This window comes from Enterovibrio qingdaonensis, assembly GCF_028683135.1.
GTDB classification, from domain to species: domain Bacteria; phylum Pseudomonadota; class Gammaproteobacteria; order Enterobacterales; family Vibrionaceae; genus Enterovibrio; species Enterovibrio qingdaonensis.
This window is the reverse complement of record NZ_JAJUBB010000003.1, coordinates 1-57671: the sequence shown is the minus strand read 5'-3', so window position 1 is coordinate 57671 and position 57671 is coordinate 1. Positions and strand designations below refer to the sequence as shown.

49 protein-coding genes and 1 pseudogene (1 of these 50 running past the window's edge) are annotated in these 57671 nt (G+C 46.9%); 28 read left to right on the top strand and 22 right to left on the bottom strand.

Annotated features, from left to right (window positions below; all coding sequences use genetic code 11):
* The 5 genes from LRP49_RS05175 to LRP49_RS05155 form a co-directional block, all read left to right on the top strand.
* On the top strand, window positions 1–689 hold the 3' portion of the coding sequence (locus LRP49_RS05175) for an NAD(P)H-dependent oxidoreductase (RefSeq protein ID WP_274140694.1). It extends 649 nt beyond the left edge of the window; the window shows 689 of its 1338 coding nt (coding positions 650–1338); its start codon lies off the left edge, out of view; it ends in the stop codon at window positions 687–689.
* Window positions 690–1537: 848 nt separating this feature from the next.
* Window positions 1538–3244: an ABC transporter ATP-binding protein gene (locus LRP49_RS05170; protein ID WP_274140693.1), complete on the top strand. Its 1707-nt coding sequence runs from the start codon at window positions 1538–1540 to the stop codon at window positions 3242–3244.
* 124 nt (window positions 3245–3368) lie between these two features.
* Complete coding sequence (locus tag LRP49_RS05165) at window positions 3369–4487, top strand: efflux RND transporter periplasmic adaptor subunit (RefSeq protein WP_274140691.1); 1119 nt, start codon at window positions 3369–3371, stop codon at window positions 4485–4487.
* A complete protein-coding gene (locus tag LRP49_RS05160; protein ID WP_274140689.1) occupies window positions 4474–5136 on the top strand; it encodes an ABC transporter ATP-binding protein in 663 nt (220 codons plus the stop codon). The genes LRP49_RS05165 and LRP49_RS05160 overlap by 14 nt, the downstream gene beginning before the upstream one ends.
* A complete protein-coding gene (locus LRP49_RS05155) occupies window positions 5133–6377 on the top strand; it encodes an ABC transporter permease (protein ID WP_274140688.1) in 1245 nt (414 codons plus the stop codon). The genes LRP49_RS05160 and LRP49_RS05155 overlap by 4 nt, the downstream gene beginning before the upstream one ends.
* 10 nt (window positions 6378–6387) lie before the next feature.
* On the opposite strand, the gene LRP49_RS05150 is transcribed toward LRP49_RS05155, so the two are convergent.
* From LRP49_RS05150 to LRP49_RS05125, 6 genes are read right to left on the bottom strand one after another with little or no spacing between them, the layout of a single operon-like run.
* A complete protein-coding gene (locus LRP49_RS05150; protein ID WP_274140686.1) occupies window positions 6388–6993 on the bottom strand; it encodes a CPBP family intramembrane glutamic endopeptidase in 606 nt (201 codons plus the stop codon).
* A complete protein-coding gene (locus tag LRP49_RS05145; protein ID WP_274140685.1) occupies window positions 6993–7598 on the bottom strand; it encodes a GNAT family N-acetyltransferase in 606 nt (201 codons plus the stop codon). Before LRP49_RS05145 ends, LRP49_RS05150 begins: the two co-directional genes overlap by 1 nt.
* The gene (locus LRP49_RS05140; protein WP_274140684.1) at window positions 7591–8040 is read right to left on the bottom strand and encodes a GNAT family N-acetyltransferase; all 450 of its coding nucleotides are present in this window, start codon (window positions 8038–8040) and stop codon (window positions 7591–7593) included. The genes LRP49_RS05145 and LRP49_RS05140 overlap by 8 nt, the downstream gene beginning before the upstream one ends.
* Window positions 8041–8550 (bottom strand): 3-hydroxyacyl-ACP dehydratase FabZ family protein, encoded by a 510-nt coding sequence (locus LRP49_RS05135; protein WP_274140682.1) that lies wholly within the window; start codon window positions 8548–8550, stop codon window positions 8041–8043. It abuts the gene before it with no gap.
* A gap of 26 nt (window positions 8551–8576) precedes the next feature.
* Window positions 8577–9830, bottom strand: coding sequence for a beta-ketoacyl-[acyl-carrier-protein] synthase family protein (locus LRP49_RS05130; protein WP_274140680.1), 1254 nt, complete (start codon window positions 9828–9830; stop codon window positions 8577–8579).
* Window positions 9823–10110 carry an acyl carrier protein gene (locus tag LRP49_RS05125; protein WP_274140679.1) on the bottom strand — a complete coding sequence of 96 codons (288 nt, stop codon included), beginning with the start codon at window positions 10108–10110 and terminating at the stop codon, window positions 9823–9825. Before LRP49_RS05125 ends, LRP49_RS05130 begins: the two co-directional genes overlap by 8 nt.
* Window positions 10111–10943: 833 nt before the next feature.
* Between LRP49_RS05125 and LRP49_RS05120 the strand changes: the two genes are divergently transcribed.
* On the top strand, window positions 10944–11510 hold the full coding sequence (locus LRP49_RS05120) for a hypothetical protein (RefSeq protein ID WP_274140678.1): 567 nt from the start codon (window positions 10944–10946) through the stop codon (window positions 11508–11510).
* Between the two features lie 174 nt (window positions 11511–11684).
* Here LRP49_RS05120 and LRP49_RS05115 read toward each other — a convergent pair whose 3' ends face one another.
* Window positions 11685–12092, bottom strand: coding sequence for a GNAT family N-acetyltransferase (locus tag LRP49_RS05115; RefSeq protein ID WP_274140676.1), 408 nt, complete (start codon window positions 12090–12092; stop codon window positions 11685–11687).
* Window positions 12093–12377: 285 nt separating this feature from the next.
* On the opposite strand from LRP49_RS05115, the gene LRP49_RS05110 reads away from it, so the two are divergent.
* Window positions 12378–13502 (top strand): M14 family metallopeptidase, encoded by a 1125-nt coding sequence (locus LRP49_RS05110; protein WP_274140675.1) that lies wholly within the window; start codon window positions 12378–12380, stop codon window positions 13500–13502.
* A 106-nt stretch (window positions 13503–13608) separates the two neighbouring features.
* On the opposite strand, the gene LRP49_RS05105 is transcribed toward LRP49_RS05110, so the two are convergent.
* The 3 genes from LRP49_RS05105 to LRP49_RS05095 all read right to left on the bottom strand — a co-directional run bounded on the left by LRP49_RS05105 (window position 13609) and on the right by LRP49_RS05095 (window position 17293).
* Window positions 13609–14625, bottom strand: a complete 1017-nt coding sequence (locus LRP49_RS05105; RefSeq protein ID WP_274140673.1) for a hemolysin family protein — start codon at window positions 14623–14625, stop codon at window positions 13609–13611.
* Entirely contained in the window at window positions 14625–15998 is a 1374-nt protein-coding gene (locus LRP49_RS05100) for a hemolysin family protein (protein WP_274140671.1), read from the bottom strand. Before LRP49_RS05100 ends, LRP49_RS05105 begins: the two co-directional genes overlap by 1 nt.
* Window positions 15999–16360: 362 nt before the next feature.
* A complete protein-coding gene (locus tag LRP49_RS05095) occupies window positions 16361–17293 on the bottom strand; it encodes a hypothetical protein (protein ID WP_274140669.1) in 933 nt (310 codons plus the stop codon).
* 293 nt (window positions 17294–17586) lie between these two features.
* Between LRP49_RS05095 and LRP49_RS05090 the strand changes: the two genes are divergently transcribed.
* Window positions 17587–19554, top strand: a complete 1968-nt coding sequence (locus LRP49_RS05090; protein ID WP_274140667.1) for an LTA synthase family protein — start codon at window positions 17587–17589, stop codon at window positions 19552–19554.
* A gap of 43 nt (window positions 19555–19597) precedes the next feature.
* Here the strand turns inward: LRP49_RS05090 and LRP49_RS05085 are convergent, their stop codons facing one another.
* On the bottom strand, window positions 19598–20521 hold the full coding sequence (locus LRP49_RS05085; RefSeq protein ID WP_274140665.1) for a LysR family transcriptional regulator: 924 nt from the start codon (window positions 20519–20521) through the stop codon (window positions 19598–19600).
* Window positions 20522–20821: 300 nt separating this feature from the next.
* Between LRP49_RS05085 and torT the strand changes: the two genes are divergently transcribed.
* The 13 genes from torT to gnd all read left to right on the top strand — a co-directional run bounded on the left by torT (window position 20822) and on the right by gnd (window position 35776).
* Window positions 20822–21910, top strand: a complete 1089-nt coding sequence (gene torT, locus LRP49_RS05080) for a TMAO reductase system periplasmic protein TorT (RefSeq protein WP_274140664.1) — start codon at window positions 20822–20824, stop codon at window positions 21908–21910.
* Window positions 21907–23427, top strand: a complete 1521-nt coding sequence (locus tag LRP49_RS05075; protein ID WP_274140662.1) for a sugar ABC transporter ATP-binding protein — start codon at window positions 21907–21909, stop codon at window positions 23425–23427. Before torT ends, LRP49_RS05075 begins: the two co-directional genes overlap by 4 nt.
* Window positions 23417–24475 carry an ABC transporter permease gene (locus LRP49_RS05070; RefSeq protein WP_274140661.1) on the top strand — a complete coding sequence of 353 codons (1059 nt, stop codon included), beginning with the start codon at window positions 23417–23419 and terminating at the stop codon, window positions 24473–24475. The genes LRP49_RS05075 and LRP49_RS05070 overlap by 11 nt, the downstream gene beginning before the upstream one ends.
* A gap of 53 nt (window positions 24476–24528) precedes the next feature.
* The gene (gene pxpA / locus LRP49_RS05065) at window positions 24529–25284 is read left to right on the top strand and encodes a 5-oxoprolinase subunit PxpA (RefSeq protein WP_274140660.1); all 756 of its coding nucleotides are present in this window, start codon (window positions 24529–24531) and stop codon (window positions 25282–25284) included.
* A 19-nt stretch (window positions 25285–25303) separates the two neighbouring features.
* Window positions 25304–25543 carry an acetyl-CoA carboxylase gene (locus LRP49_RS05060; protein ID WP_274140658.1) on the top strand — a complete coding sequence of 80 codons (240 nt, stop codon included), beginning with the start codon at window positions 25304–25306 and terminating at the stop codon, window positions 25541–25543.
* Window positions 25544–25571: 28 nt separating this feature from the next.
* Window positions 25572–26981, top strand: a complete 1410-nt coding sequence (locus tag LRP49_RS05055) for an acetyl-CoA carboxylase biotin carboxylase subunit (protein ID WP_274140657.1) — start codon at window positions 25572–25574, stop codon at window positions 26979–26981.
* A 9-nt stretch (window positions 26982–26990) separates the two neighbouring features.
* Window positions 26991–27866 (top strand): 5-oxoprolinase subunit B family protein, encoded by an 876-nt coding sequence (locus LRP49_RS05050; RefSeq protein WP_274140655.1) that lies wholly within the window; start codon window positions 26991–26993, stop codon window positions 27864–27866.
* Window positions 27856–28839: a 5-oxoprolinase subunit C family protein gene (locus tag LRP49_RS05045; RefSeq protein WP_274140654.1), complete on the top strand. Its 984-nt coding sequence runs from the start codon at window positions 27856–27858 to the stop codon at window positions 28837–28839. Before LRP49_RS05050 ends, LRP49_RS05045 begins: the two co-directional genes overlap by 11 nt.
* Window positions 28836–30278 carry an NAD-dependent succinate-semialdehyde dehydrogenase gene (locus LRP49_RS05040; RefSeq protein ID WP_274140653.1) on the top strand — a complete coding sequence of 481 codons (1443 nt, stop codon included), beginning with the start codon at window positions 28836–28838 and terminating at the stop codon, window positions 30276–30278. The genes LRP49_RS05045 and LRP49_RS05040 overlap by 4 nt, the downstream gene beginning before the upstream one ends.
* Before the next feature lie 38 nt (window positions 30279–30316).
* The gene (gene gabT / locus LRP49_RS05035) at window positions 30317–31585 is read left to right on the top strand and encodes a 4-aminobutyrate--2-oxoglutarate transaminase (RefSeq protein ID WP_274140652.1); all 1269 of its coding nucleotides are present in this window, start codon (window positions 30317–30319) and stop codon (window positions 31583–31585) included.
* Between the two features lie 421 nt (window positions 31586–32006).
* The gene (gene zwf, locus LRP49_RS05030; RefSeq protein WP_274140651.1) at window positions 32007–33503 is read left to right on the top strand and encodes a glucose-6-phosphate dehydrogenase; all 1497 of its coding nucleotides are present in this window, start codon (window positions 32007–32009) and stop codon (window positions 33501–33503) included.
* Between the two features lies 1 nt (window position 33504).
* A complete protein-coding gene (gene pgl, locus LRP49_RS05025) occupies window positions 33505–34224 on the top strand; it encodes a 6-phosphogluconolactonase (protein ID WP_274140650.1) in 720 nt (239 codons plus the stop codon).
* A gap of 103 nt (window positions 34225–34327) precedes the next feature.
* Window positions 34328–35776 (top strand): decarboxylating NADP(+)-dependent phosphogluconate dehydrogenase, encoded by a 1449-nt coding sequence (gene gnd / locus LRP49_RS05020; RefSeq protein ID WP_274140648.1) that lies wholly within the window; start codon window positions 34328–34330, stop codon window positions 35774–35776.
* An 84-nt stretch (window positions 35777–35860) separates the two neighbouring features.
* Here gnd and LRP49_RS05015 read toward each other — a convergent pair whose 3' ends face one another.
* From LRP49_RS05015 to LRP49_RS05005, 3 genes are all read right to left on the bottom strand, one after another.
* Window positions 35861–36382 carry a DUF2058 domain-containing protein gene (locus LRP49_RS05015; RefSeq protein WP_274140647.1) on the bottom strand — a complete coding sequence of 174 codons (522 nt, stop codon included), beginning with the start codon at window positions 36380–36382 and terminating at the stop codon, window positions 35861–35863.
* A gap of 214 nt (window positions 36383–36596) precedes the next feature.
* Window positions 36597–37910, bottom strand: coding sequence for an anaerobic C4-dicarboxylate transporter (locus LRP49_RS05010; RefSeq protein ID WP_274140645.1), 1314 nt, complete (start codon window positions 37908–37910; stop codon window positions 36597–36599).
* A gap of 218 nt (window positions 37911–38128) precedes the next feature.
* Window positions 38129–40084, bottom strand: coding sequence for a RecQ family ATP-dependent DNA helicase (locus LRP49_RS05005; protein ID WP_274140644.1), 1956 nt, complete (start codon window positions 40082–40084; stop codon window positions 38129–38131).
* Window positions 40085–40288: 204 nt separating this feature from the next.
* Here LRP49_RS05005 and LRP49_RS05000 point away from each other — a divergent pair, with 204 nt between their 5' ends.
* Window positions 40289–41329, top strand: coding sequence for a cytochrome-c peroxidase (locus tag LRP49_RS05000; protein WP_274140642.1), 1041 nt, complete (start codon window positions 40289–40291; stop codon window positions 41327–41329).
* Window positions 41322–43643, top strand: coding sequence for an ATP-binding protein (locus tag LRP49_RS04995; RefSeq protein ID WP_274140641.1), 2322 nt, complete (start codon window positions 41322–41324; stop codon window positions 43641–43643). The genes LRP49_RS05000 and LRP49_RS04995 overlap by 8 nt, the downstream gene beginning before the upstream one ends.
* Window positions 43644–43752: 109 nt before the next feature.
* Here LRP49_RS04995 and LRP49_RS04990 read toward each other — a convergent pair whose 3' ends face one another.
* The 5 genes from LRP49_RS04990 to LRP49_RS04970 all read right to left on the bottom strand — a co-directional run bounded on the left by LRP49_RS04990 (window position 43753) and on the right by LRP49_RS04970 (window position 48628).
* Window positions 43753–45006: a phosphopentomutase gene (locus LRP49_RS04990; protein WP_274140640.1), complete on the bottom strand. Its 1254-nt coding sequence runs from the start codon at window positions 45004–45006 to the stop codon at window positions 43753–43755.
* Between the two features lie 4 nt (window positions 45007–45010).
* The gene (locus LRP49_RS04985; RefSeq protein ID WP_274140639.1) at window positions 45011–46180 is read right to left on the bottom strand and encodes a YhfX family PLP-dependent enzyme; all 1170 of its coding nucleotides are present in this window, start codon (window positions 46178–46180) and stop codon (window positions 45011–45013) included.
* Between the two features lie 95 nt (window positions 46181–46275).
* Window positions 46276–47577 (bottom strand): YhfT family protein, encoded by a 1302-nt coding sequence (locus tag LRP49_RS04980; protein ID WP_274140638.1) that lies wholly within the window; start codon window positions 47575–47577, stop codon window positions 46276–46278.
* A 13-nt stretch (window positions 47578–47590) separates the two neighbouring features.
* Entirely contained in the window at window positions 47591–47950 is a 360-nt protein-coding gene (locus tag LRP49_RS25285; protein ID WP_337992938.1) for a DUF2620 domain-containing protein, read from the bottom strand.
* Between the two features lie 462 nt (window positions 47951–48412).
* Window positions 48413–48628, bottom strand: a complete 216-nt coding sequence (locus LRP49_RS04970) for a hypothetical protein (RefSeq protein WP_274140635.1) — start codon at window positions 48626–48628, stop codon at window positions 48413–48415.
* Window positions 48629–48878: 250 nt separating this feature from the next.
* Here LRP49_RS04970 and LRP49_RS04965 point away from each other — a divergent pair, with 250 nt between their 5' ends.
* From LRP49_RS04965 to LRP49_RS04950, 4 genes are all read left to right on the top strand, one after another.
* Complete coding sequence (locus tag LRP49_RS04965) at window positions 48879–49487, top strand: hypothetical protein (RefSeq protein ID WP_274140634.1); 609 nt, start codon at window positions 48879–48881, stop codon at window positions 49485–49487.
* An 830-nt stretch (window positions 49488–50317) separates the two neighbouring features.
* Complete coding sequence (locus LRP49_RS04960) at window positions 50318–52489, top strand: lipoxygenase family protein (RefSeq protein ID WP_274140633.1); 2172 nt, start codon at window positions 50318–50320, stop codon at window positions 52487–52489.
* A 14-nt stretch (window positions 52490–52503) separates the two neighbouring features.
* Window positions 52504–52881: a hypothetical protein gene (locus LRP49_RS04955; protein ID WP_274140631.1), complete on the top strand. Its 378-nt coding sequence runs from the start codon at window positions 52504–52506 to the stop codon at window positions 52879–52881.
* A 220-nt stretch (window positions 52882–53101) separates the two neighbouring features.
* Window positions 53102–54370: an outer membrane protein transport protein gene (locus tag LRP49_RS04950; RefSeq protein WP_274140629.1), complete on the top strand. Its 1269-nt coding sequence runs from the start codon at window positions 53102–53104 to the stop codon at window positions 54368–54370.
* Window positions 54371–54529: 159 nt separating this feature from the next.
* On the opposite strand, the gene LRP49_RS04945 is transcribed toward LRP49_RS04950, so the two are convergent.
* Complete coding sequence (locus LRP49_RS04945) at window positions 54530–55294, bottom strand: FRG domain-containing protein (protein WP_274140628.1); 765 nt, start codon at window positions 55292–55294, stop codon at window positions 54530–54532.
* A 91-nt stretch (window positions 55295–55385) separates the two neighbouring features.
* Window positions 55386–56183: a hypothetical protein gene (locus LRP49_RS04940; protein WP_274140627.1), complete on the bottom strand. Its 798-nt coding sequence runs from the start codon at window positions 56181–56183 to the stop codon at window positions 55386–55388.
* Between the two features lie 96 nt (window positions 56184–56279).
* Here LRP49_RS04940 and LRP49_RS04935 point away from each other — a divergent pair.
* Window positions 56280–56459, top strand: a pseudogene (locus tag LRP49_RS04935) (IS110 family transposase); the annotation flags it as partial.
* Window positions 56460–56771: 312 nt separating this feature from the next.
* Here the strand turns inward: LRP49_RS04935 and LRP49_RS04930 are convergent.
* Window positions 56772–57569, bottom strand: coding sequence for a hypothetical protein (locus LRP49_RS04930; RefSeq protein WP_274140625.1), 798 nt, complete (start codon window positions 57567–57569; stop codon window positions 56772–56774).
* Window positions 57570–57671 lie beyond the last annotated feature (102 nt).

The window sequence follows — 57671 nt, the reverse complement described above, 5'->3', positions numbered from 1 at the left end:
TTAATGCATTTCTGGATGGCTCAAAGCCCGCGATTGAATCTGCAGCCATTGCCAATGGCACAGGCCTGGATGTCCCAACAAATGGATTACTCTTCCCTCCAGGCTCAGTGGATGACATTCCTACCCTCATGCGCCCTAAAGAACTCGGCGGCGTTCTCGAACGCGCAGGAATGGTGGAAGTCGTGTCTTGTCTAACCTTGGACGGCCAACAAATCCCCAATGACATTCGAAAGGGTGTTTGGGTATGTATCGAGGCAGACACGGATTACCACAAAAACTGTTTTGAAGAATATAAAGTGGTCACCGACCCTTCCGGCAGATTCATGGTTAACCACAAACGCTGGCATTTAATCGGGCTGGAGTTAGCAATTTCTGTCGCCTCGGTAGGGTTGCGTGAAGAAGCAACTGGGTTCGCCACATCGTTCAGAGCAGACGTCGTCGCAATCGCAAAGCGCAACCTCGCGGCAGGCGAAATGCTCGATGGTGAAGGCGGTTACACCGTGTCAGGCGGATTACGCCCCGCGTCGATCTCCGTTGAAAATCGATATTTACCGCTAGGTCTAGCACATAATGTTGTCCTAAAGAATGCCGTTCAGGAAGGCCAAGCCGTGAAATGGGATGATGTGGATATCGATACAACGACTGCCGCGTATAAACTTCGCAAAGAAATTGAACCCAAATATGTGTAATCAAGCCGATGCTGCTTGTTTTGATTAAGATCCTTTTAAGCAAAAATACAGGATTAATCCGACCGCGGGCCGCAAATAGGCCTGCGGACGCGTAGAAAACGTTGATAACACCTAGCACGGCAATTTCAGGCCTGTTAAAACGCGTAATTTCCGCTCAAGCTTAAGGCCAAGCATTGGCATGCAACCTTTTATATCAATCAGTTACACCTCACGCTCAATTAAAAACACTCACTTACTCAGGTATTATTTAAGCTAAATTTCATAATAACCGATGAGAGGATAATTAAATCTTATTAGAAATCAATTGTAAATCATTGCGGAATCGATGGTAAATTAATGAGAAAAAGAGAGTTAGTGACTTATAAACAAAGAAAAATCTCATCATCAAAACGATATAAATACAAACAGAAACCTTGTTATTTTTGGTGAATTTGACTTTCGAATAAAGCTTTACAACAATAGAGTGGCATTTATTTATACAATTAAACTAAGTGCATATATTGACTACGTTAATCATTAATTTAGTTAACACAAGGAAAGGATAATGAAGAAAATAAAGTTCGCCGCGAAAAAAGGTCCTGTTTTGGCTACTAAGAAAAAGCCACCTAACCCTGGCCCTACTCCTCCAGGCCCTTGCTGTACGCCTTAACATTTTACAGTAAGATTAGTGTCTCTAAACGTGTCTATAAAATACCTTCAAATAAACGCATTACTGTTGGTATTGTGACACTTAAATATGGGGATGCTTATTCATCCCCTCTTTAAAAGTTGAGTTGTGAGATTCATAGTTACACTGGGTCTATTTGATTTTATAGTCAAATCGTTATTCTCTACATTCAGATTAGGTTGTGATTCGAATTTCTTATTTATATAAAATTATCTATAAAACAAGAAAATCTCATTCTTTGGCTTTTTTGCTATTGGCTTTGTTGTTAACAGCATTTCAAGCCCCACTGCCCTACTTGTCTGGCCATCTCATCGACCAAGTTCTGCCCAGTTCAGACTCAAACTTGCTACTGAAGACCGTTCTTCTGCTCGCGACACTTTACGGCGGTTACTTGATAACAAGTTACGTTAACGCATGGTTTCGCCTGAAGGTACGCAGAGAAATCATGATTGATTTTAACCAGAATGTGGTTAAGAGCATTCTGGGGTTGAATTATAATCAGCGACTCAAAATCAACAATGGCGATCTATTGTCTAGGGTGACGAGGGATATAGAGCAGTTTGAAGTCATTATGCCCTACGGGTTATCAAGTGTCGTCCACCACTTGATATTATCTGTCGCCTTATTAATCATTGTTTTTTTCATGAATTGGCAATTGAGTGCCATACTTCTTACACTTTTACCCGCTGCCGTCATTGTTTATATGCGATTCGACAGTGCGTTATGGTCATCATCCAAAGATGAAACAGATGCCTCAGCAAAAAAGATCACTGTCATACAAGAAACCATTGAAGCGGATGCGGAAATAAAAACCTATGGTGCTGAAACTTTCTTTTTAGGTCATAGCCGAAAAGCCGTCGAAAACTTGGAATATAAACGTTGTACCCGAGAGTTATACGACGCCAAAGTCAGCATGATTATTATGGGCATTCCCATGCTGGCCATGGTCATCATTTGGTATCTTGGTGGTGCCATGGTCATTGAGGAACAGCTCACTATAGGTTTAATCATCACCTATACCGCGACATTAAACTTGATGGTTCCCTCACTGATTAGAATTATTGAGTTCGCTTCAAGCATCCCCAATGAATTAACTGCGTTGATGCGTGTAAAGGAATTATGTGATTTAGCGCAAGCACAATCTGAACAATATTCCGCAGCTAACGCTTTTCCACAAACTGAGCCATCAAGCGCATTTGACGCGATGACGTTAGATAATATGAGCTTTTCCTATCATCATGATTCCCCTTTATTCACCCATCTGAATTTGGTGTTCGACAAAGGCCGAGCGCATTTGATTAATGGCGGCAACGGTGCGGGCAAATCAACACTACTGACAATCCTTAGCGGACAGCTTCAGCCTCAATCAGGGCAAATTAGACTCGATTCCGTTGATCTAAACGGCTTATCACATCGCTCTCAGTCGATTTCGATGGTTCCGCAGAAAATCCACATTATTTCTGACTCCATTCGCAACAACGTGACGTTTGGGATGGACGTTGAGCAAGATAAAATTCAAGCAGCCTTGAAACAAGTCGGTCTGGGGCAGTGGATTGCCCGCCTAGAGAAAGGGATTGACCACGTGATTAAAGATGCTCGGTCAGAACTGTCGGGTGGTCAAATTCAAAAACTAGGATTGGCACGAGCCTTACTGCGGGATACGCCTGTTTTACTGATGGACGAACCAACCAACAACTTAGACAGTGAGGCCGTAAAACTGCTTATTGATATTATCAAGACTCATAAGCAGTCCAAGATAGTGGTGATCGTAAGCCATGATGATCGCCTTTTTGATGCGGTCGATCGCGTCGTTTATCTCGAAGTCGACAGCTTACGGAACGCGACTCGCGTGACGGAAAATTCAACAATGAAGCTCGGTAGGGACTAAAGCTTCAAGAAAATACTCGAAGGGATGCACCACCTCACTTCCATCTCTTCGATATGAACAATCTGAACGGCTAACGTCCTCATCGTTTCAGAATTATTAGGGATAGAGATTGAGAGCACCTCTTATGAAGTCGAAGCAGTATGGTAAGCATTACATGAGGGGCTATTTCAAGAGTACGTTCGCTATCCTTGTTCTGATTTGTGCCGGAGCAGCAGGCTACTTTTTTTATCAAAAGCCCCCGCTTGATGTTTCCGGTGTGCAAGTGCAACGGAATGATATGGCCTACATTATTCGCGTAACCGGTGAGGTCATCAATGATCGCACCGTTTCGCTGACTGCGTTGGTGAATGGTCGCGTCGAGGAGGTTTACGTTGCGCGTGGTGATCTGATCAAGAAAGATGACACTTTAGCATCCATGGATAACCGCGCATCTATCGCCCGACTCCAACGCGCTCAAGCCGTCGTTCAGCAACAGACCGTTCGCCTGAAAGAGCAACAACAACGCCACAGCCGATTGTCAGAGTTATCCGACAAAAAACTGGTCGCTGTTGAGGCTCTGGATCAAGCTCAGTATGAATTGGAAGCGGCACAAGCTGCCGTTGCAATTGCAAAGGCTGACGCCCAAATGAGCGCACTTGAGCAAGATTGGCAAAAGCTTAATGCCCCCTTTGATGCTGTCATCATTGAAAAGTGGACGGAGTCGGGACAATGGGTTGAAGCTGGCACTGAGCTTTTCCAGCTCGTTGCGATTGAAGGATGGGAAATCGAAGCCAATCTGGATGCTGTTGATAGTGGAAGAATTCACGTTGGCCAAAGGGTTAACGTCTCCTCTGATGCCTTTCCCAACCAAGTTTGGCAAACCCAAATCCATTGGATTGGTCCAGCCATCGAACGGACTTCAGAACGATATCTCAATACGTTTCCCGTTCGTATGGGGTTAGGAGAAGAAGCCCCCCAACTGCTTTTGGGACAGCAACTGGATATTGAAATCGTCATAGAAGAACGTGGAAGTGTTCTCAGCCTGCCTTACAGCGCGTTGCGAGAACGCAAGCACGGCGTCTTTGAAATCGCACTGGTTGAACAAGGCACTATTCGCTTGCAGCCTGTTGAATCAGGTTTAGAAACGGACACGCATGTGGAAATTCTCAGTGGTGTTCAGGAAGGGCAATGGGTTGCTCTGTTTGATAGCGAGTATCTTGAAAATGGACGTGCAGTAAGGTTGATCGAAGATGATCAAAATTGAAGCATTGCATAAATCCTATTTCAGGGGAGACAACGCATTACCTGTGATACAGGGCGTTGATCTGAAAATAGAACGAGGAGAGTTTGTAGCGATAATGGGCACCTCCGGTTCAGGAAAAAGCACCCTGCTCAACATCATTGGCTGCTTAGATAATGCCGATAAGGGCACTTATCACTTAGACGGTACGGCTGTTCATCAAACAAACGATGACGGGCTTGCGACGCTCCGTTCTTCTTTGATTGGCACAATATTCCAATCATTCAATTTACTTTCGCGGCGCGATGCGTTAGCGAATGTCATGCTGCCATTGGTATATCAACGTACTCCCCCTTCCCAGCGACAGGCACTTGCGTTAGCCGCGCTTGAACGTGTAGGTCTGGCCGACCGTGCCACACATTTACCCAACCAACTTTCCGGTGGCCAGCAACAACGTGTCGCCATTGCACGCGCACTGGTCAACAAGCCCAAGTTACTGATTGCGGATGAGCCAACAGGCGCATTAGACAGCAGCACCGGGCAACAAGTAATGGATTTATTTAAGGAGTTGCATGCTGAGGGGCATACCATTGTCATGGTCACTCATGATGCGCATTTAGCTGAGACCGCTGACAGAATCGTGCACATGCGAGACGGCAGGATTGTGTTATGAAAGGATTGCGAGTTCTGCTCGATCTGTTCAGAGAGGCGCGTCTAGCCATGCTTGAGAACTGGGGAAGGTCGATGCTGAGTATGATCGGCATTGCTGTGGGTATCGCTGCCGTCATGACCGTTGATACGGTCAGTATCGGAGGTAAAGCCTTTGTCATGAAGGAACTTGAGACATTTGGCCTCAAATCCGTTTGGGTATATCGCACCTACGGAAGTAACGACCCGCATAAACGCACACGCACGGGCACAGGCATCAATAATAATGATTTAATCGCATTTCAAGCAGACTGCTGCCCTTCCGTCAGGCTTATCAGTCCAATCGTCACACCCAATGGCCAGCCGCCTGTCGTTCAAGCTGGCAATCGTTACAGCAATGCGCAAGTTACTGGTGTAAATACGGATTTTTTAACCATCAACAATGACCAGTTACGCATTGGAAGAGGCTTTCGGGACGTCGAAGTCAGAAACCGCAGACCTGTCGCCATTATTGGCGAAACAGTGTTATCCAATTTATTCCCTGGTATTTCCAACCCCCTCGGGCGTTCATTTCGAATATCTGGTCGCGAGTATTTAGTGATTGGCGTTCTCCGCTCAAAAAGTCGCGATTTACTCTCCAGCATCGGCTCTGCAGGCGGCGATGTGAATAACCGAGTCTTGGTCGGCTATCCCCTCGTACAGGCTCTCAATGGGAATGACGACATTAGCTATATTCAGGCAGAAGCCGTATCGGTAGAAACAGCGGAAGCCGCAATTGAGCAGATAAAAGGTGTGCTATCAAGGCGGTATCACGGCGTTTTCGACTACGAAAGCAGCACCCTCGCCTCATACATCGACACCACTGATAACATACTTGATGGTGTCACCATCATCGGTATTATTGCAGCATCCAGTGCTTTGATCGTCGGAGCCATAGGTGTTGCTGGCATTATGAGTACAGCTGTCGCTGAACGAACGCGGGAAATCGGCATTCGCGCCGCAATCGGTGCACATCGGACCCATATCATGATTCAGTTTATCGCCGAGTCTGTATTCATCTGCCTGATTGGCGGTTTAATGGGTTTAGTCGTGGGTGTACTCATAGGTTTTGTATTGAACATCTTTACTGGCTTTCCACTGTTTCCCGGGATCGGGGGCGTCAGCATTGCACTTTGTGTGTCAATTTTGGTTGGTTTGATTGCAGGCTATGTACCCGCCAGAAGAGCAGCTCAGATGAAGCCAGTAGATGCACTTAGGGATTCATAACGCCAGACTGTCAGCCAACTCCCACTTCGTGTTGCTCATAATAGGAGGCTGATAGGATAAGTGCATTTCTGGTTAGATGAACTATCCAGACAAATAGCACCGAATGAGTCAGTGCATAGGCAACACCAAGCAGTATTGCGAAAAGGAAAAATTCCAGCGAATGCCAACCGAGCGGCCTATTCTCCTCGTGAACTGTCCAGAACAGTACCGACGAGACACAAATGGCCCCCCAATCAGGAAGCACCAATAACAGCGTGCTAATTAAAAACACTCGCCAAATGCACTCTTCGTAAAGTGTTATTCCCATCTGAAAGAGGAGATAGCATCGGTTGCGTTTTAGGTACTTTAACCCAGAGAAGCTATTGATAATAAACTGTCGTGGCTGAGGTGAACTCATTGGTAATCCCGCGGCCAGCAACCCTACACCAACGCAGATACCACCTAAGATAATCGCGATAAGTTGAAGCGAAAACGCAAACTGCCAATCAACATAGAAATACGCCGAGTAGGCGATAACTGGCAGCATTAATAGGAAGCCAAAGCTATCACCAATGACTTTCGGGTATAACAAAGACAAAGCGACAACCGAGCTAAATAAAAATGCCAGCAATAACACTACTGGAAAATTCCGGCTCTAAAATGACGGCGTAGAACCCCGTCTTTGTGTTCTTGCAACAGCGCCTGGAAATCATCTGAGAACATGGCATAGAGATGGTAGTCGTTCCATCCGTCCTCAACAGGCACGTAATTTTTCAACACACCCTCTTTGATGCCGCCAAACTCAGCAAGACGGATTGAATCCTCATTGCCTGATAAAACATAGCCATAGACTTTATGTAAATTCATCACGTGAAAAGCCATTTGAAGACTTAACAGTGCAATCTCGGGTCCAAATACACTGGTACGGTATTCCGCTTCTCCCACTAAATAGCGAAGATCGGCTGTGCGGCTTTTCCAGTCAATATTGTTAAACCAGACCATCCCTATTGGCTTCCCACTCTTGACCGAGCACACCAATCCCAAAAGGTTATCGCCACCATAAACAGCCGCATTTTGTTCCAGCCAAGTCATCGCTTGGTCTTGGGCTCCATTGGTAAAGTTCGAGCCATCAAAGACGGTCGAATTCAGGTAAGGGTCTTCTAGCCAGCCCGCGATGGTATCAAGATCTTCGAGGTTAGGACGGCGCAACGCGCAATAGATTCCACGAACACTGTCAAACACGTTTATCCTCACTTCCCATCATTAATAAATCGCAATACGCCCCCTCAACAAACAACTGTTTTTTCAATCGCGCTTCCTCAGCAAAGCCTAAACGTGTTAAGCACTCTATTTCTCGTTGCTCATTGGGGAGTAGTTGGATGTAATACTTACCTACATCATAATGCGCCGCTAACCAGTTCATTACTGCCCGAATGTCATCATCAGCAACGTCACACAACAAATGGAGGTCAAGATAGGCGATGCGAGAAAACAGGGCTTTTACTCTGACAAATCCGACTTTCGCTGTATCACTAAACACAACAAAATCACCATCACCCAATGCCGAATCGAGTTCTGACTTTGAACAACCAAGCGGGTAAGCAAGGTTTTTATAACTCGAACACTTAAAACTTGATGACTCTATATCTATAAAATCATCGACAGCGGCTAACCTAAACGACACTCAGCTCTCCCTATATTTAGAAACATGTTCAATGAGATTTTTTCTTTTGACAAAGGTGAGATCAAAAGTGGCAGATAAGACTTCTCGCCCATTTACGTAGGAATTTCCGGTTAACCTGGCTCCCAGACGATTAATGGCCTTAATGGTGACATGTGCTTCTAGGGTATCTCCAGGTAACGCGGGGGTTTTAAATCGCATTTGACTGACAGTGCTGGCGACAACATCCGTCGGTTCCTCAAACTCACTCCGGTAATGAATTAAAACAATACCTGCTTGCGCCAATGCCTCGCCCATCAAAACGCCAGGCATCATGCTTACATGCTTGAAATGCGCATTGATCAGCTTGGAAGAAACGGGGATCTTGTATTGCGCGATGACGTCCGAATCGGTTAAATAACTGACTGATTCTACGAATAAAAATGCGTCACCATACGGTAAAATTGCACCAACTGACGCTTTATCAAGTACGCCTTGCGAGTCGCGAAGTTCGTCAATGAAATCTCTATCCATACTCTCTATTCACTAACGTTCAAGTGTCAGTCCATTTTCCGCAGGATAGTCGCGGCATTTGTCCCACCAAAGCCAAAGTTTAAAGACAGAACCGTCTTCAAATCCGCGGGGGTGGTTTCGCGAACGATGGGGGCATCTGCAAACAAAGGGTCAATGTTTTCAATATTGATTGACGGCGCGATAAAACCTTCTTTCAGCATCGCGATACAAGCTATCAACTCAATGGCACCTACTGCGCCAATCGCGTGTCCTGTCATTGATTTCGTCGACGAGAATCTCGGCACATTGTTTTCTCCAAAAGCTCGGCGCAGTCCATTCACTTCAGCCACATCGCCAGGGCCCGTGCCTGTTCCATGTGTATTGATGGCATCGACGTCTTCAGTGGATACACCTGCGTCTTCTAATGCGCTAAAGATGCAATCAACAAACGTACCGCCATCGGCTTGGGGAAGCACTAAGTCATGAGGGTCTGAATTCGCAGAATAACCGGCGATTTCTGCATAGATTGGCGCATTACGCGCTATGGCTGAATCAAGCGACTCCAGCACAAGCACGCCAGCTCCGCCGCTAATCACAAACCCATCTCTATCGCGATCATAGGGGCGAGATGCGGCCTCTGGCGTGTCATTGAAACCGGTAGAAAGAGCCATTCTCAACGCTTGAAATGATGCCACAATCAATTCATTCACTTCCTCACAACCGCCTGTGACTGCTCTGTCTATCACGCCATCACGTATGAGTTCGTAAGCATGTCCGATATTATGTGCGCCCGTCGCGCAAGCAGAAGAGATGGAATAGCTTCGCCCAGTGATGCCAAAGAGTTTTGTCAGTATTGCACTCGGCGTGCTGCTCATGGATTTCAGCACCGTATAAGGTTCTGAACGACGAACCTGTCCGTTGTAATACCTCACCCCTTCCCTATGTATAACACCCACATCAGCCACACCGCTGCCAACAAGACAAGCAGTACGCGGGTCCGCGAGCTCTTCGGGGCTCAAGCGAGACGACAAAATCGCATCATTCGCTGCAACACTGCAATAGAGTGTTGAGGTTGGCATCGCTTTACGAAGTTTAAGAGGAATGTTTGCTGATTGTATTTTTGATTCGTCTAAGTCAACCAAACCAGCAATGCGACTGGTTAACCCATATTCAGACCAAGACTCAACGGCACGAATACCACTGCGACCGAGCTTCAAAGATTCAGTGACAGTATCAAAATCATTTCCGATTGAAGAAACAACACCAACACCGCTTATCACTACCCGTCTACGATTATCCATCTTTTTCGCTTAGCTTTAATTCAATGATTTCAAAAAGATCACTCACGGTACTGAGTTTGACTAAATCTTCGTCATCAATGGAAATAGACAGTGAATCTTCTAAGTCGAGGGTCAATGACACAGCCTGCATCGAATCCATACCAAGATCGTCTCGTAGTGACATCGTGGGTAGAATATCTTTAGCTGCCACCGCACTTTCGGACTCTGCCTCCAATCGTTCCAAGACTTCTGTTATTATCGAGTCGGTTAAATGATGTTTGTTTTCTAAAAAAATACTCATGCCACTACCATTAAAATCCCATAAATCAATTACACCAGCAACACTTCACTTGTGTATCTCCCTTTAATTAGAAGCTAACAACGGCCCCAAATAGGGTCAATCCAATCAGTTGCATACACACCACTACAAATATCAAAAAGGACCTAAAACCCAGCGAAACCATCATTCATTACAATCTAGAATTAAAATAAACAAAAATAGTAATAAAATAATACGAAAAGTTATATCTTTTTGTTTCTAGTCAAATTAACCCAAAAACAATGAGTATTAACAAGTGTATCCACTGTAGAAGAGCACCATTAAACCATCATCAGCCAAATTGTTATGAAAACGCATAAAATCTCAAAACTTGGCCACCACATCGAAACATATTACAATTTTATCTAAATGAGATGATTTATTCATTTAAATCCTTTCTTGTAAATATCACTCAAACCAAAATCACTTGGTTAATTTAAAATTCACATGAACTAATAGTGTTCTAATATGAGGCGCAAACACCGCCATAAAACACAAAGAAATACCTATTCCACGCGTTCGTTTCCTGCATGCCATGTGCCTTTCACCGGTGAGAAGCGCATATGCACAGTGCTTAGAACACGCCATCCCTTTCAGTTAGACGCTTGAACAGTGAAGAACATCAGTGAGAAACCAACACCAGTGGTTCGTTTGTGCATTTCCAAATAGTCACGAACATAGGATTTGCCCGTCTTGACACCCTATAACACGCTTGCCAATAACTCTGGACTTATAAAGCGAGGTACGTATGATTCCTGTCAACGTTACAATGAAGCAAACCTACTGTTTGTTTATAGATAAGATTTCACTCAATCATGATAAGAGACACGACACTCGTACCTTTCAAAAATTGGACAAAACCTTTTGTTTCAGAAGTTGCAACAATCATTAACTTACTGAAAGATAATGGTTACGACGCCGTTCAATTGGCAAAAGTGACAGGATTGCAGCCGAAAAGCGTCAATGCTTGGACTGCACGTTACAAAAACGAACCAGACAATGTATCTTCCATTCCTTACCCATGCTGGTGTTTTTTGTGTGCACTGGTTGGTAAGCCAAACATTCAAAGTAACGGTGACGTTATTGAAGTGAATGTGAGAAAGATGCTTTCGTACTTCAAGCCAACGGCTTTTAGGCCGAACGACAAATTCCTTTGTCCCACTCAAGAGCAGTTCAGCAATCTGATTGATAATGACAATTATGATTCGTTAACGACTGAGAAGCTTTCGACAGTTTTCAATTGGAATGCCTCTAACTTTGCACACGGTGTTGCAAATGGGTCGCTGCCATTTTTGAACTGGAGCCTCATCATTATGACGATGGGCATCGACATTCAAAAAATGATTCTGAAAGATCTCGAAGGTGATGTTTCTATCGACTAAGCGAACGCTTTTCGGCTAAACATTCAAAAGCCGGCTCTTTGCCGGCTTTTTCGATTTCACGATTCATTCTCTACATCAATTCATCATGGTTCATGGTGTCTTCATAACGCAAAGGACAGGCTCATTTTGTGGCAGAAATGGCTTAGCGTTGGTGTTCCAAGCCATGTTAGCTATTTAATGCTCGGCTCCTGCGTATACCCACATGGGTTCTGTTTTTCCTGCACGCTCAAAGCCAAGGGCTTTGTAGAATTCGATGGCCTCCCCATCAGCCGTCAGCATTTGTTGATGAAATCCGTTGTACACCGACTGCATTGCCTCCATCATTTTGCGACCTATGCCATTACCATGACTCGAAGGATGCACAAGCATATGGGGGTAATAAACCACCAGGTGACCATCTGAAATGGCATTGCCTACCCCCACCAACTTTCCGGCTACGCGAGCGGTAACTAGCGTGTGGGAATTGCGCAGAGCAAGCAAAAGCTGTTCGGGTTTTTCTGCTGAAGACCACTCGTTAGCGCGATACAATTCTACGATTTCGGCCTCTTCAATCTCGCCATTGAGTTCTACTTTAATATCCATATTTACGTCGACTCTTATTTTCTATAACAACTGAATTAGCGGACAACTTATCCTATTCGTCCAAAGACAGAAGACCAGATTAGTCCGTCCCTCTCATACAAAACCTATCATGACAGCAATAGGCAAGAATGGGTTAACCTAATACCCATAAACGCGTTTTATCTCTGATTCGTATCGCCCTCTTGGAATTACTGATGAGTTGGTAAATTAATACAGCATTGTTCGCTTTCGAGGCGTGAGACCTGTGCTAATGTAATCCTTTAGCCCTTATACAAAGCCATAAGAATGAAGATTTTTAGCAATTTCGAAAGCGGAAACATCCACGTTGTTACCGCAGAAGCACCCGACAACATTCAACTCACTATTCCTGCTGATAACAACACAGAAACGGCGCAGTGGTTCCATTTCCGTCTGGAAAGCGCATCGCAAGACCTGCATCAATTCACACTCCAAAACCTTGCGAAATCGGCGTACACAGAAGGCTGGCAAGATTACGACGTTGTCGCGTCGTATGATCGCAACGAGTGGTTCCGCATTCCTTCGGAGTTCGATGGCGATAACTTGCGCTTTTCAGTCATCCCTGAAATGAGTTCTATGTATTTCGCATACTTCGCGCCGTATTCGTACGATCGCCACCAAGATTTGCTGCACAATGCGCAAACGCATTACGCCTGTCAGCTAGAAACACTGGGCTCAACACTCGACGGTAATGACATCAGCCTGCTGACCATTGGTGAACCTGCTGAAGGGAAGAAAAATATCTGGGTCATCGGTCGTCAGCACCCAGGTGAAACCATGGCAGAGTGGTTGATTGAAGGATTGCTGCTGCGTCTGCTGGATGAAACCGATACGGTTGGAAAGGCTCTGATTGATAATGCCGTTATCCGCGTGGTACCAAACATGAACCCAGATGGCAGTATTCGCGGTCACCTGCGCCATAATGCGGTGGGTGCGAACCTTAACCGCGAATGGCAATCACCGTCTGTGGAACGCAGCCCTGAGGTTTTCTACGTGCGCGAGCGCATGCTGGAGACTGGCGTTGATATGTTCTTAGATATTCATGGTGATGAGGCGATCCCATACAACTTTGTAGCAGGTAGCGAAGGCGTCCCATCGTACGATGAAGCATTAGCGGCACGTGAAGCACACTTCAAGCACGCCCTTCTGACTATTACCCCAGAGTTTCAGGATGTACACGGTTACCCGAAAAACGCACCGGGCACAGCTAACTTAACGGTGGCAACCAATTGGGTGGCAGAACAGTTCAAGTGTCTGTCTTACACCGTTGAGATGCCGTTTAAAGACCATAACGACCAGCCAGATGATGTTTACGGTTGGTCCCCATCGCGCAGTGCCACATTTGGTAGCGATATGCTCGCCGCAATTTGGGCGACATTGCCTAAGCTGTGATGGAACACGAAAGATAAAACGAAAAACGCCACCGATGGGTGGCGTTTTTTCTTACGTGTTAGTTTGCATCTCCAGCGTTAACCCTGTTGGGTACTGGAGGTACGAATCAGTTTCCTGCCGTCGTCGGCAACACACGTTTAATGATATCGGCCAATGTCACGACACCCACCATTTCACCGTTTTTGCTCACTACCGCAAGCTGTACGCTGGCTTTACGCATACGTGCAAGTGCTTCGTAAACCGGTGTTTTCGAATCAAGCACATAGGCTTTGCGCGCCACTTCTCGTGCAGCCTTATCGGTCGGTTCCAGCAAAGTATCACGCACATGCACCACAAGAGGCTTAATCCCGCGTTTGCCGCACAACAGAATACGAAGGTGTCCTGACGCCATTGCTGCTGCACGCACCTCAGCAATTGTCGCATTCTTATCAACATGCGCCATCACCTGACCTTCTGTTACCAAGGTTTCTACAGGGATAGAGCTAAGATCAATCAAACCAGAAAGCTGACGCTGGATGTTCGGCTTCAGCGTACCCACCTTGCCAGAGTGCTCTACCAACTGACGAATGGTATCAACGTCTTGTCCGCCGACAGCGGCACTTTCAACAGGCTCAACACCCGATGCTTTTACCAATCGGTTTGCAATGCTGTTGATCCAATTTAACAGCGGGCGTAGCGGCCAAACGTAGGCTCTCGCGACGATACCAATAGCCAGTGCCGATTTTTCCGGATGGGCAATAGACCAAGATTTCGGTGCCATCTCACCCACTACCAGGTGCAGAAACGTCACGACAAACAGCGCAAAACCGAAGGCCGCACCGTCTGCTGCCCAATCTGGCATACCCATAGCAAGGAATACAGGCCCAACCCACTGATCGACAGCAGGCTTAGTAACCGCACCCAATGCAAAGGTACAGAAAGTGATGCCCAGCTGAGCACCCGCCAACATCAGTGTCAGGTCATTCATGCCGCGCAAAGCAGCACGTGCAGATGCGCTCTCAACGGCCATTTCTTCAAGGCGGTGTCGACGCGCGCCCATCAACGCAAATTCGATGATAACGAAGAAGCCACTCAATACGATAAGGGCAGTTGTCACTAGGATGACAATCAAAGGATCAGTCATTATTCGCCCTCCACCAATGGCTTCTCTACCAGCTTCACACGCACTTCTGTTGGTACGTGTCGCTCAATGCGCAATACATCTACCTCTAAATATCGTGAAACGACGTCACCTGAAGCCAACTCCGACGGGTCAATTGGCAATTCAATCGTGACGGCATCTCCCTCAGCAGGAAGTGCACCACGCTCGGCAATCAACAAGCCTGCAATGGTTTCCACATCGCCTTTTGGCAGATCGTAACCAATCGCACGCTCAACTTCATCGACGTGAACATCGCCTTCCATCAACCAAACATGGCTACTTTCAGAGACCACGGCCTCAGTGCTTTCAGCATCATGTTCATCGGTGATTTCACCAACGATTTCCATCGCCAAGTCTTCAATCGTCAATACGCCAGCAAAACCGCCGTATTCGTCGATAACACAGGCCAATTGGTTGGTCGATGTCACCAATTGCTCTAGGGCATCAGGTAGTCGCATCAAGGTAGGTAATACCGTTGCAGGACGCATCACTGACGATACTGTGTCTTCTGCGTGACCCGCTTCCATTCGCGCAAGCACATCAGACAGATGAACAACGCCCACTGGTGCATCATCATCGTTAACAACCGGATAGCGCGTGTGTGCTTGTGCCATCAATGACAGAAGTTCTGTCAATGTCGTTTCTGGCTCAACCCAATCCACTTGCGAACGGGGAACCATTGCGTGTTCTACATCGCGCTCTGGGAAATCAAGAATACGGTCCATCATCAGTGACAGCTCAACAGGCAGGTCACCGCTTTCGCGCGAGTTTGCGATGATGTGGTGCAAATCTTCTTCAGACGCGCTCACATCCAAATCGTGCACAGGTTCAATGCGAACCGCACGAAGTAGAAGGTTTGCGGATTTGTCGAAGAAACTGATGATCCAACCAAACGCAGACATGTAGATCAACGTCGAGCGAGACATCAAACGCGACATAGGTTCGGCGTTAGCAATGGCAAGGTTCTTAGGGTAAAGCTCACCCATGATCATTTGAACAACCATAGCAACTGCGAGTGTGATGACGGTACCGATGGCAATACCCGCCTCTAGGGATAACCCAAAGCCTTGCAATAAAACGCCTAGAGATTGGCCGACCAGTGGCTCTGCAACAAAGCCCAATACCAAGCCGGTAACAGTGATGCCAAGCTGAGCACCCGACAACATGAAACTTGTACGTTTGGTCACGGCGAGCGCGCGTTTCGCAGCTTCGTCGCCCGTGGCCGCTAGTGTGGCGAGTCTTGCTCTATCCACTGCCATGTATGCGAATTCTTGCGCAACGAAATAGCCGTTTGCCGCAATAATCACCAAGATAAAAAGAATGCCGAATAGCAGGGTAAGAAGGGTATCAATCATGATTGTGTCCTCCCTTGGTAACGTAACGTCAGTAAGGGATTACACAATACACTAGAGTTGGGGTCCACAAAGTATTCCTACGGTAATATCAGGAAGCGCAGTATAGGGCCGCGAAATTAGAGTCGTCCACTAATATTTGCGTAACACATCGCTAACGCGCGATATGATAGTTGCCAAACAAGCGTTCATCACTCTAAGTACCGCGCTATTTGATCCTAAATTTGTATGAAATTCAGCCGGTGCTCTGTCACTCAAGGCGTAACTCTTGGTTACAAAATAGAAAACGAGAAAACGCGTGTAACCCCCATCAAATCGCGCTCTGCGTCTTGTTTGCTTCTGACAGACAACGCTATGACATCGGATTACCAAAGGTCTCTATTGGGATCGCTGCTCTCTACCCAGCCAGCATCTTCACGGGCTTGTAGATACAATTGCAAACCATTGTATGAAGCAAAAGCTGCTGCACCGCCAAGGTGTTGGAAGTCATCAAAATAGTCATCTTCCAATGGGCACAATTCAGGCAGTGTTTTCACGCCTTTTTCCATCGCCCACTGAATCGCAAATGCGGGGGCTACCGCGCCGGATACAGTTACCTCTTCAACGGCGTGGTCTATGGCACTTTGACTTAGTGCGGCTTCGCGTTTTTCGGCTTCCTGCTCAGTGATGTCATCAATGATCTGCGCACGTCTTGCGTAAGAAATACGTTTGTTTAGCTTTGCGATTTTTAGCGCGTAATCGAATCGCTCTGGGGTAACAATTTCGACAAGTTGCGTAAGCAGGTCTTTATCAACATCCGTTGCACTCACAAAAAAATCAATACAAGTGCTGAGAGACGCATAACGTGTACCGTTGAAATCGAAACCACTTGTATCATCAAACGTATCGAACGGAAGCTCACTCACACTGAGCGGCCAGCCCTGATAGGCAATTCGCTGCTTGGCGATTTCATACATCTCCCACGCACTTTGACCAAAACCACCCAATATTGAACCTGAAAACTCACTTTCAATGAGTTCTTGCTTAGTCCAGTTTTCACCGATGGCTAAATGCTTGGTGTATTTAGTGATGAGTGCTTGTTTAATGCTGGCTCTTAACCGCCAAATCGACGTTATATCCCGCGAATATTTAATCGAGTCACACTCCTTGCATGCAGGAATCGCCAATAATGCGTGCTCGACGTTTTTGTTCGCTTTGCGAGGAAAATTCAGGCTTCTTGAGGACGGTTCACCACAAAACCAACAGGTATGGCGAAAATTGAATGGGATATCTATGAGCGTGTGTGAGTCAGATTGCATGGGACATATTTACTTGTTCAGATAGCAGAAGTGTACATGTTCGCGGCGAATAAATCTCATTAACTAAACAGACACGTCTCTTCCACTGTTCATCACTCTCACCGTTAACACTATGCAATCAGCAATCCGATCGGATGGCCTCTGAGTATCACTATTAACACGCGGCTCTCTCCGTTAAGTCATTACTGTTTATGCGAGTCAAAAATACACACGCATTGAATCAAATGGCATACCGACCGTTAGAACAACGCGAGACACTTTTTACGCAAAAATAGACTGTTGGAGATGCGTTGTTGTCCAGATTAAAGAATTCGCTCGGCCCCCTCTACCCCATTGCTGCAACCGCTACAGTCGTCTTGTTTATCTTTTTCATTTCCAGAATAAGTCTGGCATTGTGGCAGACCGAACGTGTTAATGATGCCGAAGGCTGGAGTCATCTGCTGGTTAGTGGGCTCCGCATCGACATTTCCAGTATCTGCTATTTGCTGATTCTCCCCGCCCTTTTGTCTTCCCTCATTTCTGGCGAGCATTTAATTGGTCGGGTTTGGCACACTGTCTTACGCGTTTGGATAACTGCGGGGCTGTGGTTAGTTGTGTACATGGAAGTCGCGACAGTGCCTTTCATTATTGAATATGACCTTCGCCCTAATCGACTATTCATCGAGTATTTAGTCTACCCAAAAGAAGTGTTCGGCATGCTTTGGACTGGCTATAAGCTCGAGTTATTTATTGGCTTTTTGGTGTCTGTCGTTACCGTGGTCGTTGGCTGGAAATGGTCGAAGCATTTGATTGTCGATCTCAGATACCCTAAATGGTATTGGCGACCAGCTATTGCGCTGTTTGTTGTTGCACTCGGCGTGATGGGGGCACGCTCCAGCTTAGGCCATCGCCCTTTAAACCCTGCAATGGTTGCCTTCTCAAGCGATCCACTGGTTAACGATCTGGTGTTGAACTCTTCTTACTCCGTCATTTTCGCCGCCAAGCAGATGGGCGCGGAGTCGAGCGCATTTAAACTATATCCTTTGATGGACAGTAAAAAGATCATTCGAGAAGTCCGTGCCAATATGCTTGTTGAAGACGATGGTTTCATTTCTGAAAGCTCACCGACACTTGCCAACCACACCGCTTCTTTCAATGGAAAACCAAAGAATATCGTTATTCTACTTCTTGAAAGTCACGGAGCCCGTTACGTCAGCCGATTAGGCGGCATCGATGCGTCTCCTAATCTCAACAAACTGATCGATGAAGGCTGGGCATTCAGCCGGATGTACGCAACAGGGACACGGTCGGTACGTGGTATTGAAGCTGTCACCACAGGTTTTTCCCCCACGCCCGCGCGTTCAGTCGTCAAACTTGGGAAAAGTCAGACCAACTTTTTCACCATTGCAGACTTACTAAAAGACCAGGGCTACCACACGCAATTTATTTATGGTGGAGAGAGCCATTTCGACAATATGAAAAGCTTCTTCTTGGGAAATGGCTTTACTGATATGCAGGATTTCCCAACCTTTGAGTCACCCGAGTTCGTTGGTTCTTGGGGTGTATCTGACGAAGATCTTTATAACAAGGCTGATTCGCAATTCACCCAGTTAGCAGCCAAAGGTAAACCCTTTTTCAGCTTGGTATTTTCATCGTCTAACCATTCCCCGTTTGAATATCCAGACAACAAAATCACACCTTACAACAGCCCAAAGAACACCGTCGAAAACGCCGTAAAATATGCCGATTTTGCAGTTGGAGCCTTTTTTGATAAGGCAAAAAAATCAAACTATTGGGATAACACGATTTTCGTTGTTGTTGCCGATCACGATGCCCGCGCCACGGGTAACTTGCCTGTGCCCATTGGCCATTTCAAAATCCCAGCAATCATTCTTGGTGGTGGCATAGAACCAAGGTTTGATACACGGCTCGCGAGTCAATTAGATATTCCGCCCACCCTTTTGTCGCTCGCGGGTGTCAGTAGCACCAACCCCATGATTGGTCACGACCTAACGAAAGATGTGCCGCTTTATAAACAGCGGGCAATGATGCAGCGGGACAAGAATTTTGGGTGGATGACTGCCGATAATAATGTGGTAGTCCTCCGGCCCGAGAAAGGCATATCAACGTATCGCTACGATCCCGACACCGACACCTTAACCGAAAGTAAAGTCGAGACGAATATCGTGGAGTGCGCTCACGCACATGCGATGTGGGGCAGCCTCGCTTTTAACGAGGCATTTTACACGGCACAGCCCAGCCTTGATTTTCTTACTAAGTAGTAAGCCAACAACATACTTTGATGAGTATCGCGAGTCGCTCTTGTTAACATCGCTGCGCGGAGCCACTGTCAGGCGTAACCGACAACTCCATAAACTCACAAAATGCGTTTACAGCGTCGCTTCGTTCGCGTTTTCTAGACCATACCAGCCCTACGTCCATGGCGGGAACATGGTCGGCCAGTGGGCGAACCTCTACCCTTCTTCCTTCCAATGACCAAGGGCGATAAACCATGTCAGATAAGATAGTAATACCATAATCGTTGGCGACCAGACTCCGGACAGACTCTACGGATGAGGTTCTGAAAATGGTATTAGGCTGATAAGGCGTTTGATTCCAGTACCGCTGAGCCGTGTTACTGGCTTCGTCGACGGTCAGCATAATGTAGGGATATTGAGCCACATCGTGGAAGGTCACCATTTTGTTTCCCAGAAGTGGATGGCTGGAACTTAGCCACAACCGGCGATGAGAGCTCAGTAGCGTCTGAAAACTGATGTCTTCTTGATTGATCAAGTTAGAGGTCAGCATAAAGGCGACATCAAAATCCCCCGACACAACGCCTTCCTCAATGTCGCTCCGTGCTGCTTCCACCAACTTCACTTTCACCTTGGGGTAACTACGTTGAAATCGCGTCAAATACGGCGGCACAAAGTACCCCGCTAACGTATATGACATCGCCAGTGTGATGGTGCCTTCGACTTGATTTGCGCCACGGTGTGAAAGCAGCATGGCCTCTTCAAGCTCTTTCACTATGTGGGTGGCGTGCTGATAGAACTGGTTACCTTCATACGTCAGCAACATACCGTGGGGCTGACGGACAAAAAGACTCACCTTCAGCATGTCTTCTAATTGTTTGATGGCGGTAGTGATTGCAGATTGAGAAACGTGCATTGCGTTCGCTGCAAGCGATACCTGCCCTGCATCTGCCGTCGCAATAAAATAGCGAATCTGTTTCATTGTAGGGAGCATGTTCTGTTTTCCTTAAACCCTGTATCCGTTCTTCTGATATCCAACGCCTACGCATCTCAGTGAATCACGTAAATACGAACCTTTTTTACTCTTACTTTCATGGTTTTAACTCAGTTTCATTGGTCTTTATCACGTCGCTTTTTGATATCTATTTTTTTAATAACACTAGACAAAACTCGATAATTTACATACCAGACAAGCAAATTTAACCTGTTATTAACACATCGAGCAATAGCCAAGTAACGCTCTTTATGAGCTTGGCGATTGCAAACATTGGTTGAAGTAACAGGGAGAAGAGACATGAACGGCAAACCTTCTGCTGTCCCATGGTTAACCTTGATGGGCGCACTAGCCCTCACGCAAAGCGCAGTAGCAAATGGCGAAAGCTGGTATCCCTACACAGTAGATGTCTGGACAACGCCTTTCGACATGAGCAGTCCCCGAGAAGTCATGCAATACCAACCTGTCGATAGGGCCGCGAAACAATGGGATATCTGCGTGTCATTCCCACACTTGAAAGATGCCTACTGGACCGCCGTCAATTATGGCGTCGTGGATGAAGCAAAACGTGCTGGTGTTGGTATGCAGCTTGTCGAAGCAGGCGGATATACCAACCTCAATACCCAGCTTTCACAAATTGAAGATTGTGTCGCCTCGGGTGCCGATGCGGTGATCGTGGGGGCAATTTCCTATGATGGCCTCAATAACCTCGTTAAGAATATCGCCAAATCTGGCGTGCCGATTATCGACATCGTCAATGGCATGTCATCGCCAGATCTCTCTGCTAAATCTCTGGTGTCTTTTGGAGAAATGGGCGCAAAGATCGGTCAGTACCTCGTTAAGCGACACCAAAACGACAAGGCAAAAGTCAAAGTGGGCTGGTTCCCTGGCCCACCGGGGGCTGGATGGGTAGAAGCCGGTAACGCAGGCTTTCAGTCTGCCGTGAAGGATTCCAACATTGAAGTCGTGGAAACGAAGTACGGCGACACGGGTAAGGAAGTCCAACTCAAGCTGGTTGAAGACACCCTAGAAGCGCACCCAGACCTAGATTACATCGTCGGCACAGCCGTGACAGCCGAAGCGGCCACCAGCTTGCTTCGCGCCCGTGGTATGACAGATCAAATCGGGGTGCTTTCTTATTACTTCACACCGGGCGTTTATCAAGGCATCAAACGTAATCTTATTCTCGCCGCCCCAACTGATTCTGCAGTAATACAAGGCCGCATCGCGATTGATCAGGCGATTCGGATTCTCGAAGGCCAACCTTACACCCAGCATGTGGGTCCTCAGTTGTATGTGATTGACGATACCAACATCAATACCTTTGACCGAGACAGTTCGCTTGCGCCAGCAAACTTTAAACCCACGTTCACAGTGAAGCCGCAATGATGGGCTCATCGATTCTTAGCCTACACGGGATACAAAAACAGTATCCCGGTGTACTGGCTCTCGACGGCGTCGATTTCACCCTAGCGTCAGGCGAAGTTCACGTCTTATTCGGCGAAAATGGCGCGGGAAAATCGACTCTGATTTCGATTGTCTCTGGCGCAAACCAGCCCACCACTGGTGAAATGCGTTTTCGGGATAAGCGCGTGCGTTTCAAGAGCGTGTATGACGCGAGGCAGAAAGGGATCAGTGCGGTTTTTCAGGAGTTTTCACTGGTTGATACGCTCTCCGTGGCGCAAAACCTGTTTCTCGGGGAAGAGCCGTTAGTTGGTCGGTTTCTGGATAACACATCGCTTTATGCACAAGCACAAACCTTGCTCGACAAAATGGGGTTTGCGCTTGATGCACACATGCCCGTCAGCGAACTTTCCCGTGCAGAGAAACAGATGGTGGAAATTGCAAAAGCATTGCGTGGCGAACTGTCTGTATTGATTCTGGACGAACCCACAGCGTCCCTCACTCACCAAGAAACCGATCAGCTGTTTTCCTTGATTGAGCAATTAAAAGCAGACGGTGTGGGCATCATCTATATCTCTCACCGCATGGGAGAAATACGTCAAATTGCTGATCGTATTACTGTGCTTCGCGATGGCAAATACATTGGTACTCGTGACGTCGAGGCTGTCAGTGAACAAGACCTGATCACCATGATGACAGGAAGACAAATCGAGAACGTTTACCCTCATGTGCCGTTTTTGCCAAAGAAAACGGTGTTGGATGTAAAAACGCTGACCACCGCAAATGGAACGATACACAACCTTTCCTTCCACGTTCGATCTGGAGAGATCGTCGGTTTCGCAGGGCTCGTCGGCTGCGGAAAATCAGAAGCACTCAGAGCCTGTTTTGGTGCAGAAAGAGTGAGTACGGGTTGCGTTGTATTTAACGGTGAAAACGTCACTGGATTTACCGTTAAAGAGATGCTCAACCGAGGCTTTTTCTATAACTCTCGTGACAGAAAAGCCGAAGGGTTGGTGCTCAATCGTAGTTGTCGGGAAAACATCAGCTTGCCTGCTTTGAGTGTTCAACCGCTTTCTCAGCGCAGCGGCGCACTCAATCTTGCTCACGAACGCGAACAAACCCAAAGCCTGGCAACACGTCTCAAGCTCTACCCTATGCAAACCGAGCGCGATGTTGGCCAATTCAGCGGCGGTAACCAGCAAAAAGTGTTGTTAGCTAAATGCCTGACTCGCGACGTTTCACTTTACGTTTTCGATGAACCCACCGTGGGTGTGGATGTCGGGACGCGCGCTGAAATCTACCGCTTTATCGCCAGCTTGTGTGAGCAAGGTGCTGCCGTGGTGATCATCTCTTCCGATCTTCCCGAAGTCGTGCATCTTTCCCACCGTCTCTATGTGATGCGGGAAGGAGAAGTTGCTGCGCACCTTCAGGGAACAGACATTACGGAAGCTAACGCGCTCAGCCACTTTTTTGAATCAATGGAGTATGAAAATGAACAGTGAGCCAGTGAAGGCCGGATCCGAACCGCAAGGTGATGCGACATCGTCTAACAAGGGGCAGTTAACAAATGTGATAACGAGGCTCTTTGTAAAGGTCGGCGTCTTGCCCATTCTGGTCGTTATCGCCGTGGCGATTTTTGCATCCGCCTCTGAGAACTTTCTCACCGCGAGAAACCTGATGAACTTGCTTCGCCAATCGTCGTATTTGGTTATGGTGTCTATCGGGCAAATGTTTGTGTTGTTAACTGCGGGATTTGACCTCTCAGTCGGCACCATCATTGCACTCTCTTCCGTTGTGGGTGCCAGCACCATGGCATCGATTTACGCTGCCTTTCCCGACGCTGTGCATCTTGCCATTCTCGCGGGTATTGCCGCCGGTGTGGGGGTTGGATTGGTCGTCGGGTATATCAACGGCATCGGCGTCGCCCATTTTCACGTGTCCCCTTTTGTCATGACGCTTGGTATCTCATCGATCGGATTTGGCATCGCTTTATATCTAACTGGAGGCTCTCCCGTCTATGGCATGCCAATGGCGTTCGGTGACACCTTCGGTTTTGGCAATGTCCTTGGGCTTCCTACCCCGATTCTGTTTGCGCTGTTGATGACGATCGTCGCCATGATCATTGTTAATCGTACTCGCCTTGGTCGTTACTTCTACGCCGTCGGCGGCAATATCAATGCCGCCCGACTCTCTGGCATCAACACCCATAAAACGCTGATCCTCGCCTACCTTCTCTGCGCCTCTTTCGCCGCAATGGCCGGCATGTTGATAACAGCCCGGCTCGACACTGGCGAAGCCAATATCGGTGCCGCTATGCCCCTTGAGTCTATTGCCGCCTGTGTTATCGCAGGAGTCAGCCTTCGCGGCGGTATCGGCCGTGTAGAACATGTCGTCTTGGGCGCCGTGTTTATCAGCTTGGTACAAAACGGCATGAATCTGACCCGCGTGGAGTCCTACTTGCAAACCGTGGTCATTGGCGCACTGCTGATTTTTGCCGTCATCGTTGACCAACTTCGCATTCGTCTGCGCGCTCGACTCGGCGCGCATTGATATGCGCTGTCAGTTTTCATTTTGCGCACTCTTTTCATCAAGAAGGTAACACTATGATCAATATAAACAGCGATATGGGTGAAGGGTTTGGTATCTACAAACTCAGCGATGATGAAGCTTTAATGCCCTTCATCACAGAGGCCAATGTCGCTTGCGGATTCCACGCGTCTGACCCTAATCACATGAGACGCACCGTAGAACTTGCAAAACAATACGGCGTAAAAGTCGGCGCACATTTTTCACTGCCGGATTTACAAGGATTCGGACGCCGAAAAATGCATCTGAGCCAAGGTGAGTTGCACAACATGATCGTGTACCAAATCGGGGCACTGAAAGGCTTCCTCGATATGCTCGACATGCCACTCAATCACCTAAAGCCGCACGGGGCTCTCTACGGCATGGCTGCGTCCGACCCAGACATAGCCAAAACGATTGCACAAATTGCACACCATTATCAGGTCCCCGTTTTCGGCCTTTCTGGTACATGCCACGAAACCATTTACTGCGCACACGGTGCGGGCTTCGTACCCGAGTTTTTTACAGACCTCGACTACGATCAAGATGGACATCTTGTGATTACCCAAACCCATGAGGCCACTGACCCAATCAATGCCGCCCAACGTGTAGTAAAGGCGGTGGAGCAAGGCAAGGTCACGGCCACAAATGGTAAGGATATCCCCGTTGTCGCCCAAACCATCTGTGTGCATTCAGATACCCCGAATGCGGTGGACATTGCTAAAGCCGTGAATGAGGCTCTTCAGCCTTACCTTTCACAACAAAGCAAACCCTGCACCGTTGCCAAGAAGTAGACGTTCGAAGGAGCGAAATATGTCTGACAAAGAAATTATCTGTCCGCTACCCGGTATTTTTTACCGGTCAGCCTCCCCCGACCAGCCTCGGTACAAAGAAGCTGGCGACACCATCGCACCCGGAGATGTGATTGCGCTGGTTGAAGTCATGAAGTCATTCCATGAAATCAAAGCGGAAACCGCAGGCGTGATTGACGACTTTCTCATCGAAAACGAAAGCCCCGTCAATGCCGGACAACCTATCGTCCGTTTGAAATAAACGCTCTGAATGCACACGAGGAGTTTGTATGACAATCGAAAAATTACTCATCGCCAATCGGGGTGAGATAGCCGTACGCATAATCCGCGCGGCCAAAGAAATGGGTATTCATACCGTGCAAGTTTACAGCGAGGCGGACAAAGAATCCCTTGCGGTAAAACTGGCGGATGAAGCGATATGCATTGGTGCCCCCATGGCCAACCAATCTTACCTTTGTGGTGACAAAGTCATTCAGGCCGCTGAGGAATCAGGCGCCGACGCGATTCATCCCGGCTACGGTTTTCTCTCAGAAAATGCCGAGTTCTCAGATGATGTACTTGCGGCAGGCATTATTTTTGTCGGCCCGTCAGGTCGTACGATGACGAAGATGGCAGACAAAGCCAAAGCGCGTGAAACCGCCATGGCAGCAGGTGTGCCTGTCGTGCCCGGCTGTGCGCCCTCTGACAGTCCAGAGTCAGCGCTTGAACAAGCCATCCTTATCGGCTTTCCGGTGATGATTAAAGCCTCTGCAGGCGGCGGTGGCCGTGGCATCCGCGTAATAGAGGACGAGAGTGACTTTCTCACTCAGTACCATCAGGCATCTGCTGAAGCACTGGCCGCATTCGGCGACGGCACCTTATATCTCGAGAAATTCATTCGCCAATCCCGCCATGTGGAGGTGCAAATTCTTGCGGACGGAGAGCACGCTGTACACCTGTTTGAACGTGAGTGCTCCTTACAGCGTCGCCGCCAGAAAGTGTGGGAAGAAGCCCCTTGCGCAGTGTTACCCGACCATGTGCGTAACGCCATGTGTCAGTCCGCAGTATCACTAGCAAAAAGCGTGAATTACAAAGGTGCAGGCACCATTGAATTTCTCTATGACGATGAATCAGAGTCCTTCTACTTTATCGAGATGAACACCCGCATTCAGGTTGAGCACCCCATCACCGAAGCCATTACGGGTGTCGACCTCATTCGAGAGATGATTCAAATCGCCGCCGGACAACCGCTTTCTCTCAAACAAGAAGACATTCAACGTCGAGGCCATGCCATTGAAATTCGGTTAAACGCCGAGGATCCCTTTAACAACTTCTTACCTTTCCCCGGCGTCATTAGCTCCTTCACCCCGCCCATGGGCAGTGGCGTTCGTTTTGACGGCCTCATTTACTCAGGTTTCGCCATTCCACCCTATTACGACTCGTTACTCGGCAAACTGATTGTGTGGGATGAAAACAGGGAAAGTGCCATCAAGCGAATGGCGCGTGCGCTTGATGAACTATCGATCGAAGGCGTAAAGACCACACAGCCGCTATTCCAAAAGCTTTGTGAAGCCCCAGACGTCATTCGTGGGGATTTTCATACTGCTTGGCTGGAGCAATGGTTGGAGAACTTCGACGCCCCAAAGCCTGAAAACCCATCAGACAACAATAAGGATTGTTCGCTTCCTGAAGCGAGCTAAGGAAGGATCATGAACACACGCTACTCTTACGGCGGCGACGAGCATATCTTCGTCGAAGTCACCGAGGAAATGTCGCTGGCTGCCTTTTTCAAAAGCCTGTCCATTACCCAAGCTATTCGCGATGCGAACTTACCGGGGGTCGAAGAGATCTGCCCTGCAAACGCGTCATTTCAGGTGAAATACAATCCGGATATTTGTGCGCCTGAAACAATGCTGGCTGCCATTCAGGACATCGAAAACAGACAGGCTGCAACCCCAGCCGAAATAGACACGCGCATTGTTGAGGTGCCCGTTTTCTACCAAGACCCGTGGACACATGAAACCGTGATGCGCTTTCGGGATCGTCATCAGGATCCTGAAGGTACCGATCTCTCGTACGCGGCAAGAATCAATGGGTATGACTCCATCGAGGCCTTTATTGAAGGGCATTCTGGCTCACCGTGGTTTGTTACTATGGTGGGGTTTGTTTCAGGCCTTCCTTTCATGTTTCAGATGGTTGAGCGGGAAAAACAAATTCAGGTGCCTAAATATGTCCGGCCACGGACAGATACGCCAAAACTCACCGTTGGCTATGGCGGTTGTTTCTCCTGCATATACTCCGTTCGCGGCGCAGGCGGCTACCAAATGTTTGGTGTGACGCCCGTTCCTATCTACGACCCTGCTCAAAATGCGTCACACCTGAAGGACTTTCTGGTGTTTTTCAAACCCGGCGACATCGTGAAGTTCAAACCTATCACTGAAAGTGAATATCACACCATCGTGAAGCAGGTGGAAGACGGTTCATATCGACCGCGCGTCAAGCCTGTTCGTTTTTCTTTGTCCGAGTTTGAAAAGGACATGGCCGGTTATAACGCGGCAATGCAGGAGGCACTGTATGAGCATTAATGTTGTCCACCCAGGGCTCGCCACGTCTGTGCAGGATTTAGGGCGTAAAGGGTATTTTCATCTGGGTATTCCCGTTTCCGGCGCGATGGACAGATTCGCCTGTCGCTGCGCTAACTGGCTGGTCGGAAACGACGAAAATGCCGCCGTGCTTGAAGCGGTATTTATGGGGCCAAAACTCACATTCAATCGAGACACCACGGTTGCCGTTACAGGCGCAGAGATGGCGCCAATTGTAGATGGCGAAGAGCAAACCAACTGGGCCAGCTTTACAGTAAAAGCCGGTCAAACGCTGTCATTTTCACACCTGACTGGCGGTGCGCGAATCTATATCGCTGTCGCTGGCGGCATTGATGTTCCCGAAGTGCTTGGTAGTCGTTCCACCTACACACTTGGCGCGTTAGGCGGTTTTGAAGGTCGGCTTTTGCAAGCAGACGATACACTCCCTATTGGCAAAGAATCTGCGCGTTTTGTAGAACGTCATTTACCTGAAGCATTACGTCGACCACGGGATACTACGCTGCGTGTTGTTCCCGGCCTTTACTGGCACCGAATCACCGCCGCATCTGGCGAGCAATTCTTCAATGATACGTGGCAAGTCGCACCGGAAGCCGACCGCATTGGTTATCGCTTCAAAAACGGTACGCCACTTGAATTCGTAGAACGCGAACAACCCTTCGGCGCAGGATCCGATCCCTCCAACATCGTCGACGGTTGTTACCCTTATGGCTCCATTCAAGTCCCTGCAGGAAAAGAGCCGATTGTGCTTCATCGCGATGCGGTCTCCGGCGGCGGCTATTTCATGATTGGCACCGTGGTCTCTGTTGATATGGATCTTATCGGACAGATGCAACCCAACGCGTCCACGCAGTTTGTCAAAGTCACACTGGAAGACGCTCTCCACGCCAGAAAGGAATATGACGCCCTCTTGCAACAGGCCAAGCAACACATTGAACGCTGCGGGGTCGCAACATGACCTTGATACGAGAGAAAGCCTTCATTGGAGGCCAATGGATAGGCAGCTCAGATGGAAAGACCTACCCCATTTTCGACCCCGCTTTTAGCAATATCATTGGGCATGTCCCTGAAATGGGTGAGAAAGAAACCGAGCAGGCCATTCATGCTGCCAAGGCAGCCTTAGGGTCGTGGCGAGAATACACGGCGAAGCAACGCGCAGAAAAGCTGATGTCATGGTTCCATCTCATTATGGAAAACCAATCCGATCTGGCTGCACTCATCACTCAAGAATCGGGAAAACCATTGGCGGAGTCCTTAGGCGAAGTCGCTTACGGAGCCTCCTTCATTCAATGGTTTGCTGAGGAAGGAAAGCGTACCTATGGCGACGTTATTCCCTCCACCGCAAATGACAGGCGATTGCACACGATCAAACAACCCGTCGGTGTTTGTGCCGCCATTACACCGTGGAATTTTCCTATCGCGATGATCACGCGCAAGGTGGCCCCTGCACTGGCGGCAGGCTGTACTATCGTGGTCAAACCCGCTGAAGCTACGCCACTTTCCGCACTGGCTTTGGCGTCGTTGGCACAAGATGCGGGCATACCCGATGGCGTCATCAATGTGATCACCGCTTCCCACGGTGCCGACATTGGCAGAGTGCTTTGTGACAGTCCTGATGTGCGAAAACTGTCGTTCACTGGCTCAACGGCAGTTGGGAAAATCCTCATCAAACAATGCGCTAATACCGTCAAGCGCGTATCCATGGAGCTTGGCGGCAATGCACCATTCATTGTTTTTGATGATGCAGATGTCGATGCGGCTGTCGAAGGTGCTATTGCGTCTAAGTTTCGTAACGCAGGGCAAACCTGTGTATGCGCTAATCGAATATTGGTGCAGTCTGGAATCTATGATGCGTTCGCAGAAAAATTCGCCAATGCGGTCAGCCAGCTGAAAGTCGGTGCGGGTCTTGAACCCAAAAATCAGATTGGGCCGCTTATCAACCGTTCGGCTCTGGACAAGGTTGAATCACATATCCGCGATGCTCTCGTTTTGGGAGCGCGGTGTCTAACCGGTGGAACCAGCCATTCACTGGGTGGACTCTTCTATCAGCCTACTGTGTTAACGGATGTCACTCCTGTTATGCGGATTGCCTCAGAAGAGACCTTTGGCCCCGTCGCTCCCCTTTTCCGCTTTGAACAAGAAGCCGACGCTATATCGATGGCCAATGACACAGAGTATGGGCTAGCGGCCTATTTCTATTCGAAGGACATTAGCCGATGTCTTCGCGTCAGTGAGGCATTGGAATACGGCATGGTCGGTGTCAACGAAGGCGTGATATCCAACGAAGTCGCGCCATTTGGTGGCGTGAAAGCCTCTGGCCTTGGACGGGAAGGATCACGGCAAGGCATCGATGAGTACCTAGAAACCAAATACGTCTGCTTTGGCGGGCTCTCGTAACTAATTGGTAATCAGTTACCAGTAATCAGGAATCAATAATGAACAACCAGTCACTGATGGAACGTCGCAACGCGGCGGTCCCCAGAGGCGTGGCTTCGGCTACCCCTCTGTTTGTAAAGCACGCAAAAAATGCGGAACTGTGGGACGTAGAAAATACCCGATATATCGACTTTGCAGCCGGGATTGCTGTCGTCAATACAGGCCATAGCAACCCTACCATCACGCAAGCTGTCACCGCGCAAATCGACAAATTTAGCCACACCGCTTTTCAGGTTGCAGGCTATGAGAATTACATCGAACTTGCAGAACGTTTGAATGCGCTTGCGCCTATTGATGATGCCAAAACCATATTGATGACAACAGGCGCAGAGGCTATCGAAAATGCAGTGAAAATTGCTCGCCATTACACGGAGCGACGCGGCGTGATTGCTTTTCATGGCGGTTTTCATGGTCGCACCTTGCTCACCATGGGGATGACCGGAAAAATCGCGCCATACAAAGAAGGTTTTGGTCCCTTTCCCGGTGACATCTACCACATCCCTTTTCCTGTGCCTTATCAAGGAATCGATACCGCATACTCCCTGCAACAGTTAGAAAAACTGTTTAAGACAGACATTTCCCCAACGTCTGTTGCTGCAATCGTCATTGAACCTATTCAAGGTGAAGGTGGGTTTTATGCTGCACCCAAGGAACTGGTTCAGCAACTTCGCACCTTGTGTGATGAGCACGGTATTGTCCTCATTTTCGATGAAGTTCAGACAGGATTCGGACGCACAGGCAAAACCTTTGCCAGCGAACATTACGATGTGCAACCGGATATGATCACCGTGGCAAAAGCACTGGCCGGAGGCTACCCGCTCTCCGGCATTATTGGGAAGCGTGAGATCATGGACAGCCCCGCGCCCGGCGGTTTAGGCGGCACATATGGCGGCAGCCCCGTCGGTTGCGCGGCAGCGTTGGCGGTATTGGAGGAACTCGAGTCAAAATCGCTTAATGCGCGAGCTCAAGATATTGGCAGCCAATTACACAAAGCATTTAGCGAAATCATCACGCTTAACCCAAACGTTCCCATTAGGCATATTCGCCACAAAGGGGCGATGTTTGCGTTTGATTTTCTCGCTGACAGTCAGCCAGACCCAAGTCAGGTCGCCCCCTTTGTCAAAGCGTGTCGCGATGATGGATTGATCGTGCTGCCCTGCGGACAATTCGGTAACGCTATTCGATTGCTACCGCCCCTCACAGTGGAAAATCACATTTTGGAGGAAGCCATCGATATCATGAGAAAAGCGTTACTCTCTCTTCAGTAAGTGAACATTGCAACTCACACCGTATATCACAGGTTCTTTTGATAATTAGCCACCCACATGGGTGGCTTTGTCTCTACCAGAGACCTTCATCATGTCTCATTGCTATTATCAATCGTTGGTAAAATCACCCCACTTTGCTGGCATTTTCACCAACAAACCACGAATTCTCTTAATCGAATCAACACAGTGCTTATTGCCTTTGTAAAGTTGACACACTTCCTTATACTAAGCCGCCGACAGAGAGCCAAGGATCGTGGCTAAATATCGCACAAAGAAAGGATTACCTATTAGAAAGATAGGTATAACCAATCAAATGCACTGAGAAATGCTGATATTTTATAAGCTAATTTCAAAGGACTGACGACGTTAGATAACTCTGTGCATTCAAGTCCGAATAACCGCCCATCGCGGGGAAATCCATATGGCGAAAGAAAACAATAACATCGTGATTTTTGGTGCGTCAGGCGACCTGACCAAGCGTAAGCTTATCCCAGCCCTATATCACCTCTATGCAAACAAAATGATGCCTGAGAACTTTACGATTCTTGGTGTCAGCCGAACTGATTACTCTGACGACGCTTTTCGTGAAAAACTGGCGGCGTTTCTAAAAGAAAACGAAAAAGTGGATGAAGAAACCCTCTCTCGTTTTTGTCAGCACCTCTACTATTTGCCGATTGACCCAGCAGATTCGTCAAAATACGATCAGCTTGCTGCGCGTCTTGAGACGTTGAGCGAGAAGCATAATACCGGTCACAACAACCTCTACTATCTGGCAACACCACCAAGCCTGTATGGTGTGATTCCAGAATGTCTTGCGAATCATAACCTGCACGACCAATCGAACGGTTGGAAGCGACTGATTGTTGAAAAGCCATTTGGCTATGACACAGCAACTGCTGAGTCACTCGACAAAAAATTGCATGACCAATTTGAAGAAAATCAGCTCTACCGCATTGACCACTACCTCGGTAAAGAAACCGTTCAGAACCTGCTGGTATTCCGCTTTTCAAACGGCATGTTTGAACCACTGTGGAACCGTAATTTCATCGATTACGTTGAGATAACAGGTGCAGAATTCCTAGGTGTTGAAGGCCGCGGCGGTTACTACGATGGCTCAGGTGCCGTTCGCGACATGTTCCAGAACCACCTGCTTCAAGTGTTGGGTATGGTTGCGATGGAACCACCTGCGGCGATTCGTTCTGATTCCATTCGTGATGAAGTCACCAAGGTAATGCAGAGCTTCCGCCCATTAAGCGATGAAGATCTGAAGAACAATTTGGTACTTGGTCAGTACACCAGTTCTGACGTACGTGGTGAGCACCTGCTGGGCTACCGTGAAGAGCCAGGCGTTGCGGAAGACTCTCGCACCGAAACATACATCGGCCTTAAAATGTTTGTTGATACGTGGCGTTGGAATGGCGTGCCGTTTTACGTTCGTACGGGTAAACGCTTGCCAACTCGCGTGACAGAAGTCGTCATTCACTTCAAGAAAACGCCTCACCCTGTGTTTGGTGCCAATGCGCCAGAGAACAAGCTGGTCATTCGCATTCAGCCTGACGAAGGTATTCTAATGAGCTTCGGTTTGAAAAAGCCGGGAGCAGGTTTCGAAGCGAAAGAAGTGTCGATGGAGTTCCACTATCAGGATCTTAAAGAGTCGCAACTTCTTACTGCTTATGAGCGTTTGCTGCTCGATGCAATCAAAGGTGATTCCACCTTGTTTGCTCGCTCAGATGCTGTGAAAGCGTGTTGGGAGTTTGTTGAACCGATTCTGAGCTACAAAGAAGACCCTGATTCGCTATTTGGTTACGCCGCTGGCACATGGGGCCCAGAACAAGCCGATGCGCTGCTAAAGCGTGACAATCGCGAATGGCGCTACCCTTGTAAAAACTTAACAAATACAGAATATTGTGAGCTTTAAGATGAAGGAATTTCGCATTTTGGATAATGCTGACGCTGTCGTGAATGAACTGGCATCGTCAATGAAAAGCCTGAGTGAACAAGGACGTCCAGTTCATATTTCACTCTCTGGTGGCAGCACGCCTAAACTGTTGTTCAAACTACTGGCTCAGCCAGAATGGGCGAACAGCATTCAATGGCAAAACCTACACTTCTGGTGGGGTGATGAGCGTTGCGTGGCTCCGGACGATGCAGAAAGCAACTACGGCGAAGCCAATACATTGCTCTTTAGCAACATCAATATTCCTGCTGAGAACATTCACCGAATCCGTGGTGAAGACGACGCAGAGCAGGAAGCCAAGCGATTGGCTGACGAAATCAAAGCTGACGTGCCAGAGAAAAACGGCCTGCCTGCCTTTGATTGGATCTTGCTTGGCATGGGTGATGACGGTCACACGGCTTCCCTCTTCCCGGGTCAAACTGACTACGATGAACCTGCACTGACTGTGGTTGCGGCGCACCCACAATCTGGCCAACTTCGCGTGTCCAAAAGTGCATGTCTGCTAAACAATGCTGACCGCATCAGCTACCTTGTGCTCGGCGCAGGCAAAGCAGAAATGATTGAAGCTATCCACGGTGAGAATGCAGAGTCAAACCTGCCCTATCCTGCCGCGCACATTCAATCCGCTCATGGCACGACCGAATGGTTTTTAGATGCTGCTGCCGCAAAGGCATTGGCATAACAAAGATTAAGTGGCGGCTTTAAACGAAAGTCAGCCAATATGTGAACACACCGATGACCAACGAATGCGAATACTCGTGGTCATCGGGTAGAAGGAGTTAAAAATGAAAGGCGATATCGGTGTAATTGGTCTGGCAGTAATGGGCCAGAACCTTATCCTGAACATGAACGACAATGGCTTCAAGGTTGTGGCTTACAACCGTACCACGTCAAAAGTTGACGAGTTTCTGGAAGGCGCAGCGAAAGGCACCAACATTATCGGTGCTTACTCACTGGAAGATCTGGTAGAGAAGCTGGAAAAACCACGCAAAGTGATGCTGATGGTACGTGCAGGTGACGTTGTTGACCAATTCATTGATGCACTGACTCCACTACTGGAAGAAGGCGACATCATCATTGATGGTGGTAACTCAAACTACCCTGACAGCACACGCCGCATGAAAGACCTGGAAGAGAAAGGTCTGGTATTCATCGGTGCTGGCGTATCTGGTGGTGAAGAAGGCGCGCGTTTCGGACCGTCTATCATGCCAGGTGGTAACCCTGCTGGTTGGCCTGCTGTTAAGCCTATCTTCCAAGCAATTTCTGCGAAAACCGACAACGGTGAAGCATGTTGTGATTGGGTTGGCCGTGAAGGTGCCGGTCACTTCGTGAAAATGGTTCACAATGGTATCGAATACGGCGACATGCAGCTGATCAGTGAAGCTTACCACTTCATGAAAGAAGGTCTGGGCATGAACCACGATGAAATGCAGGCGACCATGACTGCATGGAACAAAACTGAGCTGGACAGCTACCTGATGGAAATCAGCTCAGAAATCGTTGGCTACCGTGACGAAGACGGCGAAATCGTTCTGGAAAAAATCCTTGATACCGCGGGCCAAAAAGGTACCGGTAAATGGACTGGCATCAATGCGCTGGACTTCGGTATTCCACTGACTCTCATCACTGAATCTGTTTTTGCACGAGCTTTGTCTGCTCGCAAAGAAGAGCGTGAAGAAGCCGCTGCATTGTTCCAACACAAGATTGCACCCGTAGAAGGCGATCGCGATGTGTGGCTGGAAGCACTGCGCCAAGCACTGCTGGCTGCGAAGATCATTTCTTACGCACAAGGCTTCATGCTGATTCGCGAAGCGTCTGAGCAATTCAACTGGGAACTGAACTACGGCAACGTTGCCCTGTTGTGGCGTGGCGGTTGTATCATCCGCAGTGCGTTCCTAGGCAACATCCGCGACGCATACGAAGCAAACCCAGACCTGAAATTCCTAGGCTCTGACGCGTACTTCAAGAACATTCTGGAAGACTGCATGGGCTCATGGCGTAAAGTTGTGGCTAAGACATTTGAAATCGGTCTGCCATCACCAGGTCTGTCTTCAGCCCTGACCTTCCTTGACGGTTACACCACTGCACGTCTGCCAGCAAACATGCTGCAAGCACAACGTGACTACTTCGGCGCGCACACGTATGAGCGTACTGACCGTCCACGTGGTGAGTTCTTCCACACTAACTGGACAGGTAAAGGCGGCGACACCGTTTCAACAACCTACAACAGTTAATCTGAAGAAACAGTTACGATAAAAATGGCCCCTTGTTGTGAAAGCAACAAGGGGCCATTTTTTAGTGATGTGAGAAGCGGTAAGTTACCACATCAAATCGTCAGGGATCTTGAAGTCCGCGTACGGATCGTCTTCGTCCATTTCTTGCTCAACAACCGTGTTGTTTAGCACGATAGAATCTTCGTCACGCTGTGCGATCTTGTCTGCCACCACACCCGGCACCACTGCGTATCCATCTAGGTAACGTGCAATTGCCAATCGACCATTGACCAGTTGGTCTTGCGTCACTTTGTTGACAAAGATTTTCTTCACAAGTGTACCGTCAGTAAAGTTGTAGCCGATGTCGCCATCTTTACGATCAATCTTGTTCATTTCAATCAACTGCTTCACCTGCGCAGCAATGGCTTTTTTGTCCGCTTCTTCTTTCTTTTGACGGTTCAGTTCTTGGTCTTGTGCCACTTGCGCGGTGCGCTTCTCTTCGACTGCAGCCTTGGCTTCTTTTGCCAACGTGCGAGATTTCTTGGAAGATTTGCCAGCCTTTTTCATTTTCTTTTTATCGATCAGGCCAGCTTGGAGCATTTGCTCCTGTAAAGTTAGTTTTGCCATATTGACTCCGTCTAAGGCGCGGCGTTAGATACACTGTTATTGGGCTAGATGATACCACCAGTGCGCACGCTTAGGGATAACTGGAGCGGTAATATTGCGTCCGAAAAGCGAATTGGCGTGTTTATACCTATACCCAAACTACCAATACAAAAATGCCCACCCGATATCATCGAGTGGGCACATGAATTTAATGACTTAGTGTTTCCGTGGCAAATTACAGTACGATGCCTGCGAACAAGAAGCCAAACAGGATACTGAACACCATGCTCAGCAAGCCTGGGATCATGAAGCTGTGGTTAAAAATGTACTTGCCAATCTTGGTTGTCCCTGTGCGGTCAAAGTCAATTGACGCAATGATTGGGCCGTAGTTCGGGATAAAGAAGTAACCGTTAACCGCCACAAACGTTGCGATAATCACTTCTACTGGCAAACCCAGCATAATACCCACTGGCACCAATACTGCTGTTGTCGCACCTTGGCTGTTCACCATGACTGACAAACCAAACAGTGCGAATGCGAACGTCCATGGTGCAACTTCAACCATGCCAGACACCGCTTCTTTCACCATGGCATCGTGACCAGCAATAAAGGTGTCACCCAACCATGCAATACCAAAGATTGCGACAATCGCACGCATACCTGCATGGAATACAGAACCTTGCGTGATTGCGTTACCATCAGGCTTACACAGCAGAATAATCAACGCACCCATTGCCAGCATGATGATTTCGATGGTGTGTGCCATACCCATTGGCGAGCCGTTGAAATTTGGACGCAATGCAGGGAATGCACCCATGATAACGACCGCGAATGCACCGAACAAAAACAGACCAACGGCCTTTTTCGCGCCAGGCTTAATAACGATTTCTTCAACCTGTACTTCTTCTTCCATTTCCTTACGGAACGCAGGATCTTGCATACGGCGTTGATATTCTGGATCGTCGTTTAGCTCTTTACCCAGTTTATTCACGATGACACATGCAAGAGCCAAACCAAGGAAAGTACCCGGGATTGTCACCATCAGCACGTCAGCCAATGTAATGCCTTGTGGTTCAAGGAATGCCACCAGCGCAACAACCGCAGCAGCGATTGGGCTTGCTACGATAGCAAACTGGGAAGCGATAACCGCCATACCCAGTGGGCGTTCTGGACGAATACCACTGCGACGGCTAACTTCTGCAATCACTGGCAGTACTGAATAAGCCACGTGGCCAGTACCGGCTAGGAAGGTAAAACAGTAAGTAACAAGCGGCGCAATAAAAGTGATATGACGAGGGTTTTTACGCAGAATGTTAGACGCAATTTTGATGAGGTAATCTAGACCACCAGACGCTTGCATCGCTGCCGCCGCAGCAACAACCGCCATGATCATAAGCATTACGTCAATGGGTGGGCTCGTTGGCTGCAAACCAAACACAAAGGCAAGGATAGCAAGACCAACACCACCCAAAACACCCAGACCGATACCACCGATCCGCGCGCCCACTAAGATACAACCCAGTACAATTAAAAACTCAATTAAAAACACATCAAACTCCTTGATGACTTCGTTTAAATCAAAACCATGGGGATATTAAGGTTTTTATTGAGTTTAAAATCAGTTAGTTCTCACACTTAGATGTGGGTGAGTGTAATGAATAAGGCAATTTTTCGAGCCACAGCAAACTTAACTCACCCTCTCACACTATCTCGGCCCAAAGAATGTAAATGACAATATCTGTTTTTATTTCAGCCATTTACATACATTCAATAAGCAAGAGAATTCTTGTACAAGTTTTTCACATCGTCAAACGGGTAGTTTGCCAGTTTTCCAAAACCTTGCATCTTAGACGCCTTGACTCGCGTCATGAGTGGCGTGCTTATACCGCACAAAAATCGGGTGACTGTTTCTGGCGAAGCATCCATACCTATTGCTCGCGATGCGTCTTGGAAAGGTTGGTACCACGCCCTCACTTGTTCTTCCGTAACCTCTGGAAGAGCTTGTGGTTTAGGTAGCTGGGCAATGCGACCGTTACAGACAGAACAATGCCCACACTGGACAGGTGCATTTGAGTCAGCAAAGTACTGAGCAAGGCGGTGGCTTAAACAGGTGTCAGTTTCAAACAGATCGAGCATGGCATGAACGCGCTTAATCTCCGCACTTTCTTTGTTCGAAAAGAGTTGGTGAACGCGCTGACTTAAGCTAATTGCGTTTTCGCCCAAACAAGCCTCACGACGACATACTTTATAGACATCTGTCATCTGCTTGCTTTCCAGCTCTATCCATCCTTTTTCCGCGAAATAATCGAGTGCAGCGACCACACGTTTTCTGTCAGCATTGTAAATCTGCCAAAGGGCATCAAAGTCCACCGAATGCCAAACGCGAGATTTTGGAGATGCGGCAAATACGGCTTCAATAAATTGCTTTCTCTCCCCATCAAACTGACCGACGATTTGCGCCGGGGTCAGCGTCGTTTTAAATCGGTAATCGGCAAAATAGCTGTATTGCGGTTCGATAACGCCTTCTAATTCGAGGTAGACCAGCAAGGTTTTCAGAGGAAGTTGGCGGATATTGCTGTCAGAAGACAAACGATTAAGCATCACTTCCCATTGACCATTTTGCGCAGTCGTCCCAATTTGCTCTAGCACATACGCAATCGCGACTTCGTCTGGTGTGTCACCATAAACAAAGTTTTCCAACACACTGACACTCTCTCTGTTTGCCAGCACTGTACAAACCGATTTCTCACCATCACGTCCAGCTCGACCAATTTCTTGGCTGTAGTTTTCTATCGACTTTGGCAGGTCGTAATGCACCACTGCGCGAATGTCGGATTTATCGACCCCCATGCCGAAAGCAATGGTCGCAACAATGCAGCGTATTTGTCCGCTCATAAATTGTTGCTGAATAAGCTGTCGTTTATCGCTTGGCATACCCGCATGATAGGCACTTGCGGGATGACCGTTTTCGGTCAATAGCGATGCCACCTTCTCTGCTGTATTTTGCAAGGTCACATACACAATCGTTGGTGCATCACCACCCTGTTTAACCAAATCCAGTAAGGCGATATTTTTGTCCTGTTCACGGCAAGGGATGACGTTAAGATCAAGGTTACTGCGATAGAAACCCGTCACCACGATGTTATCTTGTTCTATGCCAAATTTGGTGCCCATATCCTCTATGACTTGCGGTGTTGCAGTCGCGGTCAATAGCAGTACTTGTGGGATGTTTAATTGCTGACGATAGACAGGTAGCTTGAGGTAATCGGGCCTGAAGTTGTGGCCCCATTCTGAAATACAGTGCGCTTCATCAACCACCAGCAGCGAAATCTGTACCGATGAAATGAATTGGCGGAAACGTTCATTCTTTAATCTCTCAACAGATATCATGAGAATTTTGATTTCACCGTTTCTCACTGCCTGCATGATTGCGCGAGATTCGTCATAGGTTTGCGAAGAATCAATGGATGCCGCAGCAATACCTTTCCCTTTTAGAAAGTCCAACTGATCTTTCATCAATGCCAACAGTGGAGAGATAACTAGCGTGAGATGCGGCAAATGCAGTGCGGGCAGTTGATAGCAAAGCGATTTACCAGAACCCGTCGGGAATATGGCCGCCGATGAATGCCCAGCTAGAACACTTTCGACGACTTGTTGCTGACCACCTCTTAAGCCTTGAAAGCCGAATACGTGATTTAAGGTGGTGAGGTAATTAGGCAACATTCAGCTTTCCTGATCAATCTGGGGATGAATGCTCGATAGTACATGAATTTACTGAATACATTAACTCAACCCTATCGCATTATCGCATTGAAATTACCTTGTGCAATTCCTTCGCAGCTCCCATTGTCACCGTAGTTTTCACATTAGACATCGTGCCTACTTATCCTACACTTACTTGTATAATAACTAATTCAGTTGGCTCATATGTTAAACGCAAGGATTGCCATAATTGCTGCCTTTGTTGGCTCACTCTGTCTTGGCGCCATCGTAATTTCGGCATCAGACATGTTTAGTCACGATCACTTTCCGATCCATGAACATGGCCACAGCCATGACAATGGAGAAAGTGCTCAAAATCAAAGTCTCGTTATCCCAATCCCCACGCCTGAGCCCGCAGATTTCGAGTTAATTAAAGTCGGCTGGACCCTATTTAATGACCCAAACCTTTCGTCAAACAAGTCTGTTAGTTGCGGGACTTGCCATAACTTAAAAACCAATGGCGCACAAATTACGCCCGTTTCTCATGGTGTTAAGGGGCAAGGAAAACGGAATTCTCTCACCGTTTTTAATGTGAGCTTAAATTACCGATTTTTTTGGGATGGTCGAACAAACAGCCTCACTAAACAGTTAGACGGGCCTATTCATACGCCAACTGAAATGGACAGCAGTTGGCAAAACATTCATGCCTATGTTTCATCCTCTTCTACCTATCAAACTCTGTTTAGCGCAGCCAAACGGCCAATTACGATCAACGACATCAAATTCGCACTTGTTAGCTTTCAAGAACAATTGCTGACCCCGCACTCACCGTTTGACCAGTTCTTGCAAGGAAAAGAAGATGCAATCACTCCGCAAGCCCAAAAAGGCTGGGAGGCCTTCCAGAAAATAGGCTGTATTAACTGCCATCAAGGAAGCAACATCGGTGGCAGTCTCATGCAGCGTTTTGGTTATTACAGTGACACTGCTGAGCCCAATGGAGGGTGGGTAGACACCGGGCGACATGCATTTACGCAAAAGGACATCGATATGCACCTTTTTCGTGTTGCCAGCCTTCGAAATGTTGCTGATACCCCACCCTATTTTCACGATGGGCGAGCAGCAACCCTTAAAAAGGCAATAAATATTATGGCCGACGTCCAACTGGGCGTGACATTAGAGCCGGAAACAGTCAGTGACCTTGTTGCTTTTCTCCACTCTTTGAGCGCACCAAGACCACACATTCTGGAGGAACTTGAGCGTGATTAAACTACTTAATATCAGCCACTTATTTCTCGCAATTTCTATTGTACTGAGCTTGTTGGCCATTGACGGCTTTGTGGCTCAACGACAATATTCATCAATGAGTATCGAACTGACCGAGCTAGGTCATGACGCGCTATCACTCAGAGATGAAGCCATCGCATTTAACTCTGGCTACGCCATCACTCCCTATTTGTTTACAAAAGAAATTGTAGAAAGCGAAAAAGCACTCGATCTATTCCTCAATGATATACATTCCCTGTCATTCGGTTTGTTCCTCGGCAAGGCTGACGATATACACGCTGTTATAGAGCAGTACTCCAATCAGCATGTGAATCTTATGCAATCTATCGACAATCTCGTTGCGCTGATTATCGCCAGAAATGACGCTTTAAACGCGATAAACAGCCTTTCTGATACTGATCAACTCTTAAATACGAGTTTTGCTCAAGCGGAATCCGCTACTCAGCACCATCTCCAGATTTATCATAAAGTCAATATGGAAGTATCTGGGCTACTTGATGATTTGCTACTCGGTGAAACCGCAGAGTTCGTAGAAGAAGCGGAGAATAAGATAAAAAATTTGGCGTTAATTACCTTACAAGCGTCGTTTACCTATTTCATTCTTGCCTTAGTCAGCTTCATTGCATACATCTTATTTTCCTCTTGGCTTCGCGTGAACAAGCTCAAACAGCTGAATAATGAACTCACGGAGGCCTCTGAAAATGCCGACAAAGCAAGTGAAGCAAAAACGCTCTTTCTCGCGACCATGAGCCACGAACTTCGCACCCCCATGAATGGCGTCCTCGGCATGGCCGAATTGATCGTTGATGAAACGAACGAAGACCTCACCCGTAAACATGCAAAAATCATTGGTGAATCAGGAAAGCACTTGATGACCATTCTTAATGACATCTTGGATTTTTCTAAAGTTGAGCAAGGTGAAATGGCATTTGAGAAAGTATCTTTCAACATGGCGACACTGTTAGATCCCGTCGCGAACTCCTTGCGTCCAGTTGCCTATGATAAAAACATCACGCTAGAAATAGACAGTAACGTTCCATCAGGCCTCTACTTCATCAATGACAGTTCTCGCTTACGACAGGTCATATTCAACCTCGTCGGAAACGCAATTAAGTTTACTGACAAGGGCCATGTTCGTGTCACCAGTGACTTTGATCCAGACGCCAAGTGGCTATATTTTTTCATTGAGGATACTGGTGTCGGTATTCCTCAAGATCGATTAGCCCACATTTTTGAGCCGTTTAGGCAGGCAGAAACCTCAACAAGCAGGCGTTTTGGTGGTACAGGACTCGGCCTGTCTATTGTCAAAAAGATCATCTTGCAAATGAAAGGAAAAGTAGAGGTATCAAGCAAGGAAGGACAAGGAAGCCTATTCACTGTGTCGCTCCCTGTTGACGTGGACGAAAACCCGAAATCCCGCGCTGTTACACCGATAGATTTCGACCTTACTAAACCTATTGAACATCTCCCTCTCAATGTCCTCATCGCAGACGACAATGCGGTGAACGCGATGCTTGCAAAACGCTTATGCGAACAACTCGGCCACAAAGCAGACACGGTCGAGAATGGAAAGCTCGCCGTTATAGCATTGAAACAAAAACACTACCACTTGGTATTGATGGACAAGCACATGCCTATTATGGACGGTGTCGAGTCAATCAAACACATCAGACAAAAGCTAAACCTCCCTACTGTCATTTTTGCCTGTACTGCTGATGTATTTAGAGAAGCACATGATGAACTATTAGATATTGGCGCAAACCATGTTCTGACCAAGCCAATGCAAAAAAGCAGCCTAGAAGAGGCGATAACCTTATTTATCGAGGCATTTGCCGAAGCCGAAAAACTAGTAAACAACATTGAAGATGCACCTGAATCTACGAATGTGGTTGCACTATCAAAACTGCCGAAACGCGAATTAAAAATGACAGAAGAAGAGTTGTCTTCCAGTACTGCATTGGCAGTATTTGCTGAGGAGCACGACGTCGTTACCGATTTACTTTGCCTCATGATAGAAGAGTTTGAGAAAGCATCCGATGACTTAATTCAAGGCTTCACCGACCTCAACGTCGTGAAGATTTTTAAGACACTGCACATTGTCAGAGGAACAGCACTAGATCTGGGGCTACCTAACCTCGCGCGAATTTCGAAAGACAATGAAAAGAAAGCACAAAATGGCATTGTCCCCGACTCAACCACGCTACAAGAGATCCTTAATCTAATGTCTGTGAATATTCATCAGGCTAAGCGCATATTAGAGTCTTATGGGGACAGTGTTCATCGTAAAGCCGAATAAACACGCATCTTCCTAAGCAGCATTCGTATACGGCATTCGTAGACGAAAAAGGCCCTTTCCTGTTAACGAAAGGGCCTTTTAGGAACACGATGTTAGACCTCTACCGTGATTAACTATTGGACACCACACATTCGTTGTACTGCTTGTTTAAGATCGTTGCCTCACCAAATTGCGGCAAACGCGCGCCGAAGAATTCCGCCGCACTCGCACCGATATCGGCCAGTGTATCCAGTACTCCTAAGCGTTCCCCTCTTCGCCCCTGTTGATACACAAGAACAGGTACCACTTCTCGGGTATGTTTTGAATGCCCGATGAAAGGGTCATTCCCGTGGTCAGCGATAACGACAAGGCAATCGCCTTTCTCCATCGTGCTAATAACGTGCTCTAGGCCCAAGTCGGCTATCTCTAAGACATTCCAATAGCGCGTTGGATCTTGTTCATGCCCTGACAAATCTGTCTCTTGGATATTTGCACAAAAGAAGCCTGTTTGTGTTGAGGAGAGATCGCGAACCAACAGTGAAAATACCGTTTCTGTATCCACCACGGATTTGTATGACGTCCCCTGTTCATTTTGCACAATGTCTGCCACTTTTCCGTAGAGATATGTCGGAATACCTAATCGGCGGAGTTGGTAAGGTACTTGGGTACGTTCATCGACACCATAGCCTAGATGTTCGACTTCAAATCCCTTCTGATACACGCCAGACTTCGGTGCATTCACGCCAATGTATTTCGCTCTCCCCGCTGAATCATTCTTTACTTCAATGGCGGACAGTAAACTACTCAAACCCTCAACAAATCCGCCAAAGACGATATTCCGACTAACACTGTTCGCGTTCCGCACAACACGACCGATGCGCTTCGCCTCATCAAAGCTAATCAAATTGAAATTTGCGGTCAGGTTGTACACTTGCCCTAAGTCAGCCTCCAAATTGTCACCGACAATCAGAGCGTCGTTTACCAGCAGCAAAAAAAGGCCGTCTCTTTCAATTTTGTCGACCTTGTAGCTCTGCGTAATCAGTGCCTCGAATATGCTATCGAGTGATGCATTAAACGGCATAACGAGCGGGGGCTCGGGCCGGGTTCCCATGATTTCTTGATGCCCCATAAAGGTATCGCAGCCTTCATGGGCCAACTTTGCTTTTCCCCAATTGGCAGACAGATTGGGCTTCATTACCGAATTCGTGCCCTTTAGCACGTTCATCAACCCCAAGGACTCGAGCGTCGGGAGTTTCTCCTCTGAAAAGTAGCTCACTAGCTTCGCGGCGGTATTTGCCCCACGATCCTGAGGGCGAACTTCAGCGACATCCGGCATTTCTCCAATGCCAAAACCGTCCAAAACGACAACGATAAACTTTGACATCCTGTCACCTACTTATTTCTCTTCCCTGTGTATCAAACAAGCCGACAATCTTTGGATTAGCAGTTGAGATACCTTCAACCAGCGCGACGTCGCTGCGAGTAACAAAAAGCTGCGTACGAAAAGCCATGATGACCGCCGCGCTCACATCAGCCTGCCCTTCTAATTGGAAGTGGTAATCGATACTGGCAGCGTCACTTGAACAAATGGGTAGAAAGTTCCCCGTCGTGTCATTCCCATTGAAGACCAATGCACCTTCAATTTGGCTTCGCCCATAATTCCCGCCACCGAAACAATATGTTTTACCTTCATGGACATGAGAAACTTCGCTGGCATACACCATGGCGATCTGCTCAGGCTGACTGCCATCGACGTTAGCGGGCGTCGTCCCTGTTAATGCATGGCCTGGCTCACCGTGGGTGCCGCCATGTTCTTTAATTAAAGGGAGAGTTTCGCAACTGGTGGCTGAAGGATAATTACGATGGATAATTTCAATCCCTTTTTGTCCCAAGACTTCGATCGCTTTTTCTGCCGTAAGTAGATTCTTTGTTGGCAGCGTTTTTTGGGATTCGGAATCATAGAGAAAACACGGAAAATGCGTGATCCCTGTTATCTTGACGTTTGGCAACGCGCTAATTTGATCAGCTATTTCGTTGATATCCTCAAGCCTAAACCCTGACTCCTGATTGGGATAAAGGTGGTCACCATCTTGATAGAACTTCAACATGATGTTCTGGATCACGCCACATTCACCCGCAACCTCAGATATTTCACGCGCTTTCTCTACGGAGTAGACCGTAACAATTTCAGGCTGCATATCCCAGATAAGCCTGTGCAACACATGCTTCGGTGGTTGAACCAAATGCCCGACGTGCGCAATTTTTACGCCCTCTTTGTGCAGACTCAGTGCTTCTTTAAAATCGACACAAACTGCACCTTCGTAGCCACATTCCTCTATCAAAATTTTCGCTAGTACGGGGTTTCTACCTACCTGCTTGGTCATCGCATAAAGCTTGATGCCACAGACATCTGCTTTTTGTTTGATTTTTTTAGCGTTTTCCCTGAATTGGTCGACATCGATAACATAGGTATCGGGTAAAATTTCGCCCTGACGCAATAACAATACGGCACTCTGAATCAGTTCTGAGTTTTGTTTTTTTAGTGCCTCAAGAAACATACGTATTCCTTTCTACTAAAACTTTAAAGCAGCCCATATGCCTTGAGGGGGAATAAGGATATGGGCTGAGTAACATGGTTCAAATACCTAGTCAGTTAGACCGCAAACAGACCAAACACATGGAACAGATTGAGGGCGATACCGGTTAGAATTGCGGCTACAGCTGGCGCGGCAATTTTCAGTACTGGTCGACCTAACACTTCGTTCAGGAAGAACAGCATTGCAAAGATGGTGAGCCCGGTCGTTCCACCCATTTTCATAACGGCCAACACACCGCCAATCAATAGGGCAAATTCCATGAGCGTGTTCATTGCGTCTCGAATATTGTCCGACGCGTTACGGATAGACGGGAATTTCTCTAGGAATCGGCCAATGCGGCGAAGCAAGAACACCTCGACGCAGATGGTTACTGCACCCAGTAAGGCTGCGACTGGGATATTTGGAGAGAGATACCCAACCACGAAAACAAACGTCATCCCTACCACGCCATAAACGCCGGTAGCTAATGCGGTGGTTGCGATAAGTGGAATGAAACCAAGGCCGCGCATTAATTCAGACAACGCGACTTGTTTTATCGCTGCATCTTGCGCAACGGGGTCGTCTAACTTGTATGCTTCTGCCAGTGAATAGATAGACACTTCAGAGCCCGCAAAGAAACCACCGTTAGAAACAGCGGCGATTAAAGCCCCCGTTATCGCTAAGAATGGCAGGTGTTTCATGATGCGCTTGGTACGCTCTTCAAAAATGCTGTGAAGTCCTGACATATCAGGCGGTGCTATGCCGTTCTTCTTATCTTCAACATCTTTGTAGATTGCCGTCCCCACCAGCATCAACATGCCGACAAAAATCTGGATGGATTCTGGGTAAATACCCGTAAATTTGATGGTCAGTAAGCGTGACAACAAGATAACGATGGCTGCAATTGCCCCAGCCTTCCAGCCAAACTGTGTGAAGATGGCAAGCAATGGAAACAATGCAAACGCAGTAATAACAGGGGTACCTAACTCGCCAAGCGCACCGAGCGCATCAACGGGTAAGCCCGTCAGCACTGCATTTACGCCAGACAAAGAGGTCACGACTAACACACCCCATAACCCGCCCGCTAACGCGGCAAGCCATCGGCTGGCAATCATGACACCTAGAATGTCTGTCGGTAAGAACAAGAGCCAAGGGTTAAGCAACCCTGTTGATAAGGTGAAAGAGATACCGACTGAGGCAACAAAACCAATAGACAGACCGAATGCGACGGAACCTGCATCGCGGCGTGTCATGTTGCCTTCAAACAGCTGAGGCAATACTGGTCGAATACCGTCATGAAAAACGGCCGCACTCATATTGGCGATAAGCGCGGTCATGGCACAAAGAACTGAAATCAAACCTAACTGCATAAAGTCCATAACAGTGTCCTTACTACTGATGTGCTAATTGTTTGATAAGCATGGGAATTGCATGTTCTACATGCTCTACGGAAAGTCCAAACGCGACGCGCCCTTCATTGATAAACTTTTCAATTTCTTCTGCTTTAGCTTTAATGGCAGGCTTGGCAATGGTGCAACTTTGCGCAAACCCAATAATGGCAATAGCAATGGAAAGCGCAGCTCCTGCACCTGTATTGCAGCAGCCAATGTAATAGTCGAGTTGCCCTGACTTCACTTTCATCGCCGCATCCATATCGTTGAGAATGTGGCATTCAAACATGCCCGGTGCGCTCTCTTCGATCTGTGCTTTAATTTTTTCTCGCTGCAAACCAGCAATCCCAATCTTCTTCATAAAACATCCTTCATTTACAAATACATTCGGGGCCTTAAGCACAGCTCTCAACGACAGAACTGACGGTGAAGCCCTCTCCAACAGCGACATGTTGCGTGTATACAAAGCCAATACCTCATTATTTTGAGGATTTATATTGAGAAAAAAGGCATCGACTGCCGTTTTACAACCATTGGCCACGCTTATCCTATCTCTGGAAAGCATGTGCCAATCCGTATCTTCAATATAATGAAGAAAAGATAAATCCAATCTGATTAAAATAGAAACAAGGTGTTCGATTTGTGTGACCCGATAGATGTTTATTTAATCAGTAAGGGTGAAAACAATGATGTGGCGAGGGTTTTGTGCGGCTGGTTTAGAGGGTGAATAGACAGGCGTTTGGGCAGAACCTCGCAGCTGTTCGCAAAGTAAAGCCCGAAATGGTCGGGCTTTACTTGGTTAGCATCATTTAGCAATCAATATTTAGAAATCAATAGGCGGCTGCTTTCGCATATCATCTAGCGAACTGCCCATCCGAATCGGATCTTTCAGCGACTCACTTTCATAAACACTTTCTGTAAATTCAAGCGCGTCATAAAACACCCAACCCTGTAACGATAGCTCCTGTGCAATTTCGAGCTTATTTTTGCCGCCGCTGTGCATGTCGACAACAAGGGTGGCTGTATCTCTCTCACTCATATCCCCTCCTCGGTTCTGTCAGGGAACCTTAGTCAAAAGTAGATATAATTTGGGGACACCGCTGTATCAAGTTTCCGACATTCTGCCCAACAAATTCACAAGAGCCTTGAGCTGGCCATACCCTAGGCATTGGCAAAAAAGCAGCTCTCACTAACCCTCTGACTTTTTTCGGTAATTTGAAAGGGTTCACTGCGCTGACCTAAGGCAGTTGATATGATAGAACGAACTCAAGACGGATGATGAACTCGCTGTGGACGTAATAATTAACAATGAAGCTGCCTTAACACTTTCTTCTGACAATTCCCCGAATGAGGAAATGGCAAGTATTGTTGAGAGCGTACAAAAGCTCCGCCATTGTGGGCTGGATCCGAGAGATGTCATCACCGAATGCCTTGAGAAAGACGAGCCTAATGCGAAAAATCAGGCATTTTCGCTGATCACTGCATTAGCGTTCGAGCAAAATGTAATCGTTCCGGCCGACTTAAGTGACTCTGTCTCCTTGTTTTGGAACCCTGCCACGCAAGATATCTTAAAGTTCAACCCAGCGGCAGAGCTCTCCATCTCATTACACCGTTCGCTTGGCAGCCCTATCTTCGCTGAATATACCACCAGCGAATTTGTGACCTTTGTGCTGCAAGCCATCGAGATGACGAATCATGAATTTGTTCCCGAAGACCTACCGGATTCTGCCGTTCTTTTTCATGCGATGGGTCTTTTAGCCAAGCTAGAGGGTGAAGCACTAAATACCCAAATCCAAAAAGGCACAGTAAACATCGTCATGTCAGAGATGGTTCCTGTGTTGATAGATGAGTTATCACAACCCGTATTTATTGAAGAGCACTTGCAATCAACACATTAGCACTCACTCTGGCACCTGATATTCACGCATTTTAAGCGTGACACTATTCCAACAATACCCTAGAAATCCCAACCATACATTTTAAATCTGGAATAGCTTTCAGTTGTCCCTCACACAACGCCAACGTATTTAATGCATATACCACTCAATCATTACCATCATCTAATATTTATGGATTAAAACTCCCAATCGAAACCCATTATGTTTGATAAAACAGACATGAAATAATGAATTATGTATATATTCACCCTCATGCCATTTCATTAATTAAGTACTATATGTTGTCATAATTTTTTACACACCTAGGTTACCGCACGCCAAATCTATATGTTACTCATTGATATAACTGCACTTGACACAAATAAACAACAGCCAAATTATTATTAATCAAAAGTATCATACATGAGATATCACATGACACCCTCAGCGTTAATACTGTATTCCGTATAGGGACGGCACGTAATCGAAAAAGAAAATAGGCTCAGAAACGGAAGACATGAGCTAATTAACACATTAATACTTTGTGGCTAACTCTGTGAAGATGCCTCCTCCAGCCTATAAAAACCGCCCTCTCTGTTAACAAAAAAATGTCGTAGTGGATGTAGAGACAAATTTTATACGTGTTCAGATAACCTGAATTATTCATCCTACTGCTAACGTCTTTTGGTGCATTACGTTTACGCAAGGCGAAACGCTGGAATTTATTGTAGCCGCAAGCACACATTTATTTACCTTGCATAAAAGACGACATGGATACCTCAAGAGTCAGAGAGATTGGAAAAGCCGCCTCTCGATTCAAGGAGTATTCTCAAGCTAACGAGGGAAGAGTTATGAGCGAAAATAAAATCGAGGAGCTGCGAAAGCTGTTAAACGTGCCAGAAAAAGGGGCGGAAGAATCAGCATCACAGCAGCGTTCTGCCCGTTTTTTTAATAAACCAAGATGTCACGATGGATACAGTCCACTTGCACAACTTCTGCAAGGCGGTCCTGAAATTGGCCTCGGTGGGGACGAGAAGCTGACACCTGGTTACCCTCCGGTGTCACTCCCGCAACACGATGTCGTCAGCAACATGCAACGTGCTGATGCGCTAAAAAAAGCCAAAAAAGACAACGTATTTGAATATCTCGAACTTCCTGGTGCTGTCGTGCATGGCAACGTCCTGTGTGACGATGTACAAAATGCGAAGACATGGCGTCATCGCGGCGCACTAGACGAATTGGAGTATAACTTTGGCGTCGATGATGCGTCTGAAGATTTTGCGGGCGTTCGCCTATTTGAAGGCACCATTGCCTATGTCGAAAAGAACTTTTGGACGATCGTAACATCTGAAGGAATCGCCGCAAAAATCACCAAGCTCCTTACCGTCATATACAGTGGATTGGTTGATAGCCCTGAAACATTTTCTATCGAGATCATGGATCCGATCCTTGTTGCGCTCCCAAGTCGAAAATGTAAAAACCTGCAGGAACTCGATTTCTACCCGACTTTTTGTCCAACACACCCTTATTACAGTGATCGAATCAAACAATGGCCGAGAGCTCCATACGACCGAGACCATCAATCAGATGACCTTCTAGCATGGTTGGTGACAGCGGCCCCTACCCCTGTATTTAACTACTTAAAGCCTTTTACCGAGCACCAGCGTAATTTCCCTATTACAAACGACCATTTCCGTCGCGTTCAAGGGTTTGAACTGGATGACCTTGACCAAGCGATGTCACAAGGTCGTCTCTTTATTCTGGATTACAAAGATTTCCACAAAGAAACTGTCGCTAACAGGAATTGGGACAACTTTGGAGCAAGACTACACGCAAGCATCGCACTGTTTGCCATTCCCCAAGGCAGTAAGCAACTTAAGCCGATCGCGATTCAACCTACGCAAACACCACAAAAGAGCGGGTTTTGGGACGATATTGGGTGGTTCTTCTTAGGGATCTTTGGCTATGGTGGCAACAAAAACCCACCATCGAAAATCATCACGGCGGGCGATAACTACTGGGCGTGGCAAATGGCTAAAAGCTCTGTGACAACCATGATGTCAATGGCAGGCGTTGTCGACCACCTCTCTACCCACGTTTATCTCGGCCCTATCCCCATTGCTTACTTCCGTAATATTCCTGAGTTCCACCCTCTCAGACCTTTGTTGGATACGCATTTAATGGCGTTGGTCACCAATAACCACACGGGAATTTTCCAAGTGGGTGCAGATATTGGCGGAACGGGTAATACTTACACGAATCCGTTTAATGGCCTGCTGACAGGTGCCATTGAACGCCTGTCAGGCTTTAGCAGCGAAACGTTTGTCACCTCAACGTTGCGCCGTAAGAACCATTATCATTTCTTCGAGCACAGCACACCGATAGACAAGTACAGCGACCCCGTTCTTGCTCAAATTGATGACTACCCACAGCATGATGACAATGGGTTGATGCCGATTATACGTGAATGGGTAGATGGCTATTTACGTTTGTACTATCACTCTGATTATGACGTTGAAAAAGACACCGAGCTACAGAGCTTCCTCTACGAAACTAACCATTATGGCCAAGTGAAAGGATTCCCAAGCCATGCTCGCTCTATCGATAAACTCGTAGATATTGTATCCAGCATTATCTATTGGATGTCGGTGAACCATGGTTTCGCGAGCCTCGTTTCAAACATGAAGATTGGCTCACTCGGCTTCTATCGTGACCAACCGGTCGATCCAAATACGCCTTATTCCGAGCGCGATTGGCTGAACGTATGTCCGCCAATGAATGTCGGTGCGGGCTTGTTCTTCTTCTCACGGATCTTTACCGACTTACCCGAAGATTGGCACCGCTCTCTTGGGAAATACCCTAAAGGGCAGTTCAAGCACGACCCGAATGTATACCCATTGTTAGACGTATTCCAAACAAGCCTCAAAGCCTTAGATGATGAAATTCGTGAGAAAAATGGTCGTCGCCGCTGGGCTTATGACTTAAGAATGCCATCCACCATCACTGTTAGCCCTTGGAACTAAGAAGGAGACGCAAAATGAAACAGGTCGATCATTCCCGCCGTGACTCCATGAAGAAAATTGCCATCGCTGCCAGTGCGTGTGCGGTGCTTTCTCAAGTAAACCTGTCGACGAACCCTGAGCGCGAGGTGCTTGCAACGTCTCGACAAAGTTTGGAAGAACAACTCAAGCAAGACTTTGCACACTTAAACCTTTCTCCTCCTGAACTGGACGTTTTTATCACGGTAAAACGCAACGTTCTTGAATCGAAGAAAGTGAAAGACGAGCAAATCGTCGAGTTTGCGAAAGAGATAGTGAAGAACAGCCCTCAAGACGCCAATTTTGAGGTGATGTTCTCCAACCTACAAAGTGAATTTTTGTTGATGGATCACTTTATTCGTTACGTCCACGCTTAACTTCACCCACCCTTAAAAACCCGGCCGATTGCTTCGGCTGGGTTTTTGTTTCTATCTCACAATGCGCTGTATTATTTTTGATACTCAATGCGTTACGTCCTTTTAAGACAGCCTTCTGGCATGTCTGGACTAACTGCAAAAAATGCTGACACCTACTATCAAATTGGCACTTTTCATAAGGAAAAAACGCTTCATTTTGAACGTTACCATGGAGGTAAAAATGGTAGGGTCACATCAATTAAAATCTAAATACGCTTTGTCAGCATTGCTGATTTCTTCAGCCCTCGTTTCAGGAGCTGCGCAAGCGGCGGGATATCAAATTGCCTTTGATTCAGTGGGCGGCCTAGGGAGAGCCTATGCGGGAGAAGCCGCGATTGGCGACAGTGCTGCAGCCATGGGACGCAACCCTGCAAGCATGACACTGTTTAAACGCCCTGAGCTATCAGGCTCACTGATCTATTTTGACGCATCCATCGATGTCACAGGAAGCAATGCTCTCCAATCATCAAAAGACACCGTGCCCTCAAATGTCGTTCCGGCCACCTACTATGTTCATCCTTTAAACGACAGACTTGCCGTAGGCTTAGGTGTTTATTCGAACTACGGTCTAGGAACCGATTTTAACGATGACTTTCTCGCCGGCGATGTGGCGGGTGATACTGAACTGCTTACGATTAATTTCAATCCTGCCATTGCCTACAAGGTTAACCCAATGCTCAGTCTTGGCGCGGGTGTTAGCCTAATTTATGCCACGGGCGAAGTGAACCGACACTTTGGTGGTGGTGCCAGTAATTTTGGGAAGAATGCCTCTGACACCATACTCAGCTGGAAAGGTGAAGATTGGGCATTTGGCTGGAATGCTGGCGCACTCATTGAGCTCGACGAGTACAATCGATTCGGATTGTCCTACCGAGCAAGTGTTGACCTAGATCTTGATGGTGATTTTACCGATTTCACCCCCGGCGTTGTTGCAGTTCCTGGTGGCGGTAAAGTCTCTGCCAGCTCCACGGTACCGCTTCCAACCATTATCGAACTGTCAGGTTTCAACCAGTTAAATTCACAATGGGCGGTTCATTACAGCGCACTATGGACACAGTGGAGTGAATACACGGAATTCAAAGCGACAGGTTCAGGCTGTAGCGTTACCGGAGGCACCTGTTTTCGAAAAGCAGAAGATTATAGTGACTCTTGGCGCTGGGCACTTGGTGCGACTTATCAGTTAAACCCTGCGATTAAACTCCGCGCAGGTTTCGCGCTTGACGAAAAAGCAGGAAAAACAACGCTGAGCATTCCCGACCAAGACGCATATTGGTATTCGGTCGGCATGAACTATCAACCGTCTTCAGATTGGTCGGTTGATCTGGGTCTTGCTTATATGGACAGATCTAACGAAACCTTTACTGAGACAAGCCTATTTGCTGCTAATCACGAGTATCAAACGAAGGGACATCTCATCATATTGGGTGCACAGGTAAACTATCGTTTCTAGCTAAACTGGGAGCCCTATTACTTCCGTAAGCCCGCCATTGCGGGCTTTTTGTTGTATTCAGTTTACGTGAAAGCCGCACGGTACGTTTCTGATAGCATTGGCTGCTAACGCAGCCAAAAGAAGGCTATTGCCTATTGATCGGAGAAGGGCTCATATGTGTTATGCCTTTGGCGGAGGTGGTGGTACCAATGGTAGAGGGGGTGGCAGAACTTTACATTTGTTATCAAAGTGGATTTCTTTCAGATGTTTACACAATCCATCAAAGTCAGGAAACAAAGTGTGATCGTTTATGCCCATCAAATTTAGTTCTTTCATAACCACACTGCGCTCAGAGGCTTGTATACAGGCTTTAAACAAATAGTCGTGACCTCTACTCATTATGAACTGTTGGATATCTGTGACATTTGTCATAGTCATAACCCCCATCTGTCTAGCCATACGAGGATTCTTTGTTAGATAAGGAGCAAAGTCACTAACAAATGGTATTGGGCTTAGCAAATCGGCAGATGGTGTAACTTCAGAAACCCATTTGTTAATGTCAAACATATATATCGACACCATATCTTCTGGTTTCGCTTCTACCGGAGCCCCTTTAAAAGCGAAATAAGCAGCAACATAAGGTGATAACGTCCAATCTAGCAATGGTGTAGGGAATCCATGATGTTGTAAACGAGCCAACATTTCGCCAAACTCAATGCCATTTTGCAAATCTACTGGCTTATCCATCGATGAAACTTGGCGATTAACATCATGTATTATCTCTGTAAGGTGAGAATTTAATGTAATTTTTTTATCGGCAGATGCTCGATGAAAACTAGTCTCTAACTTCCATTCGGAGCAACTCTGCCCTCGAAAATAGTACTTTTTGTCACCACTAGTACTATCTCCAATCAATTCTTTAAATGATTTCCAAGTATAACTCATCTCTAAAACTTCCATTGAGGTATAACGCTACCAATAAGCGGCGAGCGGAGCGAGTCCGACGACCAACGGGAGCATACTTAATTGGTTTTTTTTATGTTTTTGCCTTGTTTAGATTACTCAAGACACTCGGGATAAAAGACTCGGAAAATCCAGACAATAACAATATAGCCATCATCACCCATACATTTGAAACATCCAGATCAGGAAAAGCAATATTAGACTTTATTAACACATATGCCGTCGCACCAGCCATACTAGAAAATAACCACCTTTCCACCCCTAAGAGCAAGTAATGACTCTTTGCTGTAAACTCATCAAAGTTAAGTTTTCTAGCTGTTATAAGCATACTTAATCCACAACCCAATGAGGTTGCCAATAAAAATAACATTACTTTTGCAAATGTAACTCCTGAAAAGATTAGTGGCATATTTACAAGAGAAACTAAAAATAACACAACAACAGCCAGCAAGCATGGCAGTAAGTATAGTGCCCTATTCTCAACTATACGGCCGTGTTCTTGGTTAATTTGCTTAATGAGCTTATCAAACTCATCATTACCTTCAATGTCTTCACAGCTTAAGCATGAAGAAAGGGTATGTGCTATACGGTGCTTCATCATTTCGTAGTTAGACGCAATTGCTAACAATCCTTTAGCTTCAATATACTTTTGCTTCACTCTGTGGAATCGATTCTGCATTTTTCGCTCAGACTCATCAGTATAACCATCAATCAGAACTCTTATCTTGCTGTTTATATCATCGTGTTCGATTTCATAAATTGCAAATTCATTATTTGTCGCTAAAACATTTTTTATTTTGTTACCTACGCTGTCTGAACCACCAACCTTAATGTTGGTTATACTTTCCATAGGACGACTTTTATCTGTCAAAACTACAACCTTCTAAAAAAACATAACGAATGACATGGATTCCCCCTCACGAGGATTTGCCACACTTAGGTGTCGCGTTAAATACCGGAGGTAACCATGTCTTCTCAATTCTTTTGTGGCGTTGACCTCGCCAAACACCACTTCTCTCTGCACGCTGTTGATGACCAAGTAAAGGTCATCCTTCATAAATCCGTTTCGCGTGCTAACTTGCTGACTACATTAACAAATATTCCAGTCTTGCGTATAGGTATTCAAGCGTGCTCTGGTGCGCATTATTTGCGTTTCAAACGAACAACAAAGTCGCTTACACCTAAACTGAGCCTGAAGATAACTGGAAAACAATTGTTTAACCTTACTTTTGACTAGTCCAGTTTGGGTTAACCGAATAGTGTCTAATGGCCCTGTCGCACGATTGGCAGGCAGCGGTGAGACCGCAATAAGAGACCTTCTATATGTGTTTGCCGTAAGCTACGACTTAATGGCGGAAATGACAAAACGAAGTAGATGGCTTTGTTGTTCGAGAGCATTGGCTGCTAACGCAGCCATAAGAATGCTATTGCCTATTGACCGGAGAAGGGCTCATATGTGTTAAATGCTAAACATGCTAAGTGCATCATTTATATGAACAATACGATCTTGATCATACTTTTTCTTTGGATAATGTGATTCACAAGCTACATTTATTTTATCCAATATGAACTTTGATGGATTCCTATTTATTTCTTTAGAAGATGTTAATAGACTGATACCTATTTCTGAAATTACGTATTGTCTCGGAGTATTTTCAACAATTTGAGTCGGCGTATACGTTTCTATCACTTCCTTATAAAATTCATTAATTGGAACACTTTTCAGCTCGCTTAGGCACGACTGAATTTTACCATCTCGGAGAGTGTTATATTTTTCAACTTGTGACTTTTGTTCATTTTCATAGGTTAGGGTTTCGAGAACACCGTTTTTAACAACTGATGTATCACATAACCTTTTAATATATTCATACTTGAAAAGTTCGCCTCTAAATTCGGTGTATATAAATAAATTCTCATAATCTGTAGGGCAAATTCCACCACTAACCGAATCATGTTCAAGAAGAGTTGCGCCAATACTCGGGGTTAGATAATGATAAATAAATCGGTTAAAATCACTTCTCCTCAACTTCATACCGGCTTCAGAAAACAAAGCCACTATAACTTCATCATGTTCAGACAAGGCATTTATAAAGCTAGAGTAGCTCCAAGGAATCCCTTTCAAGGCTAATTCTTCCCGCGGGTCTTTATTAATACCTAATACTAAATACAGTGCAATGACTGTAGACAATATGGTTGCCAGTAAGGCAGATATATTTAACCACCGTGTAAATACAGGACTCTTTGACTGTACATCCATGCCTTAACCTCTCCTTATATTGACTAATAACCGAAACCACATAGCATTTAACAACTTATTAGCAGGCAACTTGCCCGTTTAGTCCAAAACCGGGACGCCCGA

Bases quoted from the DNA above. Each gene is read 5' to 3' on its own strand.
- LRP49_RS05000 (WP_274140642.1), top strand. From the start codon at position 40,289: ATGTTAAACGCAAGGATTGCCATAATTGCTGCCTTTGTTGGCTCACTC.
- torT (WP_274140664.1), top strand. From the start codon at position 20,822: ATGAACGGCAAACCTTCTGCTGTCCCATGGTTAACCTTGATGGGCGCA.
- LRP49_RS05045 (WP_274140654.1), top strand. From the start codon at position 27,856: ATGAGCATTAATGTTGTCCACCCAGGGCTCGCCACGTCTGTGCAGGAT.
- LRP49_RS04990 (WP_274140640.1), bottom strand. From the start codon at position 45,006: ATGTCAAAGTTTATCGTTGTCGTTTTGGACGGTTTTGGCATTGGAGAA.
- LRP49_RS05120 (WP_274140678.1), top strand. From the start codon at position 10,944: ATGATAAGAGACACGACACTCGTACCTTTCAAAAATTGGACAAAACCT.
- LRP49_RS05100 (WP_274140671.1), bottom strand. From the start codon at position 15,998: ATGATTGATACCCTTCTTACCCTGCTATTCGGCATTCTTTTTATCTTG.
- LRP49_RS05060 (WP_274140658.1), top strand. From the start codon at position 25,304: ATGTCTGACAAAGAAATTATCTGTCCGCTACCCGGTATTTTTTACCGG.
- gnd (WP_274140648.1), top strand. From the start codon at position 34,328: ATGAAAGGCGATATCGGTGTAATTGGTCTGGCAGTAATGGGCCAGAAC.
- gabT (WP_274140652.1), top strand. From the start codon at position 30,317: ATGAACAACCAGTCACTGATGGAACGTCGCAACGCGGCGGTCCCCAGA.
- LRP49_RS05085 (WP_274140665.1), bottom strand. From the start codon at position 20,521: ATGCTCCCTACAATGAAACAGATTCGCTATTTTATTGCGACGGCAGAT.
- LRP49_RS05155 (WP_274140688.1), top strand. From the start codon at position 5,133: ATGAAAGGATTGCGAGTTCTGCTCGATCTGTTCAGAGAGGCGCGTCTA.
- LRP49_RS04945 (WP_274140628.1), bottom strand. From the start codon at position 55,294: ATGAGTTATACTTGGAAATCATTTAAAGAATTGATTGGAGATAGTACT.
- LRP49_RS04985 (WP_274140639.1), bottom strand. From the start codon at position 46,180: ATGTTTCTTGAGGCACTAAAAAAACAAAACTCAGAACTGATTCAGAGT.
- LRP49_RS05135 (WP_274140682.1), bottom strand. From the start codon at position 8,550: ATGGATAGAGATTTCATTGACGAACTTCGCGACTCGCAAGGCGTACTT.
- LRP49_RS05095 (WP_274140669.1), bottom strand. From the start codon at position 17,293: ATGCAATCTGACTCACACACGCTCATAGATATCCCATTCAATTTTCGC.
- LRP49_RS05005 (WP_274140644.1), bottom strand. From the start codon at position 40,084: ATGTTGCCTAATTACCTCACCACCTTAAATCACGTATTCGGCTTTCAA.
- LRP49_RS05160 (WP_274140689.1), top strand. From the start codon at position 4,474: ATGATCAAAATTGAAGCATTGCATAAATCCTATTTCAGGGGAGACAAC.
- LRP49_RS05165 (WP_274140691.1), top strand. From the start codon at position 3,369: ATGAAGTCGAAGCAGTATGGTAAGCATTACATGAGGGGCTATTTCAAG.
- pxpA (WP_274140660.1), top strand. From the start codon at position 24,529: ATGATCAATATAAACAGCGATATGGGTGAAGGGTTTGGTATCTACAAA.
- LRP49_RS05110 (WP_274140675.1), top strand. From the start codon at position 12,378: ATGAAGATTTTTAGCAATTTCGAAAGCGGAAACATCCACGTTGTTACC.
- LRP49_RS04955 (WP_274140631.1), top strand. From the start codon at position 52,504: ATGAAACAGGTCGATCATTCCCGCCGTGACTCCATGAAGAAAATTGCC.
- LRP49_RS05105 (WP_274140673.1), bottom strand. From the start codon at position 14,625: ATGACTGATCCTTTGATTGTCATCCTAGTGACAACTGCCCTTATCGTA.
- LRP49_RS05040 (WP_274140653.1), top strand. From the start codon at position 28,836: ATGACCTTGATACGAGAGAAAGCCTTCATTGGAGGCCAATGGATAGGC.
- LRP49_RS05050 (WP_274140655.1), top strand. From the start codon at position 26,991: ATGAACACACGCTACTCTTACGGCGGCGACGAGCATATCTTCGTCGAA.
- pgl (WP_274140650.1), top strand. From the start codon at position 33,505: ATGAAGGAATTTCGCATTTTGGATAATGCTGACGCTGTCGTGAATGAA.
- LRP49_RS25285 (WP_337992938.1), bottom strand. From the start codon at position 47,950: ATGAAGAAGATTGGGATTGCTGGTTTGCAGCGAGAAAAAATTAAAGCA.
- LRP49_RS05055 (WP_274140657.1), top strand. From the start codon at position 25,572: ATGACAATCGAAAAATTACTCATCGCCAATCGGGGTGAGATAGCCGTA.
- LRP49_RS04930 (WP_274140625.1), bottom strand. From the start codon at position 57,569: ATGGATGTACAGTCAAAGAGTCCTGTATTTACACGGTGGTTAAATATA.
- LRP49_RS05130 (WP_274140680.1), bottom strand. From the start codon at position 9,830: ATGGATAATCGTAGACGGGTAGTGATAAGCGGTGTTGGTGTTGTTTCT.
- LRP49_RS05075 (WP_274140662.1), top strand. From the start codon at position 21,907: ATGATGGGCTCATCGATTCTTAGCCTACACGGGATACAAAAACAGTAT.
- LRP49_RS04980 (WP_274140638.1), bottom strand. From the start codon at position 47,577: ATGGACTTTATGCAGTTAGGTTTGATTTCAGTTCTTTGTGCCATGACC.
- LRP49_RS04970 (WP_274140635.1), bottom strand. From the start codon at position 48,628: ATGAGTGAGAGAGATACAGCCACCCTTGTTGTCGACATGCACAGCGGC.
- LRP49_RS04950 (WP_274140629.1), top strand. From the start codon at position 53,102: ATGGTAGGGTCACATCAATTAAAATCTAAATACGCTTTGTCAGCATTG.
- LRP49_RS05115 (WP_274140676.1), bottom strand. From the start codon at position 12,092: ATGGATATTAAAGTAGAACTCAATGGCGAGATTGAAGAGGCCGAAATC.
- LRP49_RS05070 (WP_274140661.1), top strand. From the start codon at position 23,417: ATGAACAGTGAGCCAGTGAAGGCCGGATCCGAACCGCAAGGTGATGCG.
- LRP49_RS04960 (WP_274140633.1), top strand. From the start codon at position 50,318: ATGAGCGAAAATAAAATCGAGGAGCTGCGAAAGCTGTTAAACGTGCCA.
- LRP49_RS05125 (WP_274140679.1), bottom strand. From the start codon at position 10,110: ATGAGTATTTTTTTAGAAAACAAACATCATTTAACCGACTCGATAATA.
- LRP49_RS05015 (WP_274140647.1), bottom strand. From the start codon at position 36,382: ATGGCAAAACTAACTTTACAGGAGCAAATGCTCCAAGCTGGCCTGATC.
- zwf (WP_274140651.1), top strand. From the start codon at position 32,007: ATGGCGAAAGAAAACAATAACATCGTGATTTTTGGTGCGTCAGGCGAC.